General features: G+C 64.5%; 54 protein-coding genes (2 of these 54 running past the window's edge). 22 read left to right on the top strand and 32 right to left on the bottom strand.

Annotation, left to right across the window (positions count from 1 at the left end):
• From HHL22_RS05325 to HHL22_RS05305, 5 genes are all read right to left on the bottom strand, one after another.
• Positions 1-541: the start of a citrate synthase gene (locus HHL22_RS05325; protein ID WP_169529908.1), read on the bottom strand. It extends 755 nt beyond the left edge of the window; only the first 541 of its 1296 coding nucleotides appear in the window; the start codon lies at positions 539-541; its stop codon lies beyond the left edge, outside the window.
• Positions 542-875: 334 nt separating this feature from the next.
• Positions 876-2273 carry a tRNA uridine-5-carboxymethylaminomethyl(34) synthesis GTPase MnmE gene (gene mnmE, locus HHL22_RS05320; RefSeq protein ID WP_169529907.1) on the bottom strand — a complete coding sequence of 466 codons (1398 nt, stop codon included), beginning with the start codon at positions 2271-2273 and terminating at the stop codon, positions 876-878.
• Positions 2274-2458: 185 nt separating this feature from the next.
• Positions 2459-3118: a metal-dependent transcriptional regulator gene (locus HHL22_RS05315; RefSeq protein ID WP_169529906.1), complete on the bottom strand. Its 660-nt coding sequence runs from the start codon at positions 3116-3118 to the stop codon at positions 2459-2461.
• A gap of 97 nt (positions 3119-3215) precedes the next feature.
• Positions 3216-4235, bottom strand: a complete 1020-nt coding sequence (locus tag HHL22_RS05310) for a 3-oxoacyl-ACP synthase III family protein (protein WP_169529905.1) — start codon at positions 4233-4235, stop codon at positions 3216-3218.
• Positions 4236-4365: 130 nt separating this feature from the next.
• A complete protein-coding gene (locus tag HHL22_RS05305) occupies positions 4366-5604 on the bottom strand; it encodes a glycosyltransferase (protein ID WP_169529904.1) in 1239 nt (412 codons plus the stop codon).
• Positions 5605-5766: 162 nt separating this feature from the next.
• Between HHL22_RS05305 and HHL22_RS05300 the strand changes: the two genes are divergently transcribed.
• Both HHL22_RS05300 and HHL22_RS05295 read left to right on the top strand, forming a co-directional pair.
• Positions 5767-6627 carry a 2,3,4,5-tetrahydropyridine-2,6-dicarboxylate N-succinyltransferase gene (locus HHL22_RS05300; protein ID WP_169529903.1) on the top strand — a complete coding sequence of 287 codons (861 nt, stop codon included), beginning with the start codon at positions 5767-5769 and terminating at the stop codon, positions 6625-6627.
• 35 nt (positions 6628-6662) lie between these two features.
• The gene (locus HHL22_RS05295; protein ID WP_169529902.1) at positions 6663-6845 is read left to right on the top strand and encodes a hypothetical protein; all 183 of its coding nucleotides are present in this window, start codon (positions 6663-6665) and stop codon (positions 6843-6845) included.
• A 35-nt stretch (positions 6846-6880) separates the two neighbouring features.
• Here HHL22_RS05295 and msrA read toward each other — a convergent pair whose 3' ends face one another.
• Positions 6881-7420, bottom strand: a complete 540-nt coding sequence (gene msrA / locus HHL22_RS05290; protein WP_169529901.1) for a peptide-methionine (S)-S-oxide reductase MsrA — start codon at positions 7418-7420, stop codon at positions 6881-6883.
• A 207-nt stretch (positions 7421-7627) separates the two neighbouring features.
• Positions 7628-8527, bottom strand: coding sequence for a 3-hydroxybutyryl-CoA dehydrogenase (locus HHL22_RS05285; RefSeq protein WP_169529900.1), 900 nt, complete (start codon positions 8525-8527; stop codon positions 7628-7630).
• A gap of 196 nt (positions 8528-8723) precedes the next feature.
• On the opposite strand from HHL22_RS05285, the gene HHL22_RS05280 reads away from it, so the two are divergent.
• Positions 8724-8894, top strand: a complete 171-nt coding sequence (locus HHL22_RS05280) for a lmo0937 family membrane protein (RefSeq protein ID WP_169529899.1) — start codon at positions 8724-8726, stop codon at positions 8892-8894.
• Positions 8895-9004: 110 nt separating this feature from the next.
• Here HHL22_RS05280 and HHL22_RS05275 read toward each other — a convergent pair whose 3' ends face one another.
• Both HHL22_RS05275 and HHL22_RS05270 read right to left on the bottom strand, forming a co-directional pair.
• The gene (locus HHL22_RS05275) at positions 9005-9841 is read right to left on the bottom strand and encodes a porin family protein (RefSeq protein WP_169529898.1); all 837 of its coding nucleotides are present in this window, start codon (positions 9839-9841) and stop codon (positions 9005-9007) included.
• A 204-nt stretch (positions 9842-10045) separates the two neighbouring features.
• Positions 10046-11677: an ABC-F family ATP-binding cassette domain-containing protein gene (locus tag HHL22_RS05270; protein ID WP_169529897.1), complete on the bottom strand. Its 1632-nt coding sequence runs from the start codon at positions 11675-11677 to the stop codon at positions 10046-10048.
• A 221-nt stretch (positions 11678-11898) separates the two neighbouring features.
• Here HHL22_RS05270 and HHL22_RS05265 point away from each other — a divergent pair, with 221 nt between their 5' ends.
• The gene (locus HHL22_RS05265; RefSeq protein WP_169529896.1) at positions 11899-12405 is read left to right on the top strand and encodes a DUF4199 domain-containing protein; all 507 of its coding nucleotides are present in this window, start codon (positions 11899-11901) and stop codon (positions 12403-12405) included.
• Between the two features lie 68 nt (positions 12406-12473).
• Here the strand turns inward: HHL22_RS05265 and coaD are convergent, their stop codons facing one another.
• From coaD to HHL22_RS05245, 4 genes are read right to left on the bottom strand one after another with little or no spacing between them, the layout of a single operon-like run.
• Complete coding sequence (gene coaD, locus HHL22_RS05260; RefSeq protein WP_169529895.1) at positions 12474-12944, bottom strand: pantetheine-phosphate adenylyltransferase; 471 nt, start codon at positions 12942-12944, stop codon at positions 12474-12476.
• Positions 12945-12964: 20 nt separating this feature from the next.
• Entirely contained in the window at positions 12965-13852 is an 888-nt protein-coding gene (locus tag HHL22_RS05255; protein ID WP_169529894.1) for a DUF3822 family protein, read from the bottom strand.
• 41 nt (positions 13853-13893) lie between these two features.
• Positions 13894-14403, bottom strand: coding sequence for an NUDIX domain-containing protein (locus HHL22_RS05250; protein WP_169529893.1), 510 nt, complete (start codon positions 14401-14403; stop codon positions 13894-13896).
• A 32-nt stretch (positions 14404-14435) separates the two neighbouring features.
• The gene (locus tag HHL22_RS05245; protein ID WP_241737968.1) at positions 14436-15059 is read right to left on the bottom strand and encodes a DUF4126 domain-containing protein; all 624 of its coding nucleotides are present in this window, start codon (positions 15057-15059) and stop codon (positions 14436-14438) included.
• Between the two features lie 56 nt (positions 15060-15115).
• Between HHL22_RS05245 and HHL22_RS05240 the strand changes: the two genes are divergently transcribed.
• The 12 genes from HHL22_RS05240 to HHL22_RS05185 all read left to right on the top strand — a co-directional run bounded on the left by HHL22_RS05240 (position 15116) and on the right by HHL22_RS05185 (position 30575).
• A complete protein-coding gene (locus HHL22_RS05240; RefSeq protein WP_169529892.1) occupies positions 15116-15553 on the top strand; it encodes a PaaI family thioesterase in 438 nt (145 codons plus the stop codon).
• 279 nt (positions 15554-15832) lie between these two features.
• Positions 15833-17254: an ATP-dependent DNA helicase gene (locus HHL22_RS05235; RefSeq protein ID WP_317172627.1), complete on the top strand. Its 1422-nt coding sequence runs from the start codon at positions 15833-15835 to the stop codon at positions 17252-17254.
• Between the two features lie 325 nt (positions 17255-17579).
• Positions 17580-18020 carry a BlaI/MecI/CopY family transcriptional regulator gene (locus tag HHL22_RS05230; protein ID WP_169529890.1) on the top strand — a complete coding sequence of 147 codons (441 nt, stop codon included), beginning with the start codon at positions 17580-17582 and terminating at the stop codon, positions 18018-18020.
• On the top strand, positions 17998-20586 hold the full coding sequence (locus tag HHL22_RS05225; protein ID WP_169529889.1) for a M56 family metallopeptidase: 2589 nt from the start codon (positions 17998-18000) through the stop codon (positions 20584-20586). The genes HHL22_RS05230 and HHL22_RS05225 overlap by 23 nt, the downstream gene beginning before the upstream one ends.
• A gap of 5 nt (positions 20587-20591) precedes the next feature.
• Positions 20592-21353 carry a TlpA family protein disulfide reductase gene (locus HHL22_RS05220; RefSeq protein ID WP_169529888.1) on the top strand — a complete coding sequence of 254 codons (762 nt, stop codon included), beginning with the start codon at positions 20592-20594 and terminating at the stop codon, positions 21351-21353.
• Between the two features lie 167 nt (positions 21354-21520).
• Entirely contained in the window at positions 21521-22069 is a 549-nt protein-coding gene (locus HHL22_RS05215; RefSeq protein WP_169529887.1) for an RNA polymerase sigma factor, read from the top strand.
• A gap of 35 nt (positions 22070-22104) precedes the next feature.
• Positions 22105-23010, top strand: a complete 906-nt coding sequence (locus tag HHL22_RS05210; RefSeq protein ID WP_169529886.1) for a HEAT repeat domain-containing protein — start codon at positions 22105-22107, stop codon at positions 23008-23010.
• Between the two features lie 166 nt (positions 23011-23176).
• Positions 23177-23950, top strand: coding sequence for a DUF4097 family beta strand repeat-containing protein (locus HHL22_RS05205; RefSeq protein ID WP_169529885.1), 774 nt, complete (start codon positions 23177-23179; stop codon positions 23948-23950).
• A gap of 60 nt (positions 23951-24010) precedes the next feature.
• Positions 24011-24874: a DUF4097 family beta strand repeat-containing protein gene (locus HHL22_RS05200; protein ID WP_169529884.1), complete on the top strand. Its 864-nt coding sequence runs from the start codon at positions 24011-24013 to the stop codon at positions 24872-24874.
• A 93-nt stretch (positions 24875-24967) separates the two neighbouring features.
• Positions 24968-25774, top strand: a complete 807-nt coding sequence (locus HHL22_RS05195) for a DUF4097 family beta strand repeat-containing protein (protein WP_169529883.1) — start codon at positions 24968-24970, stop codon at positions 25772-25774.
• Between the two features lie 307 nt (positions 25775-26081).
• A complete protein-coding gene (locus HHL22_RS05190; protein ID WP_169529882.1) occupies positions 26082-28694 on the top strand; it encodes a DUF5916 domain-containing protein in 2613 nt (870 codons plus the stop codon).
• Between the two features lie 384 nt (positions 28695-29078).
• The gene (locus tag HHL22_RS05185; RefSeq protein ID WP_169529881.1) at positions 29079-30575 is read left to right on the top strand and encodes a T9SS type A sorting domain-containing protein; all 1497 of its coding nucleotides are present in this window, start codon (positions 29079-29081) and stop codon (positions 30573-30575) included.
• A 293-nt stretch (positions 30576-30868) separates the two neighbouring features.
• Here the strand turns inward: HHL22_RS05185 and HHL22_RS05180 are convergent, their stop codons facing one another.
• From HHL22_RS05180 to HHL22_RS05150, 7 genes are all read right to left on the bottom strand, one after another.
• Positions 30869-31420, bottom strand: a complete 552-nt coding sequence (locus HHL22_RS05180) for a hypothetical protein (RefSeq protein WP_169529880.1) — start codon at positions 31418-31420, stop codon at positions 30869-30871.
• 64 nt (positions 31421-31484) lie between these two features.
• Entirely contained in the window at positions 31485-32276 is a 792-nt protein-coding gene (locus tag HHL22_RS05175) for an L-fucose dehydrogenase (RefSeq protein ID WP_169529879.1), read from the bottom strand.
• Positions 32277-32428: 152 nt separating this feature from the next.
• Positions 32429-33292, bottom strand: a complete 864-nt coding sequence (locus HHL22_RS05170; RefSeq protein ID WP_169529878.1) for a fumarylacetoacetate hydrolase family protein — start codon at positions 33290-33292, stop codon at positions 32429-32431.
• A 24-nt stretch (positions 33293-33316) separates the two neighbouring features.
• On the bottom strand, positions 33317-34081 hold the full coding sequence (locus HHL22_RS05165; protein ID WP_169529877.1) for an SDR family NAD(P)-dependent oxidoreductase: 765 nt from the start codon (positions 34079-34081) through the stop codon (positions 33317-33319).
• Positions 34082-34387: 306 nt separating this feature from the next.
• Positions 34388-35221 carry an amidohydrolase family protein gene (locus HHL22_RS05160; protein ID WP_169529876.1) on the bottom strand — a complete coding sequence of 278 codons (834 nt, stop codon included), beginning with the start codon at positions 35219-35221 and terminating at the stop codon, positions 34388-34390.
• Between the two features lie 21 nt (positions 35222-35242).
• The gene (gene fucP, locus HHL22_RS05155) at positions 35243-36496 is read right to left on the bottom strand and encodes an L-fucose:H+ symporter permease (protein ID WP_169529875.1); all 1254 of its coding nucleotides are present in this window, start codon (positions 36494-36496) and stop codon (positions 35243-35245) included.
• 55 nt (positions 36497-36551) lie between these two features.
• Positions 36552-36920: an L-rhamnose mutarotase gene (locus tag HHL22_RS05150; protein ID WP_169529874.1), complete on the bottom strand. Its 369-nt coding sequence runs from the start codon at positions 36918-36920 to the stop codon at positions 36552-36554.
• A 203-nt stretch (positions 36921-37123) separates the two neighbouring features.
• Between HHL22_RS05150 and HHL22_RS05145 the strand changes: the two genes are divergently transcribed.
• Entirely contained in the window at positions 37124-37804 is a 681-nt protein-coding gene (locus HHL22_RS05145; RefSeq protein WP_169529873.1) for a TlpA family protein disulfide reductase, read from the top strand.
• Between the two features lie 36 nt (positions 37805-37840).
• Here HHL22_RS05145 and meaB read toward each other — a convergent pair whose 3' ends face one another.
• Positions 37841-38824: a methylmalonyl Co-A mutase-associated GTPase MeaB gene (gene meaB / locus HHL22_RS05140; RefSeq protein ID WP_317172625.1), complete on the bottom strand. Its 984-nt coding sequence runs from the start codon at positions 38822-38824 to the stop codon at positions 37841-37843.
• Positions 38825-38945: 121 nt separating this feature from the next.
• Here meaB and HHL22_RS05135 point away from each other — a divergent pair, with 121 nt between their 5' ends.
• The gene (locus tag HHL22_RS05135) at positions 38946-39899 is read left to right on the top strand and encodes a bifunctional helix-turn-helix transcriptional regulator/GNAT family N-acetyltransferase (protein WP_169529871.1); all 954 of its coding nucleotides are present in this window, start codon (positions 38946-38948) and stop codon (positions 39897-39899) included.
• Positions 39900-40000: 101 nt separating this feature from the next.
• On the opposite strand, the gene HHL22_RS05130 is transcribed toward HHL22_RS05135, so the two are convergent.
• The 3 genes from HHL22_RS05130 to HHL22_RS05120 form a co-directional block, all read right to left on the bottom strand.
• Positions 40001-40924 carry an FKBP-type peptidyl-prolyl cis-trans isomerase gene (locus tag HHL22_RS05130; protein ID WP_169529870.1) on the bottom strand — a complete coding sequence of 308 codons (924 nt, stop codon included), beginning with the start codon at positions 40922-40924 and terminating at the stop codon, positions 40001-40003.
• 56 nt (positions 40925-40980) lie between these two features.
• Positions 40981-42096: a hypothetical protein gene (locus tag HHL22_RS05125; protein ID WP_169529869.1), complete on the bottom strand. Its 1116-nt coding sequence runs from the start codon at positions 42094-42096 to the stop codon at positions 40981-40983.
• 228 nt (positions 42097-42324) lie between these two features.
• Positions 42325-43050 (bottom strand): L,D-transpeptidase family protein, encoded by a 726-nt coding sequence (locus HHL22_RS05120; RefSeq protein ID WP_169529868.1) that lies wholly within the window; start codon positions 43048-43050, stop codon positions 42325-42327.
• Positions 43051-43184: 134 nt separating this feature from the next.
• Here HHL22_RS05120 and HHL22_RS05115 point away from each other — a divergent pair, with 134 nt between their 5' ends.
• Positions 43185-43853 carry a DUF2461 domain-containing protein gene (locus tag HHL22_RS05115; RefSeq protein WP_169529867.1) on the top strand — a complete coding sequence of 223 codons (669 nt, stop codon included), beginning with the start codon at positions 43185-43187 and terminating at the stop codon, positions 43851-43853.
• A gap of 161 nt (positions 43854-44014) precedes the next feature.
• On the opposite strand, the gene HHL22_RS05110 is transcribed toward HHL22_RS05115, so the two are convergent.
• The 3 genes from HHL22_RS05110 to HHL22_RS05100 all read right to left on the bottom strand — a co-directional run bounded on the left by HHL22_RS05110 (position 44015) and on the right by HHL22_RS05100 (position 47345).
• Complete coding sequence (locus HHL22_RS05110) at positions 44015-44521, bottom strand: DUF6702 family protein (protein ID WP_169529866.1); 507 nt, start codon at positions 44519-44521, stop codon at positions 44015-44017.
• A gap of 164 nt (positions 44522-44685) precedes the next feature.
• Positions 44686-46029, bottom strand: coding sequence for an RIP metalloprotease RseP (gene rseP / locus HHL22_RS05105; RefSeq protein ID WP_241737967.1), 1344 nt, complete (start codon positions 46027-46029; stop codon positions 44686-44688).
• Positions 46030-46184: 155 nt separating this feature from the next.
• Positions 46185-47345, bottom strand: a complete 1161-nt coding sequence (locus HHL22_RS05100) for a 1-deoxy-D-xylulose-5-phosphate reductoisomerase (RefSeq protein WP_169529865.1) — start codon at positions 47343-47345, stop codon at positions 46185-46187.
• 154 nt (positions 47346-47499) lie between these two features.
• Between HHL22_RS05100 and HHL22_RS05095 the strand changes: the two genes are divergently transcribed.
• Positions 47500-48558, top strand: coding sequence for an SDR family oxidoreductase (locus tag HHL22_RS05095; protein ID WP_169529864.1), 1059 nt, complete (start codon positions 47500-47502; stop codon positions 48556-48558).
• Positions 48559-48703: 145 nt separating this feature from the next.
• On the opposite strand, the gene HHL22_RS05090 is transcribed toward HHL22_RS05095, so the two are convergent.
• The 5 genes from HHL22_RS05090 to HHL22_RS05070 form a co-directional block, all read right to left on the bottom strand.
• Positions 48704-49963, bottom strand: a complete 1260-nt coding sequence (locus HHL22_RS05090) for a pyridoxal phosphate-dependent aminotransferase (protein ID WP_169529863.1) — start codon at positions 49961-49963, stop codon at positions 48704-48706.
• A 170-nt stretch (positions 49964-50133) separates the two neighbouring features.
• Entirely contained in the window at positions 50134-50514 is a 381-nt protein-coding gene (gene rplS / locus HHL22_RS05085; protein WP_169529862.1) for a 50S ribosomal protein L19, read from the bottom strand.
• A gap of 133 nt (positions 50515-50647) precedes the next feature.
• Positions 50648-51322, bottom strand: coding sequence for a tRNA (guanosine(37)-N1)-methyltransferase TrmD (trmD, locus tag HHL22_RS05080; protein WP_169529861.1), 675 nt, complete (start codon positions 51320-51322; stop codon positions 50648-50650).
• A gap of 102 nt (positions 51323-51424) precedes the next feature.
• Positions 51425-51991 carry a ribosome maturation factor RimM gene (gene rimM / locus HHL22_RS05075; protein WP_169529860.1) on the bottom strand — a complete coding sequence of 189 codons (567 nt, stop codon included), beginning with the start codon at positions 51989-51991 and terminating at the stop codon, positions 51425-51427.
• Between the two features lie 149 nt (positions 51992-52140).
• A complete protein-coding gene (locus tag HHL22_RS05070) occupies positions 52141-52683 on the bottom strand; it encodes a 30S ribosomal protein S16 (RefSeq protein WP_169529859.1) in 543 nt (180 codons plus the stop codon).
• A 391-nt stretch (positions 52684-53074) separates the two neighbouring features.
• On the opposite strand from HHL22_RS05070, the gene HHL22_RS05065 reads away from it, so the two are divergent.
• Both HHL22_RS05065 and HHL22_RS05060 read left to right on the top strand, forming a co-directional pair.
• Positions 53075-54604: a flavin monoamine oxidase family protein gene (locus HHL22_RS05065; protein WP_195809225.1), complete on the top strand. Its 1530-nt coding sequence runs from the start codon at positions 53075-53077 to the stop codon at positions 54602-54604.
• Positions 54605-54640: 36 nt separating this feature from the next.
• On the top strand, positions 54641-55280 hold the 5' portion of the coding sequence (locus HHL22_RS05060) for a pyridoxal phosphate-dependent aminotransferase (RefSeq protein WP_169529858.1). The gene runs 539 nt beyond the window's last position; the window shows 640 of its 1179 coding nt (coding positions 1-640); it begins with the start codon at positions 54641-54643; its stop codon lies beyond the right edge, outside the window.

Raw genomic sequence — 55280 nt, 5'->3', positions numbered from 1 at the left:
CGTTCTTGTAGGTCCAGGCCGCGATGGTGCTCATCTTAGCCATCAGGCGCACGATGGTCAGGTCGATGTCGGCCGCGCTCTGGTTGGGCTTGAGGCTTTCGGGGTAGAAGCCGGTGAGCACGCACACCAGGCTGCTGAGAATGGCCATTGGGTGCGTAGCCGAGGGGAAGCCGTCAAAAATCTTGCGGATGTCCTCGTGCACCAGCGTGTGCTTGGTAATGTGCCCGGCAAAGTCGCTGAGCTGGGCCTCGGTGGGCAGCTCGCCGTAAATCAGTAGGTAGGCTACTTCCAGGAAGCTCGACTTTTCGGCCAGCTGCTCGATGGGGTAGCCCCGGTAGCGCAGAATGCCCTCCTCGCCGTCGAGGAAGGTGATGGCGCTTTTGCAGGCGCCGGTGTTTTTATAGCCTGAGTCGAGGGTGACGTAGCCAGTCGCATCGCGCAGCTTGCCGATGTCGAAGGATTTCTCGTGCTCGGTGCCTTCGAAGACGGGCAAGGAAATGGACTTGCCGTCCGGCAGGTTAAGTTCAGCAGTTTCTGCCATTGGAGTTGGGTAGGATAGGGATGTAAAGAGCTGCCTAAGCCGGCGCGAATCTACAGACCGCAGATTTAACGGATTTAACGGATTTCGCGGATACGCCGCTGCCGCGGCTGGCTACGCGGGAGCGTGGGCATGTTGGGAGCCTAAAAGTAAGTTGACTAAGTGAACTAAGTAGTAGCATAACAACCTGCCCGGCCAATTAGGCTACGCACTCACAAAAACTTTTTGTCAGCCGCTGCCCGGCCGCGCCCCTAGGCCTGCCCCAGTGCCCACCCGCGTAGTCAGCCACCGCAGCAGGCGTATCCCCGAAATCCGTTAAATCCGTTAAATCTGCGGTCTATTTACCGATGCAGAACTGGGTGAAGATGCTGGTAAGTATGTCGTCGGTAGATATTTCGCCCGTGATGGAGCCTAGGGCTGCTAGTGCGTGGCGCAGGTCGGCAGCCAGCAGCTCGGTGCCGCGGCCCACGGCCAGGCCCTGGCGCACGGCGTCAAGGTAGCCTAGGGCTTCTTCCAAAGCGCGGGCGTGGCGCACGTTGGTAACGATGGTGGCCGCGCCGGTGCCGGCCAGGCCTGCCCCGCGCACCTGCGCCAGCAGCGCCGCTTGCAGCTCTTCCAGGCCGGCGCGCGGGCCCGCCGCAATCAGGGCCAGGGGATAGGCCCCAGCAAACGAGTCGGCAAAGGCGGCCAGTTGGGCGGGGCTGGCCAGGTCGCGCTTGTTGCCCACGGCCAGCACGGGCAGCTGGGGCAGGCTGGCCGTGAGCGCCGCAATGTCGGCCTGCACGTCGGCCGGCGTCAACTCGCTGAGGTCGAACAAATACAGCAGTAGGGCCGCCTGGCCGATGCGCTCGCGGGTGCGCCGCACGCCGATGGCCTCTACCTCGTCGGCGGGATTGTCGCGTAGGCCGGCCGTGTCCACGAAGCGGAAGCGCAGGCCGTCCAGGCTCACCTCGTCCTCGATAAAGTCGCGCGTGGTGCCCGGAATGGCCGATACAATGGCCCGCTCCTCGCGCAGCAGGGCGTTGAGCAGGGTTGATTTGCCAGCATTGGGGCGCCCGGCGATGACGGTGGTGATGCCGTTTTTGATGGCGTTGCCCAGCTCGAACGAGCGCAGCAAGCCCGCCACCACGCCGCGCACCTCGGCCAGCAGCTGCCCTAGGCCCGTGCGGTCGGCAAACTCCACGTCCTCCTCGCCAAAATCTAGCTCCAACTCCAGCAGCGCCGCAAACTGCACCAGCCGGGCCCGCAGCCCGCGCAGCTCGTCGGAGAAGCCACCCCGCAGCTGCTGCAGCGCCACCTGGTGGCTCAGGGCCGAGTCGGCGGCGATGAGGTCGGCCACGGCCTCGGCCTGCGCCAAGTCCAGCGCCCCGTTCAAAAAGGCGCGCTTGGTGAACTCGCCCGCCTCGGCCAGGCGCGCGCCCTGCCGCAGCAGCGCCGCGATGATGCGCGCGGCCACGTAGTCGGAGCCGTGGCCGGAAATCTCCACCACGTCCTCGCGCGTGTAGGAGCGCGGCGCCCGGTACAGGGCCACCACCACCTCGTCCAGGATTTCGCCGCTGCCCGGCTCGCGCAGCGTGCCGTAGTGCAGCGTGTGGCCAGGCTGCTCAGCCAGGCGGCGCATCGAAAACAGCGCCTGCGTCGCTGCCACGGCCCTAGGCCCCGAGAGGCGCACCACGGCCAGCGCGCCCGCGCCGGGCGGGGTCGAAAGAGCGACTATCGTATCACTGATTAGCACGGATTTAAGCGAATTGCACGGATTTTGTGGACGATTGCTAGCTGTACCGGCTTGGATGGGTGGCTAGTTATACAGGCGACCAGGTAATAATTTGACAGACAGCGGAATACTAAGCCGCGGAATAACAGCATGGACAAGTAATTGCGATTCGTCCACAAAATCTGTGCAATCCGCTTAAATCCGTGCTAATCAGTGGTTGTAAACAAGTTGCGGCTTACTTCGGCTGAGACGGCGAGGGTGCGGCCGTTGTCGAGGCACAGCTCCAGCGAGTTGTCGAAGGCTACGCGGCCCAGCACGCGCACGGCCGACCCTAGGGGTAGCCCTAGCTTGTCGAGGTGCTGCAGAAACGGCGCCGACGTGTCGCGCACGGCCACCAGCGTGCCGCGCTCGCCTTCGGCCAGGTCGGCCAGCAGGCGGTGGGCGGGGCGGCGCACGGCCCCGTCGGCGGCCGGAATGGGGTCGCCGTGCGGGTCGAAGGCCGGAAACCCCAGAAACGCATCCAGGCGCTGCAGCAGTAAGGGCGACTGCACATGCTCCAACTCCTCGGCCACCTCGTGCACCTCGTCCCAACTAAAACCCAGCTGCTGCACCAAAAATACTTCCCACAGCCGATGCTTGCGCACCGTGAGCAGCGCCAGCCGCCGGCCCTCGGCGGTAAGCTGCACCCCGCGGTACTTCTCGTAGGCCAGCAGGCCCTTCTCGGCCAGGCGGCGCAGCATATCGGTCACCGAAGCCGCCCGCGTGGCCAGCGCCGCCGCAATGCGGTTGGTGCTCACGTCCTGGCCCGGCTCGGCCTCGGCCAGCTTATAAATAGCTTTTAAATAATTTTCCTCGGCAATGGTCATAGCTGGTAATCAACAATGAGCAGTCAACAATGAGCAATTTGAACGGTACCTACCACTGAGCATTGCTCACTGTTGATTACTCATTGTTCATTGCTAATCACCACTTTATCAGCGCCGAGGCCCAGGTGAAGCCCGAGCCGAAGGCGGCCAGGCACACCAGGTCGCCGCTCTGAATGCGGCCTTGCTGCACGGCCTCGCTCAGGGCGATGGGGATGCTGGCGGCCGTGGTATTGCCGTAGCGCTGGATATTGCTGAACACTTTGTCGTCGCCCAGGCCCATTTTCTGCTGAACGTACTGGGTGATGCGCAAATTAGCCTGGTGCGGAATCAGCAGGTCGATATCCTGGGGCTGGTAGCCGTTCTGGTCGAGGGCCTCCTTGATAACCTGCGGAAAGCGCACCACGGCGTGCTTGAACACGTTTTGGCCGTTCATGTGTGGGTACATGTCGGCCTGGTGCTCCAGGGCGTAGGCCGTGCGGTTTTCGCGGTTCGAGCCCGGCTCTTGCACCATCAGCTCCTCGGCAAACTCGCCCTGCGCGTGCAGGTGGGTGCTGAGAATGCCGTGACCCTCCTGGCGAGCCGGACGCAGCACTACGGCCCCCGCGCCATCGCCAAAAATGACCGACACGGCCCGGCCATTCGGCGTTTTGTCGAGGCCCGAGGAGTGGATTTCGGAGCCCACCACCAGCACCGTATCGTACATGCCGGTGCGAATGAACTGGTCGGCCACCGACAGCGCGTAAATAAAGCCCGAGCACTGGTTGCGCACGTCGAGGGCCGGCACGGCGCCACTCATGCCTAGCTCGCGCTGCAGCAGCACGCCCGAGCCCGGAAAGAAGTAGTCGGGTGAGAGCGTGGCGAAGATAATTAGCTGCACGTCATCAGCTTGCAGGCCGGCGGCGGCCAGGGCGCGGCGGCTGGCCTCGGCCCCCATGCCGGCGGTGGTGTCCTTGCCTTCCTCAAACCAGCGTCGCTCCTGAATGCCGGTGCGCTCTTGAATCCAGGCGTCGGAGGTGTTCAGCAGCTGCTCCAAATCGGCGTTCTTGACCACGCGGGCCGGTACGTAGTGGCCGGTGCCGGCAATCTCGGCGTGGCGCAAAGTGGTGGGAGAGGCCATAGCAGTGGGGAAAGGGGGTGGGGAGGGAAAGTAGCGCCAAGGCACCGCTCAAGCGAGGGTCAAAACGGTGCAAAAGGACGGCAAAGGTACCAGCTTTAGCGGGCTAAGCGGGCCGGCTGGCCTAGGTGCTTTAAGGCGCAAAGGTGCAGCCCGGCAGCAGGCTTTCCAGCAAAAGCCCTAATTTTTTGCCCTCGCTCGCCCACAGCGCCTCCCTAGGGGGCCCTTGCGGGTAAAAGGCTGGTCCGCCCGGCCCTAGGGCCGCTACTAGGCGCTCGGCGGTGGCGGCGGGAGCTTCGCGGGGCAGCAGCGCCAGGCCCGCCTGGTAGTGCTGCACTAAGCTGGCCCACAGCGGGTTGCTAGTGGTGAGGATGGGCAAGCCGTGGGCCAGGTACTCGAAGAGCTTGGTGGGCCGGCAGCGGGCGGTGCTGGGGTGGGGGCGGTAGAGCACTAGCCCCAGGTGGCTGCGATTAATTTCGGCCACAATGTCGGCGTGGGGCACCGGCTGGGCGCCGCCCACCAGGCGCACCGGCCGGCCGCTGGCCGCCCACTGCTGCATTTCGGCCAGCAGGGCGGGGCGCTGGCAAAACCCGATGATGGTGAGCAGCGCCCCGCCCGGCCAGCGCGCCTCTAGGGCCTCGGCCAGGGCCAGGGCCTCGCGCACGCCGGTCAGCTCCGAGAGGGTGCCCGAGAAGAGCAGGCGCAGGGGCTGGCCTGGCACCGGGCGCGGGGCGGCCTGGGTGGGCAGCGCCTCGGCTAGGGCGGGCTGGTATTTGTTTTCGAGCACCAGTACCCGCCTAGGGGGCAGCTGGCCCAGGAAGGGCAGCTCGTCGGCGTAGCTGGCCTCGGCCAGTACCAGGGCGGCGGCGCGGCGGGCAGCCAGGCTTTCTACCCCGCGCAGGCCCGCGGCCAGCCCGCGCTTCAGCCAGCCCCGGTACACGGCCTGGGTGGCCACGTTGAGGGCGTAGTTCTCCTGAATATCATATATAAACTGTCGGCCCCGCCCCAGGGCCTGCCACAGCAGCGTAAGGGGAAGCAGCTCGGGGGCGTGCACCACCACCAGCGCCGGGCATAGCACCCGCAGCAAGCGCCAGTAGCGCAGCTGGGCCCGCAGGCGGTTGAAGCTCAGGCGCGAGCCCCAGAAAATGGGGTGGTGCATGAGACGCGGAAAAGCCTCTACCAGGTCCGGGGGCAGGTCGTCGCCGGTGGCGCGGCCGGCCACGTGCACGCGCAGGTCGGGCCGCTGCAGGATGGTTTCGGCAAATTTCTCCCGCATCCGGGTATCGTCTACCGGCTTGAGTACGGAGGCTAGCAGCACCGGGCGCAGCGGGTAGGAGTCGGGTACCAGCCTAGGGGTAAACTCGAAACGCAAAGCCGGCGGGCGGGGTGGTAGCATCTGCCAAATATGCTACGCCTTACCCAAACCGGTAGCTGGCCCAAGGCCGAACCATCCCCGCTTATTGCTTCCTCGAAACCGAAACGGGCGCGGGGCTATTTTTGCGCTCTATTCAGTTTTTCCCGCTTTTCGCTTTTCATGGATACTACCAGCCACCACAGCCCCGTGCTCGACCGCTTTGCCGCCCAAGAGGCCATCGAAGCTGCCTGGGTTGACCGCAACCTGCTCGACCAGCCCGACACCCAAGCCGCCATTGAGCACGTGATAGAGGACCTTGACAAGGGGCAGCTGCGCGTGGCCGAGCCGCCTACCGAGCCCGGCGGCGAGTGGAAAATCAACGAGTGGGTGAAGAAAGCCGTGATTCTTTACTTCCCCATCCGACAGATGGCAACCCAGGAAGTGGGTCCTTTTGAGTACCACGACAAGATGGCCCTCAAAACTGACTACGCTACCCAGAAGGTGCGCGTGGTGCCGCCCGCCGTGGCCCGCTACGGCTCCTACCTGGCCCCCGGCGTCATCCTGATGCCGAGCTACACCAATATCGGTGCCTACGTAGGCGAGGGCACCATGGTCGATACTTGGGCCACCGTAGGCAGCTGCGCCCAGGTGGGCAAGGGCGTGCACCTGAGCGGCGGCGTGGGCCTAGGGGGCGTGCTCGAGCCCGTACAGGCCCAACCCGTCATCATCGAAGACGGCGCCTTCATCGGCTCGCGCTGCATTCTGGTAGAGGGCTGTCGCATTGGCGCCGAGGCCGTTATCGGCGCGGGCGTCACCATCACCGGCAGCACCAAGATTATCGACGTGACGGGCGACGAGCCCAAGGAGTACAAGGGCTACGTGCCGCCCCGCTCGGTCGTCATTCCTGGCTCCATCCCCAAGCAATTCCCGGCCGGCGAGTACCAAGTGCCCTGCGCCCTCATCATCGGCCAGCGCAAGCCCAGTACGGACTTGAAAACCTCGCTCAATGATGCGCTACGCAACTTCGGGGTGAGCGTGTAAGTATGGGAAGAAAGCTCGGGCTATTTGCGAGAAAAATGCTGGGCATACTACTCATTTTCGCCGGCTGGTTGGCCGGAGGAATAGGCTATGGCGAGCCAGTAGGCCCTCCTTGGAATACAATACTTTTTCTAGCAGTGATTCCACTGATTATCAGTGGTATTTTACTGCTTTTTAAGCAAACAGAACCCGATGTTCATGTCAACAAAAAAGCCCGCTAACCAGCGGGCTTTTTTGTTATGAATCGAAGTGAGCCCTAGGCCACTCCGGCGCGCAATTTCTCGCCGAATAGCTGCTTTACTTTTTCCACTTTGGGGCGGGCCACAAACTGGCAGTAGGGCTCGTGGCCGTGCAGGTTGAAGTAGTTCTGGTGGTAGTCCTCGGCGGGGTAGAACTCGGGGGCCGCCGTGATTTCCGTCACGATGGGGTTCGGGAAAGCGTGGTTGTCGTTGAGCTTTTTTTTCCACTGCTCAGCCAGCTGCTTTTGCTCGTCCGAGTGGTAGTAGATAACCGAGCGGTACTGGGTGCCGGTGTCGGCGCCCTGGCGGTTGAGCGTCGTGGGGTCGTGGGTTTTGAAGAAAATCTCCAGCAGCTCCTCGTAGCTGATGATGGCCGGGTCGAAGGTGATGTCAATTACCTCGGCGTGGCCGGTCATGCCGCTGCACACCTCGCGGTAAGTAGGGTTTTTGATGCGGCCCCCGGCGTAGCCCGATACCACTTTCTCCACCCCTTTCAGGTTTTGGAAAACGGCTTCGACGCACCAGAAGCAGCCGGCTCCAAACGTTGCATGTTCCATAATCGCAGATTTAACGGATTTAACTGATTGCGCGGATACGCTTGGCTGCGCCAAGCTGACTACGCGGCTGCGAGCAGCTAATTAGTCATTTTTAGTGTTTCCAGGCTGCTTAGATAACGTGAAAAGGCGCACTATCGTTCTGCTTTCAGCTTATTAGCTGCCATTGCCAGCGTCGTCAGCTTGGCGCAGCCAAGCGTATCCGCGCAATCAGTTAAATCCGTTAAATCTGCGATTCGGAGCTACTACCAGCTCCTTCGAGCCCGGCGTGTACTGGTAAAAGCCTTCACCCGATTTCACCCCTAGGCGGCCGGCTTGCACCATGTTCACCAGCAGCGGGCAGGGGGCGTACTTGGGCTGGCCCAGGCCTTCGTGCAGCACCCGCAAAATGGCCAAGCACACGTCGAGGCCAATGAAGTCGGCCAGCTGCAGCGGGCCCATGGGGTGGGCCATGCCCAGCTTCATCACCGTGTCAATTTCCTCGACGCCCGCCACGCCCTCAAACAGGCTGATAATGGCCTCGTTAATCATCGGCATCAGGATGCGGTTGGCTACGAAGCCGGGGTAGTCGTTAACCTCAGTGGGCGTTTTGCCCAGCTGGCGCGCCAGTTCCATCACCCGCCGGGTGGTGTCGTCGGAAGTGGCGTAGCCCCGAATGACTTCTACCAGCTGCATCACCGGCACGGGGTTCATAAAGTGCATGCCAATGACCTGGGCAGGGCGCTGGGTAGCGGCCGCAATCTTGGTGATGGAGATGGACGACGTATTGCTGGCCAGGATAGCGCTGGCGGGCGCGTGCTGGTCAAGCTCGCGGAAAATCTGGAGCTTAAGGGCCTCGTTTTCGGTGGCGGCCTCCACTACCAAGTCGGCGCCGGCCACGCCCTCGGCCAGGGCCGTGAAGGTGCGCAGGCGGCCTAGGGTGGCAGCTTTGTCGGTTTCGGCCAGGGTGCCCTTGGCCAGCTGGCGGTCGAGGTTTTTGGTGATGGTGGCCAGGCCCCGGTCCAGGGCAGGCTGGTTGACATCGATGAGCGACACGGCGAAGCCGTGCTGGGCAAACACGTGGGCAATACCATTGCCCATGGTACCCGAGCCAATTACGGCAATCTGCATGGGTGGGAGGGGGGTAGCTAGGGGGTGAAAACGGCCGCGGGGGCCTGGGAGCCGCAAAGCTACGGCCCCCAGGCCCCCGCAGTCCGAAGCAGGTAAGTAAGGGGTAGCTCATCTTTTTTTAAGCAGTCCCGTACAATGCCTACCAATCGGCTATTGCCGGTCTGTTCAACCTTTTCACCACTACTCTTTTTCACTCATGGGCAATCTGTTGTATATCATCGCTGTGGTTCTCATTCTCATCTGGGCCCTGGGTTTCTTCGGCGTATTGGGCGCTGGCTTGGCCGGCAGCAACCTCATTCATATTCTGCTAGTTATTGCCATTGTGGCTATTCTGCTGCGCGTTATCAGCGGCAACCGAGCCGTATAAGTAACTGCCGCTGGCCCAGCTACTTTGTGGTTGGGCCGGCTAGCATACCGCCAAAAAAACCTCGCTGCCCTAGGCAGCGAGGTTTTTTTATTTTGCCCAGTCAAGACAACTTAGCGGCCGATATTGAACAGGAAATTAAACCGGATGACGGGATTCGGATAAATGCTGTTGTAGTCGTCCTGAAAATTATACAGCAGCAAAATATCCGCCGCCGCCCGGTTGCTGATTTGCGAGCGGTAGCCCGCACCCAGTAGCGGCGTTTGCACCTGCCGGGCTATGGTGCCACCCGTCAGGTTGCCATTAATATCCTGGGCCAGCAGTTCGGCACGGGTCGACTCGTACTCGGCGTGCACGAAGAACTGCTTATACACCATGTATTGGGCAAAGACCTTCACCCCGAAGTTGCTGGCGCTGATGTGCTGGGTCGTGTTGAGCGAGGTCGGGAAGCCGTAGTTATTGTAGGCATAGCTGATGCCCGGCCCAATCGAGAACTTGTCATTGACGCGGTAGCCAATGGCGGGCGAGATGCTAAAGCTGAACTGGCTGACGCCGTAGTAGCTGCTGTAGCCCAGGCCTAAGCCCGTGTACACAAAGGTTTTGGTGTACTGCTCGGCGTGCTGCTGCAGGGCCTGGCGCTTGCGCTCGCGCTCGGGCAGGTCGAAGCCCGAGGGGCTGCCGTAGGTGGGCGCCGGCAGGGCACCCGCGGGGGCGGCCGGCGCAGGCGTAGCGGCGGGGGCGGGCGCCTGCCCCGGCGTATACACCGGAATGGTAGGGGCCACGTTGGAGGTGTCGGCGGCGGCCGGGGCGGGCCGCGTGGGCGCCGGCGCCACCGGGGTGGGCTGGGGCACCGTGGGGGCCGTGTTGAGCACGGGTTTTTCCTGGGCCTGGGCCAGGCCAGGGGCCAGCAGCGCGGCCCCGCCTAGGGCCAGCAGCAACAGATAGCGCATAAAGAGCGGATTCAAAGGATTCGTAACCAAGGTAGGGCTGGGGGGAAAAGAGGAGGTGAAGCGGCCGGCGAAAATCGGCAAAATAGCTGGCGGTGCCGACCAAATCTGGTGGCGGCTACCTAACGCCGGGACGTAAAAAAATCTCCCTGCCGGCAGGGAGATTTTTTCAACGAATACCCGTCGGTTTTCGCGTGCCATGGGGCCCTAGGCCAGCTGGTACATCTTCTGGCGCTGGGCCTTCAGGTTCTCGTCGGCCAGGTACTCCTCGTAGTTCATGCGCCGGTCGATGATGCCGTCGGGCGTCAACTCGATGATGCGGTTAGCCACCGTTTCGATGAACTGCAAGTCGTGCGAGGCGAAGATGAGTGAGCCCGTAAAGTCCTTGAGGCCGTTGTTGAGGGCCTGAATACTTTCCAGGTCCAGGTGGTTGGTGGGGTCGTCGAGCACTAGCACGTTACCGCTTTCCAGCATCATCTTGCTCAGCATGCAGCGCACTTTTTCGCCGCCGCTCAGCACGTTGGGCTTCTTCTGGCTTTCCTCGCCCGAAAACAGCATGCGGCCCAGCCAGCCGCGCACGAAGCTCTCGTCCTTTTCTACCGAGTACTGGCGCAGCCAGTCCACCAGGTTCATGTTGTCGGCCTGGAAGTAAGCCGAGTTTTCCTTGGGGAAGTAGCTGGGCGTGATGGTGGTGCCCCACTTGTAGTCGCCAGTGTCGGGCTTGGTTTCGCCAAACAGGATGTCGAACAGCAGCGAGGCGGCGCGGTCGTCGCGGCCCACGATGGCCACCTTATCGCCCTTGTCGAGGCTGAACGATACGTTCTTGAGCACGAACTGGCCGTCCACCTTCTTGCTCACGTTTTCCACGCTCAGCAGTTGGTTGCCGGCCTCACGCTCGGGCTTGAAGGCAATGTAGGGATAGCGGCGCGACGAAGGCTTAATCTCCTCCAGCGTCAGCTTTTGCAGCAGCTTCTGGCGGCTGGTGGCCTGCTTGCTCTTGCTAGCGTTGGCCGAGAAGCGGCGCACAAACTCTTCCAGCTCCTTGCGCTTGTCCTCGGTTTTCTTGTTCACCTCCTGGCGCTGGCGCAAAGCCAGCTGGCTGCTCTCGTACCAAAACGAATAGTTGCCGGGGTACATCGTGATTTTCGAGAAGTCCAGGTCGGCCATGTAGTTGCACACGGCATCCAGGAAGTGCCGGTCGTGGCTCACCACAATCACCGTATTCTCGAAGCTGTCCAGGAAGTTCTCCAGCCAGAGCACGCTCTCGGCGTCGAGGTTGTTGGTGGGCTCGTCGAGCAGCAGCACGTCGGGATTGCCAAACAGGGCCTGGGCCAGCAGCACGCGCACCTTCTCGCTGGCGCCCAGGTCGCTCATCAGGCTCTGGTGCTTGTCCTCGGTGATGCCCAGGCCGCTCAGCAGCTCGGCCGCCTGGTACTCGGCGTCCCAGCCGCTCATGTCGGCAAACTCGCCCTCCAGCACCCCTAGGCGCTCGCCGTCGGCGTCGGTGGCGGTGCCCAGGTCGTACTTGGCGTACAGCTCATCCTTCTCCTTCATCACGGCCGCCAGCTGCTGGTGGCCCTGAATCACAGTGGCCAGCACCTGCTGGTCGTCGTAGGCAAACTGGTTTTGCTTGAGCACCGCCAGGCGCTGGCCCACGGGCAACTCCACCGAGCCGGTGTTGGGCTCAATCTCGCCCGAGAGTATTTTCAAAAAAGTGGATTTGCCCGCCCCGTTGGCCCCAATCAGGCCGTACACGTTGCCGGGCAGAAACTTCACCGTTACGTCTTCAAACAAAACCCGCTTGCCGTAGCGCAAGCTCACGTTGGTCGTGGAAATCATCTATACCAGAGGAAAAAAAGCCAGTTATTCAGGCGCAAAAATACGCTCGCGCCCAGCTATACTTCTGCTAAACAGCCCTGGTTGCTATTTCGTGCCCCGTAAAGCAGCGTTTGGCAGTGCAACGCGAAGCGGCTAAAACCAGTATATCGGCCTAGGTTGGCTTGCGGCGGCCAGCCTGCTTTTCATTTCCCTTGTCCGCTCTCGCCTCAGCCCCTATTCACATGGCTACCCCTTCTACTACTACTGCTGCTGCCAATGAGCCAGTGCTCACCCCCGAAAGAAACGGCGTCCGCTTCGGCCTCTACACCGGGGCCGTACTCGTAGCCTACACCATTATTGCTGTGGTGGCGGGCTTCTTTCAGAATATTACGGCTGGTTCCCTCGATGTGCTCATCCTCGTGCTAGGCTCGGTACTGGCCATCCGCAACTTCCGCATGGTGCGCGGCGAAAAAATGCCTTATTTTGGTGGCTACGGCACCGGCATTATAACGTCCATAGTGGCCTCAGTTATTCTGGCTTTCTGCTTTCTGATACTCGATGCTATAGTGCCTAGCAAGTTGGACCTAACGCAGGTGCAGAACGTGTTTGGCTTCGAAATGTCGTCCATTATTGGCTTCCTGGCTATTATTCTGATGGGTTCTATGTCGGGCGTGATGACGGCGCTCACGGCCATGCAATTCTACAAGGCTGACCCTATCGACCCGCTGAACATGAACGAGCGCATCTAACCTAGGCCCCAACTTAAAGCAAAGCCGGCTCTACCACGCATGGGGCCGGCTTTTTGTTGCGTACTATCCTAGGCCCCAGAGGCGGGCGGCAGCGCAAAGGGTACCAGCGCACCCACGTCGCCCCCGAAGCGGTGAATGTCGCGGATGATGGTGCTGCTCACGGCCGCCAGGGCCGGGGTAGGGGACAAGAATACCGTTTCCAGCTCGGGATAGAGGTGCCGGTTGCCCTGGGCAATGGCATTCTCATACTCAAAGTCGAGGGTATTGCGCAGGCCGCGCAGCAAAAAGCGAGCCCCCTGCTGGCGGGCAAATTCGGTGGTGAGGCCCTGGTAGGGCAGCACCGCCACGCGCGCATCATCGGCAAAGAGCTGGGCTATCTGGTCCTGCATCCAGTCGAGGGGCAGGTAGCGCTGCTTGCTGCTGTTGTGGCCAATGGCCACGATGAGCTTGTCGAACAGCCCGACGCCGCGCCGCACCAAGTCGAGGTGCCCGGTGGTGAAGGGGTCGAAGGAGCCAGGAAAAAGGGCAATGCGCGGCATGGGGAGGCGGTTAGTAACTGCTAATCAGCCAGGGCCAGGCTGAACAAGTCGAAGTGGCGGTGCGCGGGCACGTCGTTGAGGCGGTAGGTATAGTGCAAGCCAAAGGGGCGGGCCCCGAGGCGCAGGTGGCGCACGTAGGTGCTCAGCAGGGTAAACACGGCCGAGTCGCCGGTCAGCTCGCCCCAAATGGTCACCGGGTCCTGGTCGGGGCTCAGCCCCAGCTGCTGCATCACCAGGATGGTGAAGTACACCACGTCCTCGGGAGTGCTGACGGCGAAGACGTTGCAGAACTCCAGCCGGCTGCCCAGCACCAGGGCCGTCAGCTCCTGGTCGGCCAGGCTGAGGTAGAGCTGGCGCGCGGGCGCGGCCGGCCCGCGCTGCTGCAGCCAGCCGGCCAGCAGGGCCGCCGGCTGGGGCAGCAGGCGCGCGGCGGGCCCGAAGGTGTCGTGCAGCCACTGGGCCAGGCCCGCATCGGCCGCAAACAGGGCCACTACATCGGTAGCGGGCGCGGCCTGGGGCAGGGGGCAGGCCAGGGCCACCTCGGTGGGGCCTAGGGTGTGGTGGGGCGCCAGGTAGGCTGCCTCGTCGCCCAGCCGAAACAGGGGCGCGGGCAGCAGCGTGAAGGCGCGGGTGCCCAGGCCCAGCCGCACGCGGGCCCAGCCCGGCCGGCCCAGCAACTCGTGGGTGGCGGCCAGGACCGGCAGGTCGGCCGGGTGGCTCAGGGGCTGGTCGTCGAGGGCCACTACCTTGTGGCGGGCGGCGTCGAGCACGGCCACGCGTAGGCGGCCCGGCGCGGCCAGGGCGTAGAGGTGGTAGGCCGTGGGGTTGGCCAGGTCGAAGGCCTCGTCGCGCAGGCGCACGAGTTCAGGAATGGGGGCAGCAAGAAGGGGAGGCGCAGGGGCAGTCACGCGGCAAAAGTAGGGCGTAACCCCCAAGGCCGCCCCCGGCCCTAGGCCCCCAGCAGCACCTGCGGCACAAAGATGTCGTCGGGGCTGAGCAGGCCGCGCAGCACGGGGTGCACCTGCGCCAGCGGTAGTTGCAGCAGCTGCCGGGGCGTCAGCCAGGCCAGTTCAACTAGCAACTGCGGGCCGGTGCCGTGCTCGGGGTCGTGGCCTAAGCGCGGGGTGGCGGTGGGGTCAGTGGCAGTCACCGCAAAGAAAATCTCCAGCGCCTGCAGGTTGCGCTCGCGAAACTCGTGCAGGTGCAGTTGCCGCCCTACGTGCACGGCCAGGCCGGTTTCTTCGGCAAACTCGCGGCGCAAGGCGTCCTTCAGGCCTTCGCCAAACACCCAGCCCCCGCCCGGCGGCGACCAAAAGGGAGCATCGCCGGGCAGCAGCCCGCGGTGGGCGGCCAGCAGAATGGCGCCGTCGCGCACCAGCAGGCCGCCCACTCGCACCCGCACTTGCCCCTGGTAAGGCGTTAATAAGGCACTGCTTAAAGAATCGGAATCGGTGGACATCGGGGCGAGTGGAAAGGGACTAGTGCCCTTGCTTACGCAAAGCCCGGCGGGATGGGTACCCGCGCGGCCTGCCGGGCGGCCACCCGGCGCCGCTGCCAGCGCCGCCAGCGGCTGCCCATGAACAGGAGCAGCCCGAGGGCCAGGGCGGCGGCCACCAGCGGCAGCAGCAGGGCCAACGCGGTGCCACCCACCGCCAGCCCGTTTTCGAGCGTGGCGAAAAGGGGGTTGGCCAGCCCGCCGGTGGTGGCCGTGGTGCCCGCCCGCAGCAGCACGGTGCTGCCCTGCACCAGGCCGGCCGCCCCGCCGCCCACCACTACGCTCAGCACCCAGCGCGTGGTGGGGTCGAGCTGCGGCAGCGACGAGGCCATGAGTAGCGCCCCGCCTGCCAGAGCCGCCGGGGTAGCCAGCGCGTCGAGCAGGTGGTCGAGCAGCGGCAGGTAGTAGCCCAGCAGCTCGAGCAGGGTGGCGGCGGCCAGCGTCAGCAGGGCCGGCGTGCTGCCCAGCCAAGCAAAGCCCGGCGCTGGGGGCAGCCAGCCCACCCGGTGCGCCACCCCGGCGGCCAGCAGCGGCACAAACACCCGAAAGCCGCTGCTGGCCGCCAAGCCCAGGCCCAGCGCCCCGGCCATTACAAGCTGATAGGTAGAAAGATGGTCCATGGCCTAGGGCAGTAGAAAAAGGTGGCCGTAAGGTACAGCCAATATCTTTGAGCCCTATGCCAACCGACCAGCCCGCCGAAACCCACGCCCAGCTCGAAGCCCGTATTCGCGAACGGCTTACCCGCCAAGGCTTTATGCACCTCATCGGGGCCGACCTCACCCGCATCGAGCCGGGCCGGGTGGAAGCCACCCTGCCCCTAGGGCCCCAGCACCAGCAGCAAATGGGCTACGCCCACGGCGGCCTCATCGCTACCCTGGCCGACTTGGCGGCCGGCTTCGCCAGCGTGGCCCTGGTACAGGCGCCCGTGGTGACGGTAGAATTGAAAGTAAGCTACTTAAATCCCGGTATTGGCTCGCAGCTGCGGGCCGTGGGCTGGGTGCTCAAGGCCGGCCGCCGTCTGCATTTCTGCGAGGCTGAGGTGTGGTGCGACGAGGTGCTCATCGCCAAGGCCACCGCTACCATGGCCGTAGTGGAGGCCCCACCGGCGAATTGATTTACCGGGATGGTTGTTCACGAGCACAAAGCCCTTCACGCTATGCATCGCTTGTTGCACCAGAGGTGTTGGCTGGCAGTAGAAGGCTCTCCTACGCAAACACTTTTCGCGTACTTTGATGAGCTAGATGGCTTAATGAGCTATATCCTGGATTGGCAGCGCGATATGACTACGCAATTTGAGCGGGAACTGGAAAGGGTTTGCGCTCACTACCAGGCTAAGCCCGTATTAGAAGAATACAACCGAAGATAATCCGTGTTAAAAACCCGCTTCCCGTCCGTGCGGGACTACTTTCCGTTTGAGCCGACCGGCGACCAAGCGGAGCTATTTGCGCAGCTCGACGCCTTCTTGCGCGACCCGCTGCCAGGGCGCAAGGTGTTTGTGCTGCGCGGCTACGCGGGCACCGGCAAAACCACCGTCATCAGCGCCCTGGTGCAGTGGCTGGCCCGCATGCAGCGCAAGTACACCCTGATGGCGCCCACCGGCCGCGCCGCCAAGGTGATGAGCGCCTACGCCGGGGTGCCAGCCAGCACCATCCACAAGAAGATTTACCGCCAAACCAGCGGCGCGCCTTCCGAGCGCCTGAGCTTCCAGCGCCAGCCCAATCGGGTGGAGGAGATGCTCTATATCGTGGACGAGGCCTCGATGATATCGGACGAAAAAGCCTTTGGCGAAACCGGGCTGCTGGACGATTTGATGGGCTACGTGTTCGAGAAAAGCACCAACCGCCTGCTGCTCATCGGCGATACGGCCCAGCTGCCGCCGGTGGGCCAGCTGCTGAGCCCGGCCCTCGACCCGCAGCTGCTGGCCGAGCGCTTCCGGGCCCGCGTGGAGGGCGTGGAGCTGCGCCAGGTGATGCGCCAGGCCGAGGCCTCGGGTATTTTGGTGAATGCCACCGAGTTGCGCGAGGAGTTGCGCCAGCAGGAGCCCGCCATTCACTTGCACACCAAGGGCTTCCCGGACATCTTTAAGATGGGCGGCGACAAGTTGGAGGACGGCCTGCGCTGGGCCTACCGCCACTACGGGCACGAAAACACCACTATTATCTGCCGTTCGAACCGCAACGCCAACCAGTACAACCAGCTTATCCGGCAGGTGCTGTTCGAGGCCGAGGACGAGATACAAGGGGGCGACTACCTGATGGTAGTGCGCAACAACTACTTCTGGGTGCCTAAAAACTCAGAAATGGGCTTTCTGGCCAACGGCGACTTTTTGCAGATTCGCAAGATTATCCGCCGCGAGGAAGTGTTCGGCTTCCGCTTCGCCCAGGCCCTGGTGCGGCTGGTAGATTACCCCGACGAGCCCGAGCTGGAAGTGAAGCTGCTGCTCGACACGCTGCACACCGAGAGCCCCGCCCTGCCGCGCGACCAGAACGAGAAGCTCTACCAGGCCGTGGGCGAGGACTACGCCCACATCACCAAAAAGGGCGAGCGCAACGCCGAAATGCGTCGCGACCCCTACCTCAACGCCCTGCAAGTGAAGTTTGCCTACGCCCTCACCTGCCACAAGGCGCAGGGCGGCCAGTGGCAGGCCGTATTTGTCGACCACGGCTACCTCAAGCCCGAGGAGCCCCTAGGGGGCGAGTTTGCTCGCTGGCTTTACACGGCCATCACGCGGGCCTCGGAGCGGCTGTTTCTGCTCAACTTCCAGCCCCGGCTGCTAGGCGAGGGTACCGAGGCCAACGGCCAGGCCGACGAGTAGGCGAGGGGCATAGGGGTTGGGCTGGGATGCGCCAAAAGCCCGTCTGTCATGCTGAGCTTGTCGAAGCATCTCTAACACGCCGCATTGTTCGGTAGAGATGCTTCGACAGGCTCAGCATGACAGACGGGCTTTTGGCGCGCCTAATAGTCTAGGCCGTTTGTAAGGAGTAAGTAGCCTTTGGTGGAGAAGTAAAAATTTTAAGTCTTATAATCAGCTTGTTGCATTATTATACGAGAAATTTCGTAGGTTTAGTTTTTAACTACGAAGCTCATCGTATAATCTTTGGATACGAAATAGTTCGTAGGAAACTTTTTTGCCTCCGCCCATGCCCAAGCCGCCCCCAAAGCCCACCGACGCCGAGCTGGAAATACTACAGGTACTCTGGCAGCACGGCCCCGCCACCGTGCGCCTCGTGAACGAGCAGCTCAGCGAGCGCCGCGAAATCGGCTACACCACCACCCTCAAAATCATGCAACTGATGCTGGAAAAGGGGCTGGTGCAGCGCGACGACGAAGGCCGCAGCCACGTGTACCGCGCCGCCGTGCGCGAGCACGACACCCAGGGCCTGCTGCTCGACCGCTTCGTGGAAGCCACTTTCGGCGGCTCGGCCCTGAAGCTGGTGCTGCAGGCGCTCGGGCACCGCCGCACTTCGCCCGACGAGCTGGCCCAGATTCGGCGCCTGCTCAACGACATCGAAATCCAAAACGCCACCGCTCCCACCCCCGCCACCCCTGCAAAAGCCGATGACAACGCTCCAAGTGCTTGAGAACTGGTTATCGCCCGCGCTGGTGCGGGCGCTGGGCTATGCCCTGCTGCACTCGCTGTGGCAGGGAGCGGTGCTGGCCGGCCTGCTGGCCGCCGCCCTGCCGCTGCTGCGCCGCCACCGCCCCGAAGTGCGCTACGCGGCCAGCGCGGCGGCCATTGCAGGGTTGCTGCTGGCCGTGGGCGGCACCTTCGGCTACTACTATAGCCAAGGCGCGGCGGCGTCCCTGGTGGTGGCTCCAGCGGCGCACTCGCTGCGCGAGCAAGTGGTGATGGAGCGCATCATGGCTATACAAGCGCACGCCCCGGCTCCTACCACCGACCTGCTGCCGTTGCTGGCCCGCTGGGCCGAGCCCTACCTACCGCTGCTGGTAACGGCTTGGCTGCTGGGGCTGCTGCTGATGAGCGGCCGCCTGGCGGGGGGCTTGCTGTACGCCGGCCGCCTGCGTCGGGCGGGCACCCAGTCCCTCGGGGCCGAGTGGCAGCATCGCCTGGCGGAGCTGGCCGCCCGCGCCGGCTTGCGCCGCCCGGTGGCCCTGCTCGAGTCGGGGCGGGTGCGCGGGCCGCTGGTGCTGGGCTACCTGCGCCCGGCCATCTTGCTGCCCCTGGGGGCGGTGGCGGGCCTGCCCCCGGCGCTGCTCGAAGCCCTGCTGGCCCACGAGCTGGCCCACATCGTGCGCCGCGACTACGTGCTTAACCTGGCCCTGGCGGCCACCGAAGCCGTGTTCTTTTACCACCCGGCGGTGTGGTTTATGGCCGGCTGCCTGCGCGCCGAGCGCGAAAACTGCTGCGACGACCAGGCGGCGGCCCTCTGCGGCGGCGATGCCCTGCGGGTGGCCCGCGCCCTGGCGGCCTTGGCCGAACTAGAGGTGGCCGCTGCCCCGGCCCCGCGCCTAGCCCTGGCCGCCGCCGGGGTAGGGGGCCGCGGCTCGCTACTGGCCCGCGTGCGCCGGCTGGCCCTAGGCCGCCCCCAGGCGCCTACCCTCACCGAAGGCCTGCTAGCGGGGGTGCTGTGCCTACTGGGCGTGGCGGGCCTGGGCACCGGGCTGGCCATAGCCGCTCCGCTTTCCAAAAGCGCCGCCCGGCTACCTTGGCAAACCGCCCCCGCCGATACCACGCGCCGCCCCGCGCCGCCAGCGCCGCCGGCCATCGCTGCCCCGGCGGCCCCACCGGCTCCGGCGGCCCCGGCCGAGCCTGATGCGAGCGCGGTACCAGCGGAGCCGGCTGCGCCGCTGGCGATGCCGCCCGTGCCCCCGGTGCCCCTGCGGGGGTGGGCTGCCCAGGCGCCGCCTCGCCGCCCGGCCCGCCGCATTGTACTTGAGAAAGACAAGAAGGGCCGCGTAGTGAGTCTGACCGTGGACGGCCAGCCCGTAGCCACCGGCGAAACCGGCAAGAAAGTCAAGCACGGCAAAACCACCAGCACCGTCGAGATTATCGAGCCCAATGCCGGGTCTGCGGGTTGGGGCGACGCGCGCTCCCTGAATCGCGGCTGGAGCAACGCGCAGCCTCTCAACCGCGGCTGGAGCAGCGGCCCGGCCCGCGCCCAGGCCGGGTGGGGCACCGTTGACCTGCGGGGCCTGACGGTGAACCCCGACTCCTTCCGCTTCCGCTTCTCGCCCGAGGAGGAGCAGGCCACCCAAGACAAAGCCCTGAGTAAAGCCCGCGCTGGCCTGGCCAAGTCGCTGCGCAACCCCGACCTAACCCCCGAGCAGCGCCGCGCCATCGAGCAGGCCCAGCGCAGCCTCGACGAAGGCAGCCGCCCAACTGGCCCGCTCACCTACCGCCTCGACAGCCGCACCAAGGGCCTGAAGCGCCTCACGCCCGACCGGCAGCAGCTGCGCCTCAACCTGGACGGCCAGGCCTTGCAGCGAGGAATGACCTTTAGCTTTCCCAACGCCCTAGGCAGCCCGGCCGACCTGGCACAAACCCAGCGCGAGATGCAGCAGTACCAGCGCGAAATGGCCGACTACCAGCGCGAGATGCAGCAGTACCAGCGCGACATGCAGGCGCAGCAGCGCGAGGCCCAGGCCGATATGCGCCAGGCGGAAAGCGACGCCCGCCAGGCGCAAGCCGACGCCCGCCAAGCCCTGGCCGAGGCCCGCGCGCGCTTCAATGGGGGGGTAGGCGCCCGTACCGGGGTCGACCGCACCGCCGCGCGCCGCGCCCAGCTCGAAGCCCGCATTGCCTCGGCCGAGGCCGAGCTGCGCGCCCTGGATGGGGCCGGCGCTACGGGCCGGGGCCGGGTAGCGGTGCCCCACCCGCCGCAGCCGCCGCTGGCGCCCGTGCTGCCCCTAGGGGCGCCGGGGCTAGCCGGCCCCGCCTTGCCCGCGCCGCCTACCCCGCCCACCGGCCCCACCACCCAGGAACTGCGCGAGGAACTGCGCCGCGACGGGCTACTGGGTAAAGACGAACGCAGCTTTACTTTTCAACTAAATGAAAAGGAGCTGCGGGTAAATGGTAAGGTGCTGACCGCTGCCCAAGCCGAAAAATACCGCCGCTTGTACCAGCTGCCCGCCAGCAGCCAGGGCAAGGGGCGCCGCACGGTCAGCATCACCATCAACGAAAACTAGCTGCCATGCCGCTGCTGCCCGCACTCTTCCCGCGCCACTCCTCCGCTACCCGCTGGCTGCTGGGGGGCTGGCTACTGGCCCTAGGGTGGGGGCAGCACGCTCACGCCCAAGTGGTGCGCTACCGCAACGGGCCCGGCAAGCCGCTGTACTCGGCCGCCCAGCTCGACTCGGTGGTGCGGGCTCGCTCGGTTAAGCTGGCCTCCCTAGGGATGCTGCTGGAAAGCAAGATAACCGGGCAAGAGCAGCGCCACGACACGCTGCTGTACACCTACACCCTGCGCGCCAGCACGGCCACAGTGCGCACCAACGAGCAGCGCTACCAAGCCCTGGTGGGCAAGCCCCTGCCCGATTTTGCCCTGCGCAACCTGGCCGGGCAACCCGTGACGGCGGCCAGCCTGCGCGGCCGGCCGGTGGTGCTCAACCTCTGGTTTACCACCTGCGCGCCCTGCCTGGCCGAGATTCCGGCGCTCAATCGCTTCCGGCAGCAGCACCCTGACGTGGCGTTCCTGGCCCTCACCTACGAGCCCGCCCGTCAGGTGCAAGCCTTTTTACAAAAGCAGTCCTTCACCTGGCAGCACCTACCCGATGCTGCGGCGTACTGCGCCCAGTTCACCCAGAACTACCCCCTGAGCGTGTTTGTCAATCGCAGCGGGGTTATTCAGCAAATTATCGGCGGCATGCCGCAGCGCTTCGACCAGCAAACCAAGCAGCTCAGCCCGGAAGTGAATGAGGACGAGTTTGCTCAGGCATTGAAGAGTATCGAATAGTTGGTTAGCAGTCAGCATTTTAGACTGATAGCTGGCGCTCAGGGGCCAGCCGCGCAAGCGGCTGGCCTTTTTTTTACCACAAATTTCTTCTCCCGCTGTAACGTATGGCCGCCCCGTCGGTACTCCCAGCAAACCCCCCGCTACCTGACCTTTCTGCCGCTGCTTCTATGCCCGCCACCGCCACCCAACTCAGCGACGAAGCCCTGATGGAGCGGGTGCGCGACGGCGAGCTGGATTGCCTCACCGGCTTGTTTGAGCGCTACCAGGGGCCGCTGTATGGCTTTTTGGCCCGGCTGGCCAACGGCGACCGTGACCTGGCCCAGGATTTGACCCAGAACGTGTTTATGCGGGTGCTGCGCTACCGCGCCAGCTACCAGCCGGGCCAGCCGTTTCGGGCCTGGGTATACCAGCTGGCCCGCCACGTGTGGGCCGACCACTACCAGCGCCAGCGCCCCACCGCCGACCTGGAGGAAGTGGAGAAAACCGCCGCCCACGGCCGCCAGGCCCAGGCCAGCCGCACCCGCCACGACGAGCAGCAGGCCCTGCAAGAAGCCCTGGCCCTGCTGCCCGCCGCCCAGCGCGAGGTGCTGGTGCTGCACCGCTTCCAGGGCTTCGACTACGCCGAGATAGGCGAGCAGCTGGGCTGCACCGCCGGCGCGGCCCGCGTAAAAGCCCACCGGGCGCTGGACGCGCTACGTAAGATTTACCTGAGCTAAGTAGCCAATTATCAATCAGCAATCGACAATTATCAATGAGCCTTTCCACTAAGCCTACTCACCCTAGCCCGCCCTGCGCCGAGCTGCGGCCCTGGCTGCCCGAGCTGGCCGAGGGACGCCCGCTGCCGCCCGAGGCCACGCACCTGGCGGCCCACCTGCCCGCCTGCCCCGCCTGCCAGCAGGAGCTGGTTGAGCTGCGCCAGCTGTTTCAGGACCTGGATGCCCTGCCGGCCGAGGTGCCGCCCCTGGAGCTGCGCGATAATTTCCTAGCCATGCTGAACGAGGAAAAGGCGAAGCTGGCGGCAGCTTCGCCCAGCGGCCTGGGCGGTGGCCTGACCGCGCAGCGCGGCGGCCAAACCTTGCAAAGCACTGATGACTCGCTGGAAGTAGCCAGTAAAAAGCGCGACACCTTCACCTGGCTGCGCGTGGCGGCCAGCGTGGCGCTGGTGGCCCTGGGCACGGTGCTGGGGCTGCTGCTGCGCGGCAGCGGCGCCGGCCCCACCGTGGCGCAGGCCCCGGCCGCCAGCCCCGGCACCCGCCAACCCACCCTGAGCGTGCAGCTGGCTGCTGCCCGGCAGCAGCCAGCCTCGGCCAGCGAGCGCCTGGCCCTGGTGAGCGAGGCCCCGGCCCTGGTAACCGAGCCCGGCGACCCGGCCGTGCTCACCCTCATCCACACCCTCGACACCGACCCCAACCCCAACGTGCGCCTGGCGGCCTGCGAGGCCCTGGTGCGCCTGCGCGCCGACCCCCGCGTGGGCCCCGCCCTAGTAGAGGCCCTGCCCCTGCAAACCGACCCCAACGTGCAGATTACCCTCATCGACGCCCTGGTGACGCTGCGCGAAAAGCGCGCCGTGCCCGAGCTGCAGCAGCTCTCGCAGCAGCCCCAGGCCCTGCCCGCCGTGCGCCAGCAAGCCGCCAGCGGCCTAGGTCAGTTAATCTAGTGATTATTCGCTACTTACTTATATGTTTTTGTTAACCATCAATCGCTAACCTACCGGCCTAGGGTGCACGCTGGGCAGTAGGGGCGCAGCCGGGCCTAGGCCCCCGGCGCGGGGCTAGGCTCCGCTAACAGGCCATTTTTCTCTCCGCTTTTTTCAATTTATCTTTATGAATACCAAGCATTTGTTACTGCTGGCGTGGTTGCTGCCCCTCGGGCTGCACGCCCAGGAGTTTAAGATGAAATTTGCCGGCACCCAGGACCGCAAGGTGGTGCTCGACATGCGCCAGGGCGACGTGACGGTGGAAGGCTACGATGGCGACGAGCTGCTTATTACGGCCAGCGGCTACCACTATGCGCCGCCGCCCTCGCTGGCTAGTGGTCTGAAGCCCGTTTACGCCAGCGGGGGCGATAACACCCGCCTAGGGCTGAGCGTGACGCCGGATGGCAACAACACCCTGCGCATTGTGAGCACGAGCAACGGTGATGGCCACTACACGGTGCACGTGCCGCGCCAAACCAATGTGGCGTTCACCCGCAACCAGTGGAATTTGTCGAGTGACTTGACGGTGCGCAACCTGGCGGGCCGCCTGGAAGTGAGTTTAAATTCGGGCGATTTGCGCCTGCTCAACATGAGCGGCCCGGTGGTGGCCAACACGGTAAGCGGCGACGTGAAGGTGCAGTTTAACGGCGTGCCCGACCAGCCCTGCGCCATCACCTCGGTGAGTGGCGATGTGGACGTGAGTTTGCCGGCCGCCGCCAAAGTAAGCCTGTCCATGCGCTCCATCTCGGGTGAAATCTACACCGATTTCGACTTGAATTTGCTAGGCGGCAACCTGCACCACGTGGGCGGCCAAACGGTGGAGGGCCGCGCCAACGGCGGCGGCACCACCTTCTCGCTCCGGTCGGTGAGCGGCGACATTTTCGTGCGCAAAACCAAGTAGCTCCGGCCCGCTCATTTCCTAGCCAGCCCCCTTTTTCAAACCCCTTTTTCGCTGCTGCCCATGACTCGTTTTCTACTCGCCGCGGGGTTGCTGCTGGCTGCCCTAGCCCCCGCCCGCGCCCAGCGCCTAGTCACGCAAACGGCCGCCCTAGGCCCCGGCCAGCGCGTGACGCTGCGCCTGAAGTTTGGCCGCCACATTCGGGTGCGGCCGGGCAGCGGGCCGGGCCTGCTGGTGCGGGCCCAGGTGCGCATCAACGACAACCAGCTCAACGACGCCTACCGCCTCGACCTCGACCAAACGGGTGATGAGGTGCGCGTAGTCGAAAAGCTTGACGAGGACAAGCTGCGCGACAGCAACTTCCGCGGCCCTTGCGACGGCAGCACCAACAACGGCTCGCGCGATGGCCACCGTTACAGCTACTGCGCCCTCATCGACTACGACGTGACCCTGCCCGCCGGCACTGCCTTGAGCGTGAGCACGATAAGCGGCGACGTGGACGTGGCCAGCCTGAGCGGCGAGGTGGCGGCCGAGAGCGTGAGCGGCAACCTGGCCCTGCGCCAGCTGGCGGGCCCGGTGCGGGCGCGCAGCACCAGCGGCAACGTGGAGCTGGCGCAGCTCAGCGGCCCCGTCACGGCGCGCAGCGTGAGCGGCGACGTGACCCTCGGGCAGCTAGCCAGCCAGTCGGTGCAAGCCAGCAGCGTGAGCGGCGATGTGAAAGCCAGCTGGCCCGCCGGCCGCGCCGCGACGCTCACGCTTAAAAGCACCTCGGGCGAAGTGTATACTGACCCGGCCGTGACCTTCAGCAACCTGCGGCCCGACAGCCGCGTGGGCTACGAGCTGCACGGCAGCTACGGCACCGGCCCCGGCCCGCAAGTGCAGTTGCAATCGGTGAGCGGCAACGTGTTTTTCCGGCCGGTAAAGTAGATAGGGATAGGGGAGGCCTGGACCCCTAGGGCCCGCCCCACCCAAAAGACCCAGCTAAATCGTTTTTCAACTTCTATTGACGACCCTTTTGCTATGAAAAGCCTCTTGCTGACTTTCCTGCTGCTACCTGCCCTAGGCGCCGCCCAGCTAGCCCAGGCCCAGCGCCTCGTGACCCAAACCGCCCCCCTGGCGGCCGGCCAAGCCGTGGCGCTGGAGCTGAAGTACGCCCACCAGATTCGGGTGCGGCCGGGCACCGGCAAGGAGCTGACCGTCAAGGCCCAGGTGACCATTGCCGACCACGACCTGGACCAGACCTACGACCTGGCCGTGACGACCACCAGCACGGAGGTGCAAGTGGAAGAAAAGCTGGACAAGGAGCAGATAGCCCGCTACTGGAAGCACAGCTGGCGCGACGGCAACGACGGCCGCCATACCGACGGCGACAACGCCCTGCGCATCGACTACGAGATAACCCTGCCCGCCGCCACGCCCCTGACCCTGCGCACCGTCAGCGGCGATATTGACGCGCAGGATTTGACCGGGGCCGTGACCGTGAAGTCCATCAGCGGGCGCTTGCAGCTGGCGGGGCTGAGCGGGCCGGTGCAGGCCCGCGCCATCAGCGGCGATATTCGCCTCACGGGCCTGCCCGGCCGCGCTCCGGTGAGCGCCGAGTCCATTAGCGGCAACGTGGACGCCAGCTGGCCGCCCACCCGCGAGGCCGAGCTGACCCTGAAAAGCCTGACCGGCGAGGTGTACGCCGACTCGGCCGTGACCTTTAGCAACCGCCGGGAGCGGCGCTACGTGGGCTACAGCCTGCGCGGGCACACCGGCCGCGCCGAGGGCGGCCCCCTGGTATCGCTGAGCAGCATCAGCGGCGACGTATTTTTTCGCCAGCGATAGGCCTGGCGCAGGGCCAGCGCGCAAGCTGGTAGGAGCGGAGCTGGGCCCCACTCAGCGTTGGCCGGCAACCAGCGGCACAACAACTGCCCACGTGGCGCGGCCGACGGGCCAGCGCGGTGCTGACTGCCGCCGGGCCCTAAGGGCGCGGGGCAAGCCTAGTGGCTGCATAGCACCACTGTGTGCTCTTGGCAAGGTGCTGATATACAAGTGTAAGGGCGTTAATAAAAAATAAGGTGCAGCTGCCAGGCAACGCCGCACGAGGCGGCGTAGTCTATGGCTCGCTGAATCCGTTACTCACCCCTTTTTCATGTTTACTGTACTGCTGCGGTGCGGGCTGCTAAGCCTGTGGCTCGCTAGCTTTTGCGCCCACGTATCCCTAGGGCAGTCGGCCCCGGCTACCGCCAAAGCGGATGCCAAGGCCCTGGCTGCGCCTGCCCTGCCTTCCAAGCGGCAGCTGGCGGCTACCCGCACGGCCACGCCTATCAAGCTCGACGGCGTGCTCGACGACGCGGCCTGGGCCACGGCGCCGGTGGCCAGCCACTTCATCGAGCAGCGGCCCAAGCCCGGCCGGCCCGAGCGCCTGCCCACCGAGGCTCGCATCCTCTACGATGACGCGGCTATTTACGTGGGTGCGGTGCTGCACGAGGCCAGCCCCGACAGCATCCGGCGCGAGCTGACCCAGCGCGACGGCATAGGCAATACCGACTTTTTTGGCATCTTCCTCGACCCCTACCGCGACCACCTCAATGGCTACGGCTTCATCGTGCTGAGCACCGGCGTGCAGTTCGATGCGCGCTATTCGCCGGCCAACGGCGAGGACGACTCGTGGAACGCGGTGTGGGAAAGCCGGGTGGCGCTGCTGCCCGACGGCAAGGGCTGGAGCGTGGAAATTCGCATTCCGTATTCGGCTATCCGCTTCGCGGCTACGCCGGTGCAAACCTGGGGCCTCAACCTGATGCGCCAGCGCAAGGCCAGCAACCAGCAGTTTTTCTGGAACGAGGTGAAGCCCCAGGTCGATGGCTTCGTGAACCAGTGGGGCGAGCTGACCGAGCTGCGCGACCTGCACCCGCCGCTGCGCCTCTCGCTCACGCCCTACGTGAGTGCCTACGTCAACCACTACCCCTATAACCTGGAGGGCAAGCGCAACGCCAGCGCCAGCTTCAACGGCGGGGCCGACTTGAAGTGGGGCATCAACGAGAGCTTCACGCTCGACGCCACCCTGGTGCCCGACTTCGGCCAGACTATCAGTGATAACCAGGTGCTTAACCTCTCGCCCTTTGAGGTGCAGTACCAGGAAAACCGTACCTTCTTCACCGAAGGCACCGAGCTGTTCAACAAGGGCAACCTCTTTTACTCGCGCCGGGTGGGGGCCCAACCCCTGGGCTTTGGCGACGTGCCGGGCCTGCTGGGTCCTAGGGAGTTCATCGTGCAGAATCCCGGCGTGGCGCGCCTCTACAACGCTACCAAGGTATCGGGCCGCACCAGCAAGGGGCTGGGCGTGGGGGTGTTTAACGCCGTGTCGGCCAGCATGTACGCCACGGTGCAAGACTCGGCCAGCGGCCAGCAGCGCGAGATTCTGACCCAGCCGCTGACCAACTACAACATTGTGGTGCTCGACCAAAGCCTGCCCCACAACTCCTACGTGTCGCTCATCAACACCAACGTGACGCGCGCCGGCCGGGCCTACGACGCCAACGTGACGGCCGGCCTGTTCAAGTTTGCCGACAAGAAGAACGAGTACGCCGTGCGCGGGCAAGCCAATTACTCGCGCCGGCGCGGGGTGGGGCTAAACTCGGAAACGCCCATCGACGACCAGAACGGCTACAAGTACTACGTGAACGCGGGCAAGATTTCGGGCAACTGGCTCTGGACCGTGGACCACGGCATCGAGTCGGATACCTATAACCCCAACGACCTGGGCATCCTGTTCGGCAACAACAACATCAGCCAGTCGGCCACCGTCAACTACAACAAGTACCAGCCCTTCTGGAAGGTTAACAACCTCTACACCAGCCTAGGCGTCTACCAGTCGCTGCTGTTTCGGCCCCTGATGTACCAGGACGCGGGTATCTATAGCCAGGCCAACACCACCTTCACCAAAAGCTTTATTACGGCCGGCTTCAATGCCAACCTCGACTGGGCGAAGCACGACTACTACGAGCCGCGCACCTACCCCCTAGGCACCTACTACGTGCAGGTGCCCACCAGCGCCAACCTGGGGGCTTTCGTATCGAGCGACTACCGCAAGAAGCTGGCCTACGACGCGAACGCCGGCATCCGCCGCTACGCCCTCGACGGGCGGCCCGAAGTGGCGGGCCGGCCCCGGCGCTACGGCTTCGGCCTCACGCTAAGCCCGCGCTACCGCGTGAACGACCGCCTGAACTTCCGCTACACCTTCGACTACAGCTTGAAGGTGAACCAGGTGGGCTACGTCAACGACGGCTTCGACCTGAGCCAGCCCATCGACCAGCAGTACAGCGCCCTGCTGGGACCCGACGTGCTGCTGGGCCGGCGCAACGTGAGCACCTTCACCAACACGCTCACCACCAACTACACCTTCACCAACCGGCTGTCCTTCACCATGCGCGTGCGCCACTACGTGAGCACGGTGCACTACTGGGCCTTCGCGCGGCTGCACCCCGGCGGCCAGGAGGAGACGCTGCCCGGCTACGACCGCAACCACGACACCAGCTTTAACGCCTTCAACGTGGACGCCTCGCTGGTGTGGTGGTTTGCGCCCGGCTCGCAGGTGAGCCTGGTGTGGAAAAACGCCAGCGCCACCTCGCTGCTCGGCAACGAGGCCACCCCGCTCTATTTCGACAACCTGACCAACGTGGCCAATACGCCCCACAACAACAACGTGTCCATCAAGATACTCTACTACCTCGACTACCTGGCGCTGCGGCCCCGGCGCGGGTAGCGCCCACTAGCCGCGCCGCCCAGCGGGCAAATTGAAGCCGCCGGGGCTTTCCCTCTTGGGAAGGCCCCGGCGGCTTTTGTGCGTGTGGCCGCGCCGGCCCTGTTGGTATGGTCGAGGCTAGCCAGGTTTAATACTACTCAACTTTCGCTTAGGAAAAGTAGGGTTTGGTGCGAGAAGCGGGCCGGTTGAACGAGTAAAAAACGGGGCTCCTAGGGCTAAATCTACCTTTGTAGGGTAATCAGTAAGCGGGGAACAAGCCCCGAGCTGTCTGCCAAAAACAACCGCCCGCGCCGTTAAAGCTGCCAACCGGCGGGCGCCTGACTTTAAATAATCCTACAAATTTACTCGCCCTTTTATGGGAAGCTTACCGCTTCCGCCCCCGTTATGACGCCCTCGCTACGCACCTTTATCTACTTGCTAAGCACCCTAGGCAGCACCGCCGCCCTGGCCCAAACGCCCACCCTGGAATTTGCCCCCGGCGCTGGCAACCCCACCACCAACGGCCCCTCGGTAGCCAACCAGGTTATCACCTTCCAAAACAACGCTACCAATCCCACCACCAACGATATGACGGCCTACACGCCGGCCGTCACCACCACGTTTGCGCTCAGCAACCAGCAGTACTCGCTGCCCACCAACCGCATCGCTACCGGCACGGGGGTTGCGTTTGGGGGCGGGCTCAGCACTACCAGCGGTACGGTGCCGGCGCTGGCCCTGTTTCCGCTGCTCAACGCCATCGGCAGCTCTAGCAACGGCAACTACACCTCCACCAGCGGCGTAACCGGCGGTATCGACGTGGCCGCCAACAGCGGCACCGAAATCATTACTTCGGTCGAGCCGCTGCCCGCCACTATCCCGGCCAATACGGCCCGCTACCAATTCGCCGACTTGACGATTACCTTCAGCAAGGCGCTGGTAAACCCGGTGCTGCACCTTACCGGGCTGGGCGGCTCCTTCACCACTGGCGGCGTTAAAACGGGCTTCACCACCGAGCTGGACCTGCAAACTGCCGGCGTAACGCTCTCCAAGCTCAGCGGCTCGACCGAGCTGAGCATCACCAACACCCAGATTCTGAACAGCGCCACCGCGCCCGATGGCGGCACGGGGAGCGGGGCGGCCAGCGGCTCGATACTGGTTACGACCCCCAGCGCCGGCATTACTACGCTGGTGTTCCGGCTGTACCTGCGCCCGGCCGCGGCCGGCGGCACCGTGCACGGCACCACTGCCAACACGTTTATCGGCGACGGCTGGATAATCAGCGTGTCGGAGCGCACGGCCAGCGCCACTGCCACCTTTGCCGCGCCGCTGCCGGTGCAGCTCACCGCCTTCACGGCCCAGGCGGCGGGCAGCCACGCCGCCCAGCTGGCCTGGACGACGGCCTCGGAGCTGAACAACGCGTATTTTGAAGTAGAGCGTAGCCTCGACGGCAGCACGTTTGCCGCCATTGGCCGTGTAGCCGGGCAGGGCAATAAGGCCGGTAGCACCAGCTACACCTTTGCCGACCAGGCCCTGGAGCTGCCGGCCACCGGGGGCGCGGTGTACTACCGCCTCAAGCAAGTAGATACCGACGGGGCCGCCGTGTATTCGCCGGTGCGGACCCTGAGCTTCGCAGCGGGGCGCGTAAGCCAGGCCAGCCTTTACCCTAACCCCGCCCAGGCCAGCACCACCCTCGACCTAAGCGCCCTGCCCGCCACGGCCAGCTACCGGGTGCAGGTGCTGAACGCCACCGGCGCCCCGGTGCAAGCCCAGGAGCTGGCGGGCGGCCAGCCCCAGCTGCTCGACCTGGCCGGCCTGGCGCCGGGCCTGTACACGGTGCTCATAACGGGCCCGCAGGCCGACGGGGCCGCGTTCCGCCAGGTGCTGCGCCTGGCCCGCAACTAGCTAACTCAAGTGGCGCGAGGCAGCGCCAGCCAGTCGATTCCCCTCCTTAGCCAAGGAGGGGACGCTTTGGCAAAGCCAAAGCTGGGGTGGTTGCGGACGTTGAACGACCGGCTACCGGAGTGGCCGCCGACTTGTTCAACGCCCGTAACCACCCCCGTTGGCGCTCCGCGCCAACATCCCCTCCTTAGCTAAGGAGGGGCGTGCGCCGTCTAGCGCTACCTCGCCACTTGAGTTAGCCACCAGCGCCCCCAACCAGCCCCCGGCCCTAGTGCCACCTTGGACTGCGAAGCGAGTTAAACGGGCACCAGCTTAGTAAAGGTGCCGTCCTTATTGAATTCGATAATCAAGTCGTTGTGGGAACTGCCGCCAGTCACTTGCCTTGCCTCCATTTTCCGGGGGCCGCCTGGCGCGTCCTTGTCAATTATATACCGGGGGGGCTCCTTGGTGTAGTGGTAAAGGCGGTCCCCGAGCACCTTGCTCAGGCACGCGGCGCGCTCGGCTGGGTCGCCCGCCAGGGGCAGCGCGTTGCCGTTGGCATCGCCTTGGTAAACTAGAATGACGTCGCGGCCAAGCCGGGCGTAGCGTGCCGGGGGCGCGTCGCGGTAGCGGTCGTCGGTAAGGGCGCTCAGCAGCCAGCGGGGCCGGCCCTCGGCATTCTGGTAGGCCACGAGCTGGACCACGCCCTTGTCCTTGGAGAAAAAATGCCGCTGGTGGCACAACGAGATATAATCCCGGAGCACTGCCCGCTGCTGGGTAGTGGTGGCCAGCTTAATCTGCTCGCAAGCCTGGGCCCAAACCGGGCCAGGGCCGAGCAGCAAGCCCAGTAAGGCAAGTGAAGGGCGCATGGGAAAAGGAAAAGTTAAAGAGGGTAACTGGCTGCGCCCGACCCTAGGGTTAGCCGCGGCCAAATTAGCCCGCGTTGGCCAGGGCCCGGTCGAGGTGTACGTAGCCGCCGTCGATGTGTAGGAGCTGGCCGGTGGTGTGGCTGGAGCGGGGCGAGAGCAGGAACGCGGCCGTGCTGCCAATTTCGTCGGGCGTGGTCAGGCGCTGGCCCAGCGGAATACGGGCGGTGATTTCCCGGAGCTTGGCTGCGGGGTCGGGCAGCGTCTGCAGCCAGCTTTCATACTGCGGCGTCCAGCATTCGGCCACCACAATGGCGTTGACCCGTAGGTTGTACTTGAGCAGTTCCACGGCCCACTCGCGGGTGAGGGCGTTGCGCCCGCCGTTGGCCGCCACGTAGGCCGAGGTGTTGCCCTGGCCGGTTTCGGCCGTTTTGGAGGTGATATTGACGATGGCCCCGCCCGAGGCCTTGAGGGCGGGCAGCGCGTGCTGCGCCATCAGGTAGTAGTGCACCAGGTTTTGGTGCAGGCTGGCCACGAAGCGCGCGTAGTCGCCGTGCTCCAGACCCACGCCGTCGTTGGTGCCGGCGTTGTTCACCAGCCCATCGAGGCGGCCGAACCGGGCCAGCACCGCCGCCACGGCCGGGCCGCAGGCGGCGGGGTCCGACAGCTCGGCCACTACCTGCGCCGCCCGGCCGCCGGCGGCTTCCAGCGCGGCCACGGCGGCCAGGTTGTCGGCCTCGTGGCGGCCCACAATCACCGGCACCGCCCCCTCGGCGGCCAGCGCCCGGCAAATGCCCGCCCCGATGCCCAGGGCCCCGCCCGTCACGATAATCACCTTGTCTTGCAGTTGGAGGTCCATTGGAGGAGGGGGATAAAAATCTTTAAGGAACTACTTAGAACGTCGTACTGAGCTTGCCGAAGCATCTCTACCACGCCACATGGTGCAGTAGAGATGCTTCGGCAAGCTCAGCATGACGTTCTTTTTCGCGTTAGAACTTTCGCTATACTCTCTTAACCTGCCGGCGCAGCGTAGGCCTGCACCGGCTGGCGAGCAGTACCTAGCCCGTCAATGCCTAGCTCCACCACGTCGCTGGGTTTGAGGTACACGGGCGGCTTGAACCCTAGGCCCACGCCAGCGGGTGTGCCGGTCGAGATGATGTCGCCGGGCAGCAGGGTCATAAACTGGCTGATGTAGGAAATCAGGAAGGGAATCTTGAAGATGAGGTCGGCGGTGGTGCCGTCCTGCATTTTTTGGCCGTTCACCGTCAGCCACAGGCGCAGGTTGTCCACGTCGGCTACCTCGTCGGGCGTTACCAGCCAGGGCCCTAGGGGCGCGAAGGTGTCGTTGCCCTTGCCCTTGTCCCAGGTGCCGCCCCGCTCCAGTTGAAACTCGCGCTCGCTCACGTCGTTGTGCAGCACGTAGCCGGCCACGTAGTCGAGCGCCGCGGCCTCGTCCACGTAGGAGGCCCGGCGCCCGATAACCACGGCCAGCTCCACTTCCCAGTCGGTTTTCACCGAGTGGCGCGGAATCATGATGGCGTCGTGGGGGCCCACCACGGCGGTGGTCGATTTCAAAAAGATAATGGGCTCGGCAGGCGGCGCGGCGTTGGTTTCGCGGGCGTGGTCGGCGTAGTTGAGGCCAATGCACACGATTTTCGACGGGCGGGCCACCGGCGGCCCCAGGCGCTCATCGGGCCCTAGGGGCGGTAGCTGGCTGGCGTGGGCTTGCACGTAGGCGGCCAGGCGGGCCAGGCCGTCGCCGCTAAAAAAGGCCTCGTCGTAGTCCTGCCCAAAGTCGGGCAAGCCAACCGGCTGGTCGTTAAGTAAAATACCGGGCTGTTCGTGCCCCGCTGGGCCGTAGCGCAGAAGCTTCATAAGACGAAAGAGTAAGGTACTGAATTAGTTGTTGAGCGTGATGAAGCCCCCGTCGAGCGGGTAGTCGCAGCCCGTGACGAAGCCGGCCTCGTCCGAGCACAGATACAGGGCCAGGGTTGCCACTTCGGCTGGGGTGCCCATGCGGCCGATGGGCTGGCTGCGCGACAGTTTCTCGAACATCTCGGCTTCGCGGCCGGGGTAGTTCTTGGCCACGAAGCCATCCACGAATGGGGTGTGCACGCGGGCGGGCGAGATGCTGTTGCAGCGAATGCCAACGCTCAGGTAGTCGCGGGCCACCGAGAGCGTCATGGCGTGCACGGCACCCTTGCTCATGGAGTAGGCGAAGCGGTCGGTAATGCCCACGTGGGCCGCGATGGAAGCCATGTTAATAATGGCCCCGCCGCCCCCGGCCCGTAGCAGCGGCACGGCCGCGTGCAGGCAGTTGTAGATGCCCGCCACATTCACCCGGTACACCCGCTCGAAGTCGGCCTCCGTGGTGTTCTCCACGTTGCCCACGTGGGCAATGCCGGCGTTATTGACCAGGATGTTGAGCTGGCCGATTTGCGCGAAAGCAGCCCGTACTTGCGCCTGGTCGGCCACGTCGGCCACGTGGGCGTGGGCCGTGCCGCCGGCCTCGGTAATGCGGTCGACCGCGGCCTGCCCGGTGGCCGCGTCGCGCTCCAGGATGTGCACCACGGCTCCTTGCCGGGCAAACAGCTCGGCCACGGCCAGGCCGATGCCGCTGCCGCCCCCAGTTACTACGGCCGTTTTGTTGGCTAATGAAAACATGCTGCGAAGAATAGGGTAGGGAAGTGAAAAAGGCGGCTGGCAGGACCGCCTTTGCGGGCACCCCCTAGGGCTGTGGGCCGACGCCACGCCGCCAAAAAAGGCAGTCGTCTTGCTCCGGCAGCTCGGCCACCGGGGGGCCGGGTGGGCAGCGCTATCAGCACGTTGGCGGCCGGGTTGCTTTGCGGAAAGCGACGCGCGGCGGCGGGGCAGCTCGGCGGGGTAGCGGGCATGGCAGCAGCTAGGGGCGTAAAGAGGGCGAAAGAAACAACGGAAAAACGAGGTGCGGGCCCGCGCGCGGCGGCCAGCTCAGCTGGCCAGCTGGTAGCAGGCCGCCGCCGCGCCGCCCCAGAAAAGCGCCTGCTCGGGGACCGACAGCGCCGCCACGTACTGACGGGCCAGGGCCACCACGGCCGCGTAGCCGCCCGCCAACTCGCACACCGGCCAATCGGAGCCAAACAGCAGGCGGGCGGGGCCAAAGGCCTCGAAGGCCACATCGAGGTAGGGCCGGAAGTCGGGCGGCTGCCACTGGTGCCAGGCGGCCTCGGTAACCAGGCCCGATACCTTGCACCACACGTTTGGGTGGGCAGCCAGCGCGCGCAGTGCCGCGGCCCACGCCGCCACCTGCCCCGCCCGAATGGGCGGCTTGGCGAGGTGATTGAGCACGAAGCGCTGGTGCGGAAAGGCCGCCGCCAGCTCGGTGGCGTAGCCCAGCTGGTCGGGCAAAATGAGCAGGTCGTAGGCAAAGCCGGCCGCCCCTAGGGCCGCGATGCCCCGGCGGAAGGCGGGCCGCCGCATGAGGGCGCGGTCGGGCTCGCCTTGCAGCCCGTGCCGGAAGCCCTTCAGCTGGCTGAACTGCTGGTAGTAGGCGAGCCGCTCGGCCACGTCGGGCGCCTGCAGGTCCACCCAGCCCACCACGCCCTTGATGAACGCGTGCTGCGCGGCCTGGTGCAGCAGCCGCTGGGTGGCCGCCTCGCTGGGCTCCGACTCAACCAGCACGCAGCCCCCTAGGCCCTCGGCGGCCAGCAAGGGCTGCAAGTCGGCCGGGGCGTAGTCGCGCCGGATGGCGCCCAGCTCAGCCGTTATCCAGGCGTAGCGCTGGGGGTCGTACTGCCAGAAGTGCTGGTGCGCGTCGATTTTCATGGGCGGCAAGTCGGGCGGCAACTAGTGCGCGGTGCTAAGCGTGAGGTGCCGCACGCGGGCATTTTTGAGGGCAAAGAAAAGCACCACCAGAAAGCAAACGGCTGGCACCGCGTAGGCCACCTGAATAGTGCTGGCGTCGGACACCCGGCCCATGAGCACGGGAAACACGGCCCCGCCCACGATGGCCATAATGAGCAGCGAGGCGCCTTCCTTGGTGGCGGCCCCTAGGCCCCGGATGCCGAGCGAGAAGATGGTGGGGAACATGATAGACATAAAAAACTCGACGCCCACCAGCGCATACACCGCCAGCTTGCCGGGCAGCAGCACCGCCAGCAGCACCAAAAAGAAATTCAGCAGGCTGTAGATGGCCAGCAGCCGCGCGGCCGGCACGTAGCGCAGGAGGAAGGTGCCGATGAAGCGCCCGGCCATGAAGCCCAGCAGCGCCCCCGACAGATACAGGGTAGCCGTTTTTTCGCCAATGCCGGCCACCTTGCTGGCAAAGCGGATGAAAAAGCTGCTGACGCAAACCTGGGCCCCCACGTAAAAAAACTGCGCCAGCACGCCCAGCAGCAGGTTGCGTTCGCGCCACAGCGGGCGGGGCGGCCCGGCCGCGTCGGTAACCTCCACTATATCGGGCAGGCGTGTGAAATACAGCACCAGCGCAAGGAGCAGCACCACGCTGCCAATGAGCAGGTAGGGTACCTGCACGGCCGCGGCCTCGTGGTTGAGGTAAGCGGCCAGCTGCGGGCCGCTCATGGCCAGCTGTTGGCTCTCGGTCAAGGACTTGCCCGAGAGGATGAACGCGCCGCCCAGCAGCGGGGCCAGCGTAGCCGCCAGGCCGTTGAACGACTGCGCGAAGTTGAGGCGCTGGGTGGCGCTGGCCGGGTCGCCAAGCACCGTAATATAGGGGTTAGCGGCCGTTTCGAGGAAGGTGAGGCCCGCGGCGATGACAAACAGCGCCCCTAGGAAAAAGGCGTAGGAGCGCGCGGCCGCCGCTGGATAAAACAGAAAAGCCCCGGTGGCAAACAGCCCCAGCCCCAGCACGATGCCCGCCTTGTAGCCGCGGCGCTTCATAAACCGCCCGGCCGGCAGGGCCAGCAGAAAGTAGGCGATGTAGGAGGCCGAATCGATAAAGGCCGATTGCGCGTCGGTGAGCTGGCAGGCTTTCTTGAGGTGCGGAATGAGGATGGGGTTGAGGTTGAGCGCAAACCCCCACAGGAAAAACAGGGAGGTGATGAGCGCGACGGCAAAAAACGGACTCCGGGGGGTGGGCATGGAAGCAGGAAGAGTAAGCACGCAACGGCCGGCAAGGTAGCAAGTTCGCTGCCCGTCAGTCCGCTAGCTTGTAAATCCGTTCCATCAGCTGCCACTTCGCCTCGGCAGTGGTGCCCGCCGTTTGCTGAAACGTGGCCACGTAGGCTTCCCACTCGGCCTGCCGCGGCTGGGCCGCCAGGGCCCGCATGGCGGCGTCGTGGTCGAAGTCGGGCTCGGTATCCATTATCATAAATAGCTGCGTGCCCAGCAAGTAAATTTCCATATCCAGAATGCCCACGGCGCGCATGCCCTGCGTTATTTCCGGCCACACGGCGCCAGCCGCGTGCGCCTGCCGGTAGGCGGCAATCAGGGTGGCGTCGTCGCGCAGTTGCAGGGTTTTGCAGTAGCGCTTGGGCAAGCGGCCGGCGGGTGGGAAATCCTTCATGGGGCAAGAGCAGGTAGAGGCAACGCGTTTGCGACAGGGAAGATAGGGCTAGGCGCTACTTAGCCGGTAGCTGCTGCGCCAGTGGCTACGCTGCTTCCGCCGCAAGTTGTGGCTAGCTTACTTTGCGGGAAAGCCGACAAGCTCACTAGGTTGGCAATAGACAGGCCGGTGTACTTTGCGCAATCCTTAACCAAGTCTCCGCTATGATGCGCGTTTTTGCCCTTATGAGCCTGCTGGTGGTTTCGCTTACGGCCGCTGCGCAGCGCCCGCGCGTGACGAAGGCTACCGTCTTCACCGACGCAGATGGGACGGTACTTTCGCGCCAAGCCTACAGAAATAAGCTGCAAACCAATCAATTTGTGACGGATAAGGCCCAGATAGCCAACGCCGTTATCACGTCTATTTCGCTGCGCCCGGCGCCCGCCCCCGATAGCGTGCGGACGCAGGCGGTGTCACCCGCTCGCGCCTACCTGACCCCCGCGCCGGCGTTTACTCTAACGGACATTAACGGCCAGTCGTACAGCCTAGCCGCCCTGCGCGGCAAGGTGGTCGTGTTGAATTTTTGGTTTATCAAGTGCGGCGTGTGCCAGCAAGAAATGCCCGCGCTCAAGCAGCTGGCCAGCGATTACCGCGCTAATCCGGCGGTGGTATTCATTTCCTTCGCGCGCGACGAAGCAGAGCGGCTCCGGCGCTACATCGCTAGCAAAGGTGATTTTGGCTTTGCCGTACTGCCCTTGCCCCCGGCGCTGGCCCAGGAGTTTGGTATCGAAGGCTACCCCACCACGGCGGTCCTCGACCGCAGCGGCCGCTATACCTACGACAAAGAAGGCTATGTCGGCAACCTGCGGTACCTGCGCCAAGCCATTGAACATGCCCTGCGCTAAGAAATGGCCTTGGCGGCCATACGAGGCGCGGTGCGCCTACTCCGCGCCCAGCAGCTCGCCGGCCGCCGCCCAGGGCGTAAGCTGCCCTAGGGCCACTTGCTGGCGCACGGCGGGCAGGGCCTCCCGCACGCCGGGGCGGGCGTAGAAGCGGCTTTCGAGGCCCTCACGCACGGCCTCGTCCAGCCACTGCAGCTGCTGCTGGGCGCGGCGCTGCTGCCAGTAGCCGCTGGCCTGGGTTTGGGCTTGGTAGGCTTCTACCAGCGCCCAGGCTTCGGGCAGGCCCTGGCCGCTGAGGGCCGAGCAGGTGGCTACCGGCACCGCCCAGTTGCTGGCGGTGGGCGGAAACAGGTGCAGGGCGCCGGCGTAGTCGCGGGCGGCGCGGCGGGCGGCGGCTTCGTTGCCGTGGTCGGCCTTGGTGATGAGCAGGGCGTCGGCCATTTCCATGATGCCGCGCTTGACGCCCTGCAGCTCGTCGCCGGCGCCGGCCAGCAGCAGGAGCAGAAAGAAATCGACCAGGCCGTGCACCGCCACCTCGCTCTGGCCCACGCCCACGGTTTCCACGAAGATGACGTCGTAGCCCGCCGCCTCGCATAGCAGCAGGGCCTCGCGGGTGGCGCGGGCCACGCCCCCCAGGCTGCCCCCGGCCGGCGAGGGCCGAATGAACGCCCTAGGGTGGGCCGTGAGGCGCGGCATGCGGGTTTTGTCGCCCAGAATGCTGCCGCCGCCCCGGGGGCTGCTGGGGTCTACGGCCAGCACGGCCAGGCGCTTGCCCAGGGTTTCCACCAAATACAGCCCTAGGGCTTCAATAAAGGTGCTTTTGCCCACGCCCGGCACGCCCGTAATGCCCAGCCGGATGGCCCTGCCGGTGCGCGGCAGCACCGCCTGCAGCAGCTGCTGCCCTAGGGCCTGGTGCTGCGGCAAGGTGCTCTCAACCAGCGTGATGGCGCGGGCCAGGGTGCCGCGCTGCCCGGCCAGTAGGCCCTGGGTAAATTCGGTAACGGAGGGAAGCGACGGCGGCACGGGGCGCAAAGTAAGGATGCTCGGCGCTAAGCAGGACTTGAAGCACCCGCTAGCGCAAGGGAGCATGGGGTAAGATTTCCGACAGTTAGTATATTTGTGTAAGTACTTACATAGTTTTTCTGTGGATTTCATTCACCAGCTAGGGCCAGTGGCCCTGGGCAGCCGCCTTCGCCGCATCAGCGAGCAGCTTACGGCCGAGGCTAGCCTCATCTACGCCGACTACAACCTGGCTTTTCAGCCGCGCTGGTACCCGGTATTTTACTTGGTTGCGCAGCAGCCCGGCCTCACGGCCAACGAGATAGCCGAGCGCCTTGGCCACACCCACGCCGCCGTAAGCCAGGTGGTGAAGGAACTGGTGAAGAGCGAGCTGCTGGCTGCCGAGCCCAGCGCCAGCGACCAGCGCCGCCGCTTGCTGCACCTTACGGCTCGCGGCCAAACCCTGCTGCCGCAGCTACAGGCCCAAACCGCCGATGTGCGCCATGGCATAGAAGACCTGCTGGCGACGGCCGCGCCCCACTTATGGTCCGCCTTGGAAGCGCTGGAGCAGCACCTGCACCAGCAGCCCCTGCACCAGCGCGTGGCGGCGGCGCGGCAGCGGCGAGTCAGCTCGGGCGAATACATTCGCGACTATACGGCCGCGGACCAGCCCATTTTTCGGCAGCTGAATGTGGAGTGGATAACGCGCTACTTTGCCTTGGAGCCCGCCGACCTGAAGGCGCTCGACCAGCCGCAAGACTATATTCTGGCGCCCGGAGGCTGCATTTTGCTGGCTGAAAGCGCGGGGCAGGTGGTAGGGGCGTGCGCCCTCATCAAGCTACGCGACGAGCCCGGCTACGAGCTAGCCAAAATGGCCGTGTCGCCCGCCGCGCAGGGCCAGGGCCTGGGCTACCGCCTAGGGCAAGCGGCCGTGCAAAGGGCCCGCGAGCTGGGCGCCACCCGGCTGTACTTGGAAAGCAACTCCGTGCTCACGCCCGCCCTCCGCCTCTACCGCAAGCTGGGCTTTCGGCCGGTGGCCAACCCGCCCGCCTCGCCCTACGCCCGCGCCGACGTCTTCATGGAACTCTTCCTCACTTGATGCTGCCTGCTAACCCGCAAGCTGCGGGGACGCTGCGCCACCAAAAAGGGGCGGCTGCCACGCCGGCAACCGCCCCCTAGGGTACGCGGGGCCGCAAAAGGCTATTTCACGTCGGTCAGCTCCACGTCGAAGCGGAGCACGGCATTGGGCGGAATGGCGGTGCCCGCGCCGCTGGGGCCGTAAGCCTGGGCCGATGGAATGAGCAGGGTGGCTTTCTCGCCCTTGCGCATGAGGGCAATGCCTTCGTCCCAGCCCGCAATAACCTGCTTGGCCCCCAGGGTGAAGGTTAGGGGTGTGTTGCCGTGCTGCGAGGAGGCGTCAAACGTGCTGCCGTCGAGCAGCTTGCCGGTATACAGCACCGAGACCGTTTTGCCCGCCGCGGCCGGAGTGCCCGCCGCGTTGGCCACTACCGGCACGTAGTACAGCCCGGAAGCCTGCTTCTGGGCGCCCGTAATATTATTGGCCGTGATGTACTGCTGGATGAGGGCGTCGTCGGTGGCGGCGAAGTTTAAATCTACCAGTTCCACGTCGATGCGAATGACCGTATTGGCCGGCACGGTGCCGCCGTTGCCAGCCGACCCAAAGGCCAGCCCCGATGGAATGAGCAGAGTCGCCTTGTCGCCCAGGTGCATCAGCGAGATGCCTTCCTGCAGGCCCGAAATCGTATTTGGGTTGCCCAGCACGAAATAGGCCGCCTTACTCTTATCCTGGCCCGAGGTGCCAAATACGGTGCCATCGAGCAACGTGCCGGTGAAGAGAAAGGACACGGTAGTGCCGCTCGTGGGCTTGGCCGCGGTGGCGTTGGTGACCGTGGGCACGAAGTACAGGCCGGAGGTCTGCTTCTGGGCGGTGGTGATGTTGTTGGCGGCGATGTACTTCTGGATGAGGGCATCGTCGGTGGCCGTGTAGTCGGCCGTCACCTGGTCGTCCTTCTTGCTGCAGCTGCTCAGGCTGGCACTCCCGGCCAGCGCCAGCAGCACCACCAGGCCGAGGCGGTGAGAAAGGCTAACGAAATACTTTTTCATGCGATAAGTTTTAAGCAAAGTTACCGCTTAGGCTGCACTCGCCCCGCGCCCTGGCCCTAGGGCTCCACGATAAAGGCGGGCAAGCCCAGCTTGCTGCGGCGGCCGCCCAGTTGCAGGCCGTCGTCGAGGTAGCGCACGGCCTCGCCGCTGGCATTCGGGTTGTCGATAACCCCCAGGAAGGAATTGTCCTCGCGGGCCACGTAGATTTTACCGTCGGGCCCGCGCTGCAGGGCGCCGATTTTGTGGTTGCTGGAGTGGCCCACGGTGGTCGCCTTTTTGGTGGCCAGGTCAACTTGCAGCACCTGAGTTTCGAGGGCGCCGGCGGCAATATTTTTGGCCGAGGAGTTGCCGTTGGCCGTGCCGTAGAGCTTGGTGCCGTCGGGCGAAAACTCCACGCCGTAGGCTTCCTGGTAGGGCCCGAAGCTGCGCGGGTTGCTCACCTGCCCGGTGGTGCGGTTGAAGTCGTACACCTCAAACTTGTTGTTTTCGCGCCAGAGGGCGGCCGCCAGCTTGGTGCCGTCGGGCGAGAACTTGAGCGCCCCGATGGCGTTGCGGCCGGGCCCGCCGGTGGTGGCGCCCACGTTGCTGGCCACCGGCTTGGCACTCACGCCGTCGGCCGTGACGAGGTAGGCCACGAAGGCGTTGGAGTTCCAGCGGTGGGCCACCACCCACACGTCGCGGCCGTTGGGGTGGCGCACGGCGGCCAGCTTCTCGGCCACGGGCGTCACCAGCAGCAGGTTGGTGCGGGCCACGTCGCCCAGGCCGTTGTCGCGGGTCATGTCTACCACCGAGTAGCGCAGGCCTTCGGGCGCGCCCTGCGGAGCCACCGTGAAGATGTAGAAGACGTTGCCCGAGCCGGGGTCGGGCACGATGAGGGCCGACTGCGTGCTGCTGCCCGAGCCCATGAGGTGGCGCCCGCTTTGCATGGGCTGGTGCTGGCGGTTCCACACGGTTTGGCCGTCGGTGTAAAAGAGCAGCTCGCCGCGCCGGGTAGTGGCCACGGCGCAGCCCTCGTAGGTGGTCATGGCCCCGTTGGTAAGCGGCGTGGGCGCCCCATTGGCGAAGCTGAGTCCCGCCCGCTGGCCGAAATACCACAAGTCGGTGGGCCGCTGGGCGCGGGCCAGAGTAGCGGCGAAAAGCAGGGCTAGGCAAGTGAGCAGCAGCGGGCGCATGGGCAAAAACAAAAGGGCAAGAAGGAAACAAAACCGGCAGGACAAAGCTCCTCGAAAAAACCGTGCCGACCCGCGCCCAACTGCCCTAGGCCTGGCAACCGGCTGAATGGGGAGAGGCGCCTGGGCAGGGGCGCTAAGCAGCAAGCGCTCCCTAAAACAACGCTGCCACGTAGCGCGGCGCGCGGCAAACCAGCCGGCCCGGCGCAACGTCAGGGCCAGCGCCTGTCCCTAGGGCCCTGGCTGGGGCGGCAGCGTCCGCGCCCGCTCAAACTGCGCGTAGGCGGGCTGCAAGCCGCGCCAGAAGGCCGCGTGTGGGCTGGCCGCGCGCGGGCGCAGCTCGTCCGGCGTGAGGGGAAAGGGGAAAATATGCACGGCAATGCTCGCCTGCCCCGCCGCCCGCGCCGCCACGGCTAGCAGGTACACCGGCTCGATGCCCGCGTCGGTAAGGGGCAGGCAGCCCTCGGTGACGGCCCCGCCGTGGATGAAAATGTCGCCGCCGGGGTCGGCCAGGCCGGTGGCCAGCACGTCGTCGGCCGTGGGGTAGTCGAGGCCCAGCGAGAGGTGGTACTGGCTTCGCGGATTGAAGCGGTTGAGCTGGTAGCACCCCTCTGGCACCTGCCCGTCGCCGGCCCGGCGCTTGGGCCCTAGGGTGCCCGAGGTAGCCGCCAGCGGCCACGCGCCCAGTTGCCGAAACGGCGCCTCACCCTGGTTGCGGGCCCATACTTCCAGCTCGCGGTGGGTTTTCAGCAGCCGAAAAAACACCTCCAGCCGCGCCGAATCCAGCCCCTGCGCCCGCAGCTGTGCCGCCAGCGCGGGCCAGCACCGGGCGTAGGCCGCCCGCACCCGCGGGTAGGCGAGCTGCTGCGCCCAAAAACCGGCTGGGCCCGCCGGTAGCGACTGCGCCGGCAGCATCGCACAAGCGAAAAAGCACCACAAAAAGAAGGGAGTACGCACGCGCAACAGGCAAAATAAAGCTCAGCCGTAACGCTAGCGCCCGGTTTTTGGTATGCGGTTTAACTTCACTTGGTGCCCTAGGGGAGCAGGCGCCCGCCGGGGCCAGCCGCCGCCGCTTGCCCCATCTTTGCCCCATGAATGCTGCCGCGCTCCTCGATTTTCTGCAAGACCTGGCCGCCCACAACGAGCGCGAGTGGTTTCAGGCCCACAAAGCCCGCTACGACGCGCTGCGCCTCGATTTTCAGGCCGACGTGGCGTACTGGCTGCGCGAGCTGGCCGCTGCCGACCCCGCCCTGGCCGGCCTCGACCCGGCCAAGTGCATTTTTCGCATTTACCGCGACGTACGCTTTTCTAAGGTGAAGGTGCCCTACAAAACGCATTTCTCGGCCTACTTCGCGCCCGGCGGCAAGCACGGTACCGCCCCCGGCCGCTACGTGCAAGTGGGTCCGCACGGCCAAACGCTGGTAGCCGGCGGCCTCTACGAGCCCACCAAAGAGCAGCTGGCCGCCGTGCGCCAGGAAATCGACTACGCCGCCGATGACTTGCACGCGCTACTGGCCGCGCCCGCCGCCCAGCAGTTCTTCCCGCGGGGCCTGACTGGCGAGCAGCTCAAGAAAATGCCGCCCGGCTACGAAGCTACCCACCCCGAGGCCCACTGGCTGCGCCACAAGCAGTTTCTGCTCAGCCACCACCTGCCCGACGCCGACCTGCGCGCGCTGTCGCCAGCCGCTTTCCGGGCGCACATCCTGGCGGCGCTGCAGGCCCTAGGCCCCTTCTGCCAGTGGCTGGGGGTCAGTGACTAATGATTAATAATTAGAAACTGTACTCAGTCATAAAAAAGGCGGTCATGCTGAGCCTGCCGAAGCATCTCTACCGAACAATACGGCGTGGTAGAGATGCTTCGGCGGGCTCAGCATGACCGCCTTTTTTATGACTAATATTCTACTGCAACAGCTCCTAGTCATTAAAAACTCAGTACCTGCTCCTCGTGGCCGTTGCGGAATAACTCGCTGATTTTCTTGCCGTTGCCCTCGGCATTCACGATGTTCATTTGGTCGGGAAACTGCTCTAGCAGCACGCCCTGGTGCACCAGCAGCTCGGTGGTGGGGCGGGGCAGCGCGGCCTTGGCATACACCCAATAGGCCTCCTTATCGGGCTGCAGGCCCACTAGCTGCACATCGAGCGGCTGGCGGCCGGCGCGCGCCGAGGCGGGCAAACTCAGTAGCAGATGCTGGTGCAGATATTGCTCTACCAGCGGCAGGGCGCGGGGCTCGCGCAGGCTCACGGTTTTGGGCAGGCCCTGCGAGATGGCCTTTTCCATATCGTCCGTAAACACCTTCATCGACAGTTCCACCTGCTTGGCTTGCGCGTTTAGGCGCAGCTCGGTGATGGTGCTGTGGTAGGCGTGGCGGGCGCCCCCTAGGGTAGGTAGCGCCAGCAAAAGGCCCAGGAGCGGCAGGAGGCGGGGCATAGTGTAGAACTAGAAAATAAGATAAAACCAGAACGTCATGCTGAGCTTGCGAAGCATCTCTCCCGCGCAAGTAATCCTAACAATTGAAGATTACTGCTGCGGGAGAGATGCTTCGCAGGCTCAGCATGACGTTCCTTTTGAGCTAATCGAACCAGCCGCGAGCGTTAAAAAAACTTCATTACCTGCTTCACAATCAGCACGTAGAACATGAGCATCAGGATGAGCGCCGTGCCCACGCGCTGCGCATTTTCCAGGAAACGCTCAGAGGGCTTGGTGCGCGTTATCATCTCGTAAAGCAAAAACAGCACGTGGCCACCGTCGAGGGCCGGAATGGGCAGCAGGTTCATGAAGGCCAGCACCATGCTCAGCATACCTACCAGCGTCCAGAAGTGCGGCCAGTTCCAGACGCCCCCAAACTGCTGGGCAATCTCCACCGGACCGCCCAGGTTGTCGGCGGCCGAAATCTCGCGCTTGGCCATCTTGCTCAGTGCCTTAGCTTGCAGCGTGACCACGCTAAAAGCCTTCTTGGCGCCCACCGGCACCGACTCGGCCAGGCCGTAGTAGCGGGTGCTCAGGTGCAGGTCGGGCTTCAGGGCCACGCCCATCTTGCCCGACGAGTTGATGGCCACCGGCAGCGTGAGGCGCTGCCCGCCGCGCGCCACCGTCACGGGCACCGTCTGGCCCTTAAACTTGGGTAGCGTGCTCAGCAGCTCGTTGGCGTAGGTGATGGGCGTGGTGCCAATCTGCACCACCCGGTCGCCGGCCTGGATGCCCGCCTTGGCGGCCGGTCCGCCCGAAATCACCTCGCCGAACGTGAACGGCGCGCGCGCCGACACGAAGGGCTCGTCGCCCTGCTTGCTAATGCGGTCCAGGAAGCCCGGCCCCAGCTTAGGCAGGTCGATGAGCTGGCCATTGCGCTCCACGGTGTAGTAGCTCTCGTTGTCGAGCAGCACATCGGGGTTGTAGATGTCGTTGAACTCGTTGAACGGCCGGCCGTTAATCTTGACAATCTGGTCGCCGTCGCGGAAGCCCACTTGCTGCGCCAGCGGGCTGGCCACGATGCCGTAGCGCGCCTGCGAGGCCGGCAGGTACTCCTCGCCCAGCTTGTAAGTGAGCAGCGCAAACACCACGATGCCGGTAATCACGTTCATGATGATGCCGCCCAGCATTACCAGCAGGCGCTGCCAGGCTGGCTTGGCCCGAAACTCGTCGGGCTGCGGCGGACCGGCCAGCGCGTCGGCGTCCTGCGTCTCATCCACCATGCCGTGGATGGCCACGTAGCCCCCCAGGGGAAACCAGCCAATGCCGTACTCCGTTTCGCCCACCTTCTTCTTAAATAAACTGAAATTCGCTACGTTGGGCAGGGGAAACAGGAAGTCGAAGAAGATATAAAACTTGCTGACCCGAATCTTAAATAGCTTAGCAAAGGCGAAGTGCCCGAACTCGTGCAAGCCCACGAGCAGCGAAAGCGCCAGCACGAGCTGGCCAATCATCACAAGAATTTCCAAAGGAAGTAGCTGAATTTAAAAAGTAATCTTCTGTCATTGCGAGCCTGCGAAGCAACCGCACCAGCACGAAACCCGAACGGTTGTCGTGCAAACGGCAGACGTTCTGATGCGATTGCTTCGCGGGGCTCGCAATGACAGATGCGAGCCGTAATTAGTTAAAGCAGCCCCGCCGCTACGCGCCGCGCTTCGGCATCGGTGGCGGCGTAGTCGGCCAGGGTTGGAGCTGCAAGATACGGCACCCTTTCCAGGGTTGCCGCCACCGCATCGGCCATGCTCAGGAAGCTCACCTCGTCCTGCAAAAAGGCGGCCACCGCCACCTCGTTGGCCGCGTTGAGCACGCACGGCGCGGTGCCGCCCGCTTGCATGGCCGCAAACGCCAGCGGCAGGTGCCGGAACGTGCTCAAGTCGGGCGCCTCGAAGGTGAGGGTGGGATAATCCAGAAACGAAAACCGCGGAAATTCATTCCCCAGCCGTTGCGGGTACCCTAGGGCGTACTGAATGGGCAGCTTCATGTCGGGCAGTCCCAGCTGCGCCTTCAGCGAGCCATCCTGGAACTGCACCAGCGAGTGCACGATACTCTGGGGGTGCACCACCACGTCAATTTGCTCATTTTGCAAGGCAAACAGCCACTTGGCCTCAATTACTTCCAGCCCCTTGTTCATGAGCGTGGCCGAGTCGATGGTGATTTTGGCGCCCATCGTCCAGTTGGGGTGCTTCAGGGCCTGCGCTTTGGTAATCTGCGCCAGCTCGGCCACGGTGCGCCCCCGAAAGGGCCCGCCCGAGGCCGTGAGAATAATCTTCTCTACCGGGTTGGCGTCCTCGCCCACCAGGCACTGAAAAATGGCCGAGTGCTCGCTATCGACGGGCAGCAGGCGCACGTTGTGCTCTCGCACGAGGCTGGTAATCAGCTCGCCGGCCACTACTAGCGTTTCCTTATTGGCCAGGGCAATGTCCTTGCCCGCCCGGATGGCGGCCACCGTGGGCCCTAGGCCCGCGTAGCCCACCAGGGCCGTGAGCACCACCTCCACCTCGGGGCGCTGCACCACTTCTTCAAGGGCTGCCGCGCCGGCCAGCACCTCGGTTTCGGGCTGCTCAGCCAGGGCCTGCCGCACCTCGTGGTAAAACTCGTCGGCAATCACCACGGCTGCCGGCCGGAACTCTAGGGCCTGCCGCACCAGCAGCTGCCACTGCCGCCCCGCCGTGAGCACCGCCACTCGAAACCGCCCTTTTTGCTCGCGCACCACGTCCAGCGCCTGCGTGCCAATCGACCCCGTGGAGCCCAGCAGGGCCAGAGTTTTAGTTGTAAAAGAAGCCACTCAAAAACTAGGGTAGGAAATACGCCCCAAAGGTAGGGCTCGCCGCCAGCCGCCCGCGTCGGCCGCCCATCAGCTTACCTGCGCCATATCTAGTTGCCCTAGGGGTGCGTACAGTCAATAACGCTTCTTTTTGCACGAATTGATTTCCACCCGCATGTCCGTCAAACTAAAACCCCTACACCAGCAAGTGCTCGTTATCACTGGTGCTACCAGCGGCATCGGCCTGGCTACGGCCCGCCAGGCAGCCAAGGCCGGCGCCCGCTTGGTGCTGGCCGCCCGCTCGGCCAACGACCTTGAAACCGTGGCCCGCGAGCTGGGCGGCCACGTCGCCACCGTAGTGGCCGATGTGGCCGACCCCGTCGCCGTGGCGCACATTGCCGACACCGCCCGCAGCCACTTCGGCGGCTTCGATACCTGGGTCAACAACGCCGGCGTGGGCATGTGGGGCAAGATTGAGCAGGGTAACCTGGCCGACTTCAAGCGCCTCTACGACACCAACTTGTGGGGCGTGGTCAATGGCTCGCTCGAAGCCATTAAGTTCCTCAAGCAGCACGGCGGCGCGCTCATCAACCTGGGCAGCGTGGCCAGCGACGTAGCCATTCCTTTTCAGGGCATGTACGCGTCGAGCAAGCACGCCATTAAGGGCTTCACCGATGCGTTGCGCATCGAGTTGGGCCAGGACAAAGCGCCGGTATCGGTGACGCTCATCAAGCCGGCCGCCATCAACACGCCCTTCCCGGCGCACGCCCGCAACTACCTGCCCGAGCAGCCCACGCTGCCCCCGCCCGTGTACGCGCCCGAGGAGGTAGGCAGCGCCATTCTGCACGCGGCCAGCCACCCGGTGCGCGACATCTACGTGGGCGGTGGCGGCAAAATGATGAGCGTCATGAACAAATACGCGCCCGGCACCGTCGATTGGCTGGCCTCGAAAACCAGCGCCCAGCAGCAGGTGCACCCCGGCACCCGCGCCCGCCACCCCGAAGGCTCGCTGCAGCGCCCCACCGCCCCCCACCTCAAGGCGCGCGGCGACTACGAGGGCCACACCCTGAAAACCTACTACACGCCCGCCAGCCTGCACCCCGTGGTGGCTGGCTTGGTGGCCGCCACCACCCTAGGGGCCTCGCTGGCGCTATGGATGGGCCGCGACAAGACGCCTAAGCCTGCCGAGGATGGCCAAGCGCCCGGCCGCGTGCCGCTACAGCCCAGCGTGTAGGGCCTTAAACAGAAGCCTAATAAACCATAAGAACGTCATGCTGAGCTTGTCGAAGCATCTCTACCGAACAGCCCCTAGGGTATCGTGCGGTAGAGATGCTTCGGCAAGCTCAGCATGACGTTCTGCTTTACCTAATTACGCACTTTCACCCCAACTTATCCAGCGCCGCTTGCAGGCGGGGCAGGGCGGCCTGAATAGCCTCAGTTGGCTCGGCGCCCACCGAGAAGCGGAACCAGGGCGATGTACCCGGCGCGCCAAACGCGCTGAAGGGCACCACCGCCAGCTGGGCCTCGGCAATGAGGTAGGTGGCAATATCCAGGCCCGTGGCCAGCGCCTGCCCGCCGGGCGTGGTGCGGCCCAGCACGTCAATTTTAGCGGTAAGGTAGATGGCCCCGGCGGGCGCTACGGCATCCACCGGGTAGCCTTGGTCGCGCAGGGCCAGCAGGCCGCGATAGGCGGCGTCGAGGCTGGCCTGCAGGCGGGTTTTGAGCTGGGTAAGATAGGCATCAACGGCCGCGGCTTGGGGCAGGAACTTGCCCGCCGCTACTTGCTCGGCCTTGGGGGCCCAGGCGCCGTAGTGGCCCAGCAGCGCCTTCATGCGCTCGATAACTTGCTTGGGACCAAAAGCGTAGCCGACCCGCACGCCGGTGGCCGCGAAGCATTTCGAGAGCCCGTCGATGTATATGGTGTACTCGCGCAGGGCTGGGCGCAAACTCACCGGGTCGTAGTGCTCGGTTTGGCCAAAGGTCAGCAGCCAGTAAATCTGGTCATAGAGCAAATACAGCGGCTTCTCGTCGGGCCCGCGGCGCTGGTTTTCGGCCAGCACCAGGTCGCAGATTTCCGCCAGCCCTTCCTTGGTAAACACCGTGCCCGTGGGGTTAAGCGGCGAGCACAGGGCCAGCAGCGAGGCGCCGGCTAGGTGCGGCGCCAGGTCGGCCGCCGAGGGCATAAACTGGTTTTCGGGCGTGGTAGGCACCAGCACCGGCTGCGCACCAGTGAGGTGGCAGTAGTGGTTGTTGTTCCAGGAAGGCACTGGGAATACCACCCGGTCGCCGGGGTCTACCACCGCCTCATAGGCCGACATAATGAGCGGGCGCGAGCCGCCGGCAATCATAATCTCATCGGCCGGGGCGTAGTTGAGGCCCAAGCGGACCTGCAAAAACTCGCTCACGGCCTGGCGCAAATCAGCGGTGCCGGCGGCCGGCGGGTAGTTGGTGTGCCCGCCCTCGTAGGCGGCCACGATGCCGTCGCGCAGGCCGTCGGGAATGGGGTAGAGGCGGGAGTCGAAATCGCCGATGGTGAGGTTGCAGATGGCCTCGCCCTGGCGGACGCGCTCGCTAACCTCGTTGCCGATTCGAATGATTTCGGAGCCGCTCAGGGTGGCGGCCAGCCGGGAAACTCGCATTGGGTAGGGGAGTAGGGGAAAGGAAGAGTGAGCGCCGCGCGCCGCGCAAAGATACCCTGGCCTGCGTGGGACTGCCGGGCAAACGTGGTAGTTGGCCTAAGGGGCACCGCAACAAAAACGGCTCTTCCCGCGAGGAAAGAGCCGTGTATGCTTGTGCAATAGGCAGGGACCTAGGCGGCAACTGCGGCCGGAACGTCGCGGCGGCGCTCCTTGATGCGGGCAGCTTTGCCCGACAGGCCACGCAGATAGAACAGACGGGCGCGGCGCACTTTGCCGCGGCGAATCAGCTCAATCTTGTCGATGTTGGGCGACAGCAGGGGGAAGATACGCTCGGTACCAATCTGGTTCGAGATTTTGCGCACCGTGAAAGTTTCGCCGTTGCTGCTGGGGTTGCGGCGCTGGATAACCACGCCCTGGAACTGCTGGATGCGCTCCTTGTTGCCCTCGCGGATTTTTACGTGCACGTTGATGGTGTCACCGGCAGCAAACTTGGGAAAGCTGGCGCGGCGCTCCTGGCCTTCGGCATTGATGAAGTCGAGTAGTACGCTCATGGCGAAAAGTAAATTACAAACGAGCGGCGCCGCCGCCCTGAAGGTTGGTATTTTGCGAAACGGAGCGCAAAGATAAGGAATTTAACGCAGATAAACAAGCCCTAGCGCGGCGCTTCTAGCGCGTACTGGCGTATTACTGAAGTAAATCGGGCCGGCGGACCTGCGTGCGGGCCAAGGCCTGCTCGTGGCGCCACTCCTCAATACGGGGCGTATTGCCCGAAAGCAGAATCTCGGGCACCGCCCGCCCGCGCCACTCGGCCGGCCGCGTGTACACCGGCGGGGCCAGCAAATCGTCCTGAAACGAGTCCGACAGCGCCGATTCCTCGTTGCCGAGTACGCCCGGCAGCAGCCGCACCACGGCATCGACCAGCACGGCGGCCGCCAGTTCCCCCCCGCTCAGTACGTAGTCACCCAAACTTATTTCGTGGGTAACGTACTCATCCCGAATGCGTTGGTCAACGCCTTTGTAGTGCCCGCACAGCAGGATAATATTGCCTAGCAGGGAGAGCCGGTTGGCCAGCGGCTGGCGCAGCACCTCGCCATCGGGCGTGAGGTAGATAATGGCTTCGTAGGGACGCTGGGCGCGCAACTCGTCGAGCCAGGCCGCAATGGGCTCGACGCGCAGCACCATGCCCGCCCCGCCACCAAACACGTAGTCGTCAATTTGGCCGTGCTTATTAATGGCCCGGTCGCGCAACTGGTGCAAATGCACCTCCACCAGTCCTTTCTCCTGGGCCCTTTTCACGATGGAATGGCCTAGGGGGCTGGCCAGCAGCTCGGGCTGGCAGGTGAGAATATCTACCCGCATCGCAGATTTAACGGATTTAACGGATTGCGCGCATACGTCCGCTACGCGGGCTGACTGAATGCTTGCCAGCATAGTGAGGCGACTGGCGAGGCCTAAGTGGGACTAGTCGGCGTTCGGGTTCTTGTGGGCGCCGGGGTTGAGGTAAATGTCCAATAGGCCTTCGGGTAGGTTCACGAACAGCTGCCGGGCTTCCATATCGGCGTGGCTCACCAGCTCGTCTACCACCGGAATGAGCACTTCCTGGCCTTGGTGGCGCATGGCCAGCACGTCCTGCTGGGGTAGCTCGTAGAAATTCTCCACTATCCCTAGGGGGCCGTCCTGCGCGTCAATTACCTGAAAGCCAATAACGTCGTGGAAGTAAAACTGGGCTTCGTCTAGTTCGGGCAGCTCGGTAAGGGGCAGCCAGAGCTTGGCGTTGCGCAGGGGCTCGGCTTCCTCCAGCCGCTCGATGCCGCGCAGCTTGAGCAGCACCCGCAGGCCGCCCTGGGGGCTGAAACGCTCCACGGGGTAGGCCACCAGCTTATCGGGCGCGGTGGGTAGGGCCAGGTACACCCTTTCGAGGTCGTCGTAAGCGCTGGCGTCATCCACATCCAGCTCGGCAATGAATTGGCCCTTTAGGCCGTGGGGCTTCACGAGGTAGCCTAGCTCAAAGCAGTCGTCGATGGTCATAAGGCAACGAAAAAATTGTGCTAACGCGCTAAATTAGAACGTCATGCTGAGCTTGCCGAAGCATCTCTACCGAACACATTGCGCGGTAGAGATGCTTCGGCAAGCTCCGCATGACGTGCTTACGGCTGCTGAGCTGGTGGCAGCTGGAACTAAGCCGCGTGCTCGGCCGATTCCTCGGCGGTAGCGGTGGTTTCGCCTTCGGCCGGGGCGGCGGGGGCAGCGGCGGCCAGGGCAGCTTCCTGCTTCTTGCGCAGGGCTTCGGCGCGGGCTTCCTTCACCTTGGTTTCGGCGGCGAGCTGCTGCTTGCGGGCCTCGGCCTTGGTGTCGGTGAGGCCGGTTTTCTTCGCCTCAATCTTGTTGTTTTTCTCATCCAGCCACTGGTTGTAGCGCTGGTCGGCTACTTCCTGGGTCAGGGCGCCCTTGGTTACGCCCAGTTGCAGGTGGCGGCGCAGCAGCACGCCGCGGTAGGCTAGCATGGCGCGCACCGTCTCGGAGGGCTGGGCGCCGTTCATCACCCAGTAGAAGGCGCGGTCGCCGTCGTAGTCGATGCTGGCGGGGTTGGTGTTGGGGTTGTAGGTGCCGAGCTTCTCAATGAAGCGGCCATCGCGCGGCGAGCGCGAGTCAGCAACTACGATGTCGTACATCGCGGCCTTTTTGCGGCCACGGCGGGCGAGGCGGATTTTAACTGCCATAAACCGGGTAGGGTTGAGCGACGCATCCCGTGCGTCTGTGAAATAAGCAAAACTGCTTTGGGGCCGCAAAGGTACGAGGCAACGTGCGCTAAATCAGCACTTCCCCGAAAATAAGTCGCTTGCTAACCCGTCGCGCTACCTCTAAGCTACCTAAATCAATAGTCTACAACCAGAAATTACCCCCTCTCAAATTGAGGGGATGAATATTGTTACAATCCATATTCTGCCCAAAAATACCTAAAGTTTTAGGGTGTTTTAGACTAATTAGCTAACATTATAAAAGTTATGCCCTAAATTTTGGGGCCAAAAAGCTATAGACGTGCAAAAATCAATTTCTCGACGAGCTTTTCTGACTAAGAGCGCTACCCTAGGGGCGGGAGCTTATCCGGCTATGCTGGCGCTCAATCTGCTGCCGGCGGCGCCCGCCCACGCCTTTAAGCTGCAGCCGGGCAGCGGCCAGGGCAAGCACGTGCTGTTGCTGGGCGGCGGCCTGGCCGGCCTGACGGCCGCCTACGAGTTGCGCAAGCTGGGCTACCGCTGCACCATCCTGGAAGCCCGCGAGCGCGCGGGCGGGCGCTGCTGGAGCGTGCGCAATGGCAGCACCACCCAAGAAACCACCAACCCCTCCCACACCGCTAGCTTCGACAACGGCCTGTATTTCAACGCGGGGCCGTCGCGCATTCCGCATCACCACCAGCTTACGATGCACTATTGCAAAGAGCTGGGCGTGCCGCTGGAAGTATATAATAACGTGAACGAGGGCAGCTACTACTTTGCCGAAGGCAAGGGACCCCTATCGAATAAAAAGGTGCGGGCCCGCGAAATTCACAACGATGTGCGCGGCTACACCACCGAGCTGCTGGCCAAGGCGCTGCACACGAGCCAGGTGGATACCGGCCTGAGCCCGGAGGACGCGGCCAAGGTGCTGGAGTTTTTGCGGGCCGAGGGTGGGCTGGATATTGACCGCCTTTACAAGGCCTCGGCGCGGCGCGGCTACGTGGAAGCGCCCGGCGCCGGCGCGCGCGTGGGTAAAATCGCCAATCCCTACCGGCTGGCCGACATCGTGCAGTCGGGCCTGCTCGACCCCGACTTTTACAACGTGGCCGAGTACACCTACGAGCTGCAAATGACCATGTTCCAGGCCGTGGGGGGCATGGACCGCATTGCGCAGGCCCTGCAGCAGCGGGTGGCCGACTGCCTGCACCTGCGGGCCGAGGTTACGGACATCCTGAACCAGCCCGACGGGGTGAAGGTGACCTACCGCGACCCGCAGGGCACCCACGAGCTGACGGCCGACCTCTGCATCTGCACCCTGCCGCTGCCGGTGCTTAGCAACGTGCGCCACAATTTTTCGGGCGACGTGAGCCGGGCCATCGACTTCGTGCCCTACATCCAAACCAGCAAGATTGGGTTGCAGTTTAAGCGCCGGTTTTGGGAAGAGGACGAGCAGATTTATGGGGGCATTACCCACACTAACAACGAACTGACGCAAATTTTCTACCCGTCCTACGACTACCTCAGCCAGAAGGGCATCCTGATTGGCTACTACAACTTCAACGAAAAGGCCAAAGCCGTGGGCGAGCTGCCCTACGCCGAGCGCGAGCAGCTGGCGTTGCGCAAGGGTCAGCTTATTCACCCGCAGTACCCCAAGGAGTTTGAGCACTCCTTCTCCGTGAGCTGGCAGAAGCAGCCCTACAGCCTAGGGGGCTGGGCCCTGTATACCCCCGAGCAGCGCCAAACGCTGTACCCGGCCCTGCTGCGCCCCGAGCAGCGCGTGTACTTTGCCGGCGAGCACACCACCTACCTCACCGCTTGGATGGCGGGCGCCTTCGAGTCGGCCCGGAGCACGGTGGCCGCCGTGCACAGCCGCCTCAGCGAGCAGCGGGTGGCTTACCCCAGCGTCAAACCCGTCAGCAACTAATTTCTCCCTAGCTTCATCAACCAACTTGTACGCACCATGGAAACCCGCATGAACCGCCGTAACTGGCTAAAGTCCAGCGCGCTGCTGGCCGGAGGCGTGTCGCTGTTGCCCACTGGCCTGGAGGCTCTAGGGGCCGCCGGCCCAACCCAGCAGCCCCTAGGAGCAATAGCCCCCGAGTGGCTGCCGCTCACCGAGCAGGAAGCGCTGGCGGCTGCCGCGCCCGCGCTCAAGGCCCGGCTGCTGGCCAATGAGAACCCCTTTGGGCCGTCGGAAAAAGCCAAGCGCGCCATTGCCGACTCGGTGGCCAACTGCTACCAGTACCCAGCGCAGAGCCGCGAGCTGGCGCAGAAAATTGCGGACTACGAAGGCCTCACGCCCGAGCACATTCTGCTGGATGCCGGCTCGAGCCCCCTGCTGCTGGCGGCCGCCATGCACTACGGGCAAAAGGGCGGCATCATGACCGGCGACCCTTCCTACGCCGACCTCACGCGCAAGGCCGAGAAGTTTAAGGCGCCCATCGTGGCCGTGCCCCTCACGGCCGACTACAAGCTTGACCTCGACGCCATGGAAAAGCAGCTCGACGCTCGTACGGCGCTGGTATACATCTGCAACCCCAACAACCCTACCGGTACCGTGCTCGATACGGCCAAGCTCAAGGGCTTTGTGGAGCGGGTGT

The organism is Hymenobacter polaris (assembly GCF_012927305.1).
Classification (GTDB): domain Bacteria; phylum Bacteroidota; class Bacteroidia; order Cytophagales; family Hymenobacteraceae; genus Hymenobacter; species Hymenobacter polaris.
The sequence above is the reverse complement of the archived record's forward strand: the minus strand, read 5'-3'. Positions and strand labels throughout refer to the sequence as shown.

What these genes read in the sequence shown, in the direction of transcription:
- HHL22_RS05070 (WP_169529859.1), bottom strand. Translation starts at nt 52,683, where the DNA reads ATGGCAGTTAAAATCCGCCTCGCCCGCCGTGGCCGCAAAAAGGCCGCG.
- HHL22_RS05065 (WP_195809225.1), top strand. Translation starts at nt 53,075, where the DNA reads ATGCTGGCGCTCAATCTGCTGCCGGCGGCGCCCGCCCACGCCTTTAAG.
- HHL22_RS05115 (WP_169529867.1), top strand. Translation starts at nt 43,185, where the DNA reads ATGAATGCTGCCGCGCTCCTCGATTTTCTGCAAGACCTGGCCGCCCAC.
- HHL22_RS05220 (WP_169529888.1), top strand. Translation starts at nt 20,592, where the DNA reads ATGCCGCTGCTGCCCGCACTCTTCCCGCGCCACTCCTCCGCTACCCGC.
- HHL22_RS05275 (WP_169529898.1), bottom strand. Translation starts at nt 9,841, where the DNA reads ATGCGCTATCTGTTGCTGCTGGCCCTAGGCGGGGCCGCGCTGCTGGCC.
- HHL22_RS05180 (WP_169529880.1), bottom strand. Translation starts at nt 31,420, where the DNA reads ATGCGCCCTTCACTTGCCTTACTGGGCTTGCTGCTCGGCCCTGGCCCG.
- HHL22_RS05175 (WP_169529879.1), bottom strand. Translation starts at nt 32,276, where the DNA reads ATGGACCTCCAACTGCAAGACAAGGTGATTATCGTGACGGGCGGGGCC.
- HHL22_RS05125 (WP_169529869.1), bottom strand. Translation starts at nt 42,096, where the DNA reads ATGCGCCCGCTGCTGCTCACTTGCCTAGCCCTGCTTTTCGCCGCTACT.
- HHL22_RS05205 (WP_169529885.1), top strand. Translation starts at nt 23,177, where the DNA reads ATGAATACCAAGCATTTGTTACTGCTGGCGTGGTTGCTGCCCCTCGGG.
- HHL22_RS05150 (WP_169529874.1), bottom strand. Translation starts at nt 36,920, where the DNA reads ATGAAGGATTTCCCACCCGCCGGCCGCTTGCCCAAGCGCTACTGCAAA.
- coaD (WP_169529895.1), bottom strand. Translation starts at nt 12,944, where the DNA reads ATGCCGCGCATTGCCCTTTTTCCTGGCTCCTTCGACCCCTTCACCACC.
- HHL22_RS05280 (WP_169529899.1), top strand. Translation starts at nt 8,724, where the DNA reads ATGGGCAATCTGTTGTATATCATCGCTGTGGTTCTCATTCTCATCTGG.
- HHL22_RS05230 (WP_169529890.1), top strand. Translation starts at nt 17,580, where the DNA reads ATGCCCAAGCCGCCCCCAAAGCCCACCGACGCCGAGCTGGAAATACTA.
- HHL22_RS05225 (WP_169529889.1), top strand. Translation starts at nt 17,998, where the DNA reads ATGACAACGCTCCAAGTGCTTGAGAACTGGTTATCGCCCGCGCTGGTG.
- HHL22_RS05160 (WP_169529876.1), bottom strand. Translation starts at nt 35,221, where the DNA reads ATGAAAATCGACGCGCACCAGCACTTCTGGCAGTACGACCCCCAGCGC.
- HHL22_RS05145 (WP_169529873.1), top strand. Translation starts at nt 37,124, where the DNA reads ATGATGCGCGTTTTTGCCCTTATGAGCCTGCTGGTGGTTTCGCTTACG.
- HHL22_RS05270 (WP_169529897.1), bottom strand. Translation starts at nt 11,677, where the DNA reads ATGATTTCCACGACCAACGTGAGCTTGCGCTACGGCAAGCGGGTTTTG.
- HHL22_RS05310 (WP_169529905.1), bottom strand. Translation starts at nt 4,235, where the DNA reads ATGGCCTCTCCCACCACTTTGCGCCACGCCGAGATTGCCGGCACCGGC.
- HHL22_RS05265 (WP_169529896.1), top strand. Translation starts at nt 11,899, where the DNA reads ATGGCTACCCCTTCTACTACTACTGCTGCTGCCAATGAGCCAGTGCTC.
- HHL22_RS05090 (WP_169529863.1), bottom strand. Translation starts at nt 49,963, where the DNA reads ATGCGAGTTTCCCGGCTGGCCGCCACCCTGAGCGGCTCCGAAATCATT.
- HHL22_RS05200 (WP_169529884.1), top strand. Translation starts at nt 24,011, where the DNA reads ATGACTCGTTTTCTACTCGCCGCGGGGTTGCTGCTGGCTGCCCTAGCC.
- HHL22_RS05240 (WP_169529892.1), top strand. Translation starts at nt 15,116, where the DNA reads ATGCCAACCGACCAGCCCGCCGAAACCCACGCCCAGCTCGAAGCCCGT.
- HHL22_RS05250 (WP_169529893.1), bottom strand. Translation starts at nt 14,403, where the DNA reads ATGTCCACCGATTCCGATTCTTTAAGCAGTGCCTTATTAACGCCTTAC.
- HHL22_RS05170 (WP_169529878.1), bottom strand. Translation starts at nt 33,292, where the DNA reads ATGAAGCTTCTGCGCTACGGCCCAGCGGGGCACGAACAGCCCGGTATT.
- HHL22_RS05190 (WP_169529882.1), top strand. Translation starts at nt 26,082, where the DNA reads ATGTTTACTGTACTGCTGCGGTGCGGGCTGCTAAGCCTGTGGCTCGCT.
- HHL22_RS05185 (WP_169529881.1), top strand. Translation starts at nt 29,079, where the DNA reads ATGACGCCCTCGCTACGCACCTTTATCTACTTGCTAAGCACCCTAGGC.
- HHL22_RS05110 (WP_169529866.1), bottom strand. Translation starts at nt 44,521, where the DNA reads ATGCCCCGCCTCCTGCCGCTCCTGGGCCTTTTGCTGGCGCTACCTACC.
- HHL22_RS05300 (WP_169529903.1), top strand. Translation starts at nt 5,767, where the DNA reads ATGGATACTACCAGCCACCACAGCCCCGTGCTCGACCGCTTTGCCGCC.
- HHL22_RS05095 (WP_169529864.1), top strand. Translation starts at nt 47,500, where the DNA reads ATGTCCGTCAAACTAAAACCCCTACACCAGCAAGTGCTCGTTATCACT.
- HHL22_RS05315 (WP_169529906.1), bottom strand. Translation starts at nt 3,118, where the DNA reads ATGACCATTGCCGAGGAAAATTATTTAAAAGCTATTTATAAGCTGGCC.
- HHL22_RS05165 (WP_169529877.1), bottom strand. Translation starts at nt 34,081, where the DNA reads ATGTTTTCATTAGCCAACAAAACGGCCGTAGTAACTGGGGGCGGCAGC.
- HHL22_RS05215 (WP_169529887.1), top strand. Translation starts at nt 21,521, where the DNA reads ATGCCCGCCACCGCCACCCAACTCAGCGACGAAGCCCTGATGGAGCGG.
- HHL22_RS05130 (WP_169529870.1), bottom strand. Translation starts at nt 40,924, where the DNA reads ATGAAAAAGTATTTCGTTAGCCTTTCTCACCGCCTCGGCCTGGTGGTG.
- HHL22_RS05295 (WP_169529902.1), top strand. Translation starts at nt 6,663, where the DNA reads ATGCTGGGCATACTACTCATTTTCGCCGGCTGGTTGGCCGGAGGAATA.
- msrA (WP_169529901.1), bottom strand. Translation starts at nt 7,420, where the DNA reads ATGGAACATGCAACGTTTGGAGCCGGCTGCTTCTGGTGCGTCGAAGCC.
- HHL22_RS05210 (WP_169529886.1), top strand. Translation starts at nt 22,105, where the DNA reads ATGAGCCTTTCCACTAAGCCTACTCACCCTAGCCCGCCCTGCGCCGAG.
- fucP (WP_169529875.1), bottom strand. Translation starts at nt 36,496, where the DNA reads ATGCCCACCCCCCGGAGTCCGTTTTTTGCCGTCGCGCTCATCACCTCC.
- HHL22_RS05195 (WP_169529883.1), top strand. Translation starts at nt 24,968, where the DNA reads ATGAAAAGCCTCTTGCTGACTTTCCTGCTGCTACCTGCCCTAGGCGCC.
- HHL22_RS05245 (WP_241737968.1), bottom strand. Translation starts at nt 15,059, where the DNA reads ATGGACCATCTTTCTACCTATCAGCTTGTAATGGCCGGGGCGCTGGGC.
- rimM (WP_169529860.1), bottom strand. Translation starts at nt 51,991, where the DNA reads ATGACCATCGACGACTGCTTTGAGCTAGGCTACCTCGTGAAGCCCCAC.
- rplS (WP_169529862.1), bottom strand. Translation starts at nt 50,514, where the DNA reads ATGAGCGTACTACTCGACTTCATCAATGCCGAAGGCCAGGAGCGCCGC.
- trmD (WP_169529861.1), bottom strand. Translation starts at nt 51,322, where the DNA reads ATGCGGGTAGATATTCTCACCTGCCAGCCCGAGCTGCTGGCCAGCCCC.
- HHL22_RS05285 (WP_169529900.1), bottom strand. Translation starts at nt 8,527, where the DNA reads ATGCAGATTGCCGTAATTGGCTCGGGTACCATGGGCAATGGTATTGCC.